This is a genomic window from Polyangium jinanense, from assembly GCF_028435365.1.
In genome coordinates, this window is sequence record NZ_JAGTJJ010000021.1 from 115344 (window position 1) to 170982 (window position 55639).

General features: G+C 67.2%; 57 protein-coding genes and 1 pseudogene (2 of these 58 only partly in view). 20 read left to right on the forward strand and 38 right to left on the reverse strand.

Going from position 1 to position 55639, the window contains the following annotated elements; genetic code table 11:
- Window positions 1–1186, reverse strand: the 5' portion of a protein-coding gene (locus KEG57_RS28805; RefSeq protein WP_272426575.1) for a type VI secretion system Vgr family protein. It extends 1118 nt beyond the left edge of the window; only the first 1186 of its 2304 coding nucleotides appear in the window; the start codon lies at window positions 1184–1186; its stop codon lies beyond the left edge, outside the window.
- Window positions 1187–1493: 307 nt separating this feature from the next.
- Here KEG57_RS28805 and KEG57_RS28810 point away from each other — a divergent pair, with 307 nt between their 5' ends.
- On the forward strand, window positions 1494–2369 hold the full coding sequence (locus KEG57_RS28810; protein ID WP_272426576.1) for an RNA polymerase sigma factor: 876 nt from the start codon (window positions 1494–1496) through the stop codon (window positions 2367–2369).
- Here the strand turns inward: KEG57_RS28810 and KEG57_RS56155 are convergent.
- The 3 genes and pseudogenes from KEG57_RS56155 to KEG57_RS28820 form a co-directional block, all read right to left on the reverse strand.
- Window positions 2368–2526, reverse strand: a pseudogene (locus KEG57_RS56155) (helix-turn-helix domain-containing protein); the annotation flags it as partial. The gene KEG57_RS28810 and the pseudogene KEG57_RS56155 sit on opposite strands and share 2 nt — an antisense overlap.
- Window positions 2527–2543: 17 nt before the next feature.
- Complete coding sequence (locus KEG57_RS28815) at window positions 2544–3206, reverse strand: hypothetical protein (RefSeq protein WP_272426577.1); 663 nt, start codon at window positions 3204–3206, stop codon at window positions 2544–2546.
- 200 nt (window positions 3207–3406) lie between these two features.
- On the reverse strand, window positions 3407–3958 hold the full coding sequence (locus tag KEG57_RS28820) for a hypothetical protein (RefSeq protein WP_272426578.1): 552 nt from the start codon (window positions 3956–3958) through the stop codon (window positions 3407–3409).
- Window positions 3959–4503: 545 nt separating this feature from the next.
- Between KEG57_RS28820 and KEG57_RS28825 the strand changes: the two genes are divergently transcribed.
- Both KEG57_RS28825 and KEG57_RS28830 read left to right on the forward strand, forming a co-directional pair.
- On the forward strand, window positions 4504–5535 hold the full coding sequence (locus KEG57_RS28825) for a hypothetical protein (RefSeq protein ID WP_272426579.1): 1032 nt from the start codon (window positions 4504–4506) through the stop codon (window positions 5533–5535).
- A gap of 71 nt (window positions 5536–5606) precedes the next feature.
- A complete protein-coding gene (locus KEG57_RS28830; RefSeq protein ID WP_272426580.1) occupies window positions 5607–5849 on the forward strand; it encodes a hypothetical protein in 243 nt (80 codons plus the stop codon).
- Between the two features lie 54 nt (window positions 5850–5903).
- On the opposite strand, the gene KEG57_RS28835 is transcribed toward KEG57_RS28830, so the two are convergent.
- Window positions 5904–7187, reverse strand: coding sequence for a hypothetical protein (locus tag KEG57_RS28835; protein WP_272458999.1), 1284 nt, complete (start codon window positions 7185–7187; stop codon window positions 5904–5906).
- 423 nt (window positions 7188–7610) lie between these two features.
- On the opposite strand from KEG57_RS28835, the gene KEG57_RS28840 reads away from it, so the two are divergent.
- Window positions 7611–8504, forward strand: coding sequence for a hypothetical protein (locus KEG57_RS28840; RefSeq protein WP_272459000.1), 894 nt, complete (start codon window positions 7611–7613; stop codon window positions 8502–8504).
- 730 nt (window positions 8505–9234) lie between these two features.
- Here the strand turns inward: KEG57_RS28840 and KEG57_RS28845 are convergent.
- The 4 genes from KEG57_RS28845 to KEG57_RS28860 all read right to left on the reverse strand — a co-directional run bounded on the left by KEG57_RS28845 (window position 9235) and on the right by KEG57_RS28860 (window position 11439).
- Complete coding sequence (locus KEG57_RS28845) at window positions 9235–10236, reverse strand: VOC family protein (protein WP_272459001.1); 1002 nt, start codon at window positions 10234–10236, stop codon at window positions 9235–9237.
- A gap of 157 nt (window positions 10237–10393) precedes the next feature.
- Complete coding sequence (locus tag KEG57_RS28850) at window positions 10394–10528, reverse strand: hypothetical protein (protein WP_272426585.1); 135 nt, start codon at window positions 10526–10528, stop codon at window positions 10394–10396.
- 39 nt (window positions 10529–10567) lie between these two features.
- Window positions 10568–10978 carry a hypothetical protein gene (locus tag KEG57_RS28855; RefSeq protein WP_272426586.1) on the reverse strand — a complete coding sequence of 137 codons (411 nt, stop codon included), beginning with the start codon at window positions 10976–10978 and terminating at the stop codon, window positions 10568–10570.
- An 83-nt stretch (window positions 10979–11061) separates the two neighbouring features.
- On the reverse strand, window positions 11062–11439 hold the full coding sequence (locus KEG57_RS28860) for a hypothetical protein (RefSeq protein WP_272459002.1): 378 nt from the start codon (window positions 11437–11439) through the stop codon (window positions 11062–11064).
- A gap of 226 nt (window positions 11440–11665) precedes the next feature.
- On the opposite strand from KEG57_RS28860, the gene KEG57_RS28865 reads away from it, so the two are divergent.
- A complete protein-coding gene (locus KEG57_RS28865) occupies window positions 11666–12415 on the forward strand; it encodes a tyrosine-type recombinase/integrase (protein ID WP_272459003.1) in 750 nt (249 codons plus the stop codon).
- A 250-nt stretch (window positions 12416–12665) separates the two neighbouring features.
- Here KEG57_RS28865 and KEG57_RS28870 read toward each other — a convergent pair whose 3' ends face one another.
- Window positions 12666–13589: a TetR/AcrR family transcriptional regulator gene (locus KEG57_RS28870; protein WP_272426602.1), complete on the reverse strand. Its 924-nt coding sequence runs from the start codon at window positions 13587–13589 to the stop codon at window positions 12666–12668.
- A gap of 132 nt (window positions 13590–13721) precedes the next feature.
- Here KEG57_RS28870 and KEG57_RS28875 point away from each other — a divergent pair, with 132 nt between their 5' ends.
- The gene (locus KEG57_RS28875) at window positions 13722–14858 is read left to right on the forward strand and encodes an FAD-dependent monooxygenase (protein WP_272459004.1); all 1137 of its coding nucleotides are present in this window, start codon (window positions 13722–13724) and stop codon (window positions 14856–14858) included.
- 311 nt (window positions 14859–15169) lie between these two features.
- Here KEG57_RS28875 and KEG57_RS28880 read toward each other — a convergent pair whose 3' ends face one another.
- Window positions 15170–15499, reverse strand: a complete 330-nt coding sequence (locus KEG57_RS28880; protein WP_272459005.1) for a hypothetical protein — start codon at window positions 15497–15499, stop codon at window positions 15170–15172.
- A 134-nt stretch (window positions 15500–15633) separates the two neighbouring features.
- Between KEG57_RS28880 and KEG57_RS28885 the strand changes: the two genes are divergently transcribed.
- Window positions 15634–15873, forward strand: a complete 240-nt coding sequence (locus KEG57_RS28885; RefSeq protein ID WP_272459006.1) for a helix-turn-helix domain-containing protein — start codon at window positions 15634–15636, stop codon at window positions 15871–15873.
- Between the two features lie 280 nt (window positions 15874–16153).
- Here KEG57_RS28885 and KEG57_RS28890 read toward each other — a convergent pair whose 3' ends face one another.
- The 3 genes from KEG57_RS28890 to KEG57_RS28895 form a co-directional block, all read right to left on the reverse strand.
- Window positions 16154–17293, reverse strand: coding sequence for a hypothetical protein (locus KEG57_RS28890; protein ID WP_272459007.1), 1140 nt, complete (start codon window positions 17291–17293; stop codon window positions 16154–16156).
- Window positions 17294–17552: 259 nt separating this feature from the next.
- On the reverse strand, window positions 17553–17849 hold the full coding sequence (locus KEG57_RS56160; RefSeq protein ID WP_372518234.1) for a helix-turn-helix transcriptional regulator: 297 nt from the start codon (window positions 17847–17849) through the stop codon (window positions 17553–17555).
- Window positions 17850–17997: 148 nt separating this feature from the next.
- Window positions 17998–18987: a sigma-70 family RNA polymerase sigma factor gene (locus KEG57_RS28895; RefSeq protein ID WP_272459008.1), complete on the reverse strand. Its 990-nt coding sequence runs from the start codon at window positions 18985–18987 to the stop codon at window positions 17998–18000.
- Between the two features lie 176 nt (window positions 18988–19163).
- On the opposite strand from KEG57_RS28895, the gene KEG57_RS28900 reads away from it, so the two are divergent.
- On the forward strand, window positions 19164–20123 hold the full coding sequence (locus KEG57_RS28900; protein WP_272426608.1) for a hypothetical protein: 960 nt from the start codon (window positions 19164–19166) through the stop codon (window positions 20121–20123).
- Here the strand turns inward: KEG57_RS28900 and KEG57_RS28905 are convergent.
- Window positions 20120–21415, reverse strand: a complete 1296-nt coding sequence (locus KEG57_RS28905; protein WP_272426609.1) for a hypothetical protein — start codon at window positions 21413–21415, stop codon at window positions 20120–20122. The two genes, KEG57_RS28900 and KEG57_RS28905, sit on opposite strands and share 4 nt — an antisense overlap.
- Window positions 21416–21917: 502 nt before the next feature.
- Here KEG57_RS28905 and KEG57_RS28910 point away from each other — a divergent pair.
- From KEG57_RS28910 to KEG57_RS28925, 4 genes are all read left to right on the forward strand, one after another.
- Window positions 21918–22664, forward strand: a complete 747-nt coding sequence (locus KEG57_RS28910) for a hypothetical protein (RefSeq protein ID WP_272426610.1) — start codon at window positions 21918–21920, stop codon at window positions 22662–22664.
- A 419-nt stretch (window positions 22665–23083) separates the two neighbouring features.
- Entirely contained in the window at window positions 23084–24019 is a 936-nt protein-coding gene (locus KEG57_RS28915) for a tyrosine-type recombinase/integrase (protein ID WP_272426611.1), read from the forward strand.
- Between the two features lie 573 nt (window positions 24020–24592).
- Entirely contained in the window at window positions 24593–27454 is a 2862-nt protein-coding gene (locus KEG57_RS28920) for a hypothetical protein (protein ID WP_272459009.1), read from the forward strand.
- 498 nt (window positions 27455–27952) lie between these two features.
- Entirely contained in the window at window positions 27953–29230 is a 1278-nt protein-coding gene (locus tag KEG57_RS28925) for a tyrosine-type recombinase/integrase (RefSeq protein ID WP_272426613.1), read from the forward strand.
- Between the two features lie 206 nt (window positions 29231–29436).
- Here KEG57_RS28925 and KEG57_RS28930 read toward each other — a convergent pair whose 3' ends face one another.
- On the reverse strand, window positions 29437–29859 hold the full coding sequence (locus tag KEG57_RS28930) for a hypothetical protein (RefSeq protein WP_272459010.1): 423 nt from the start codon (window positions 29857–29859) through the stop codon (window positions 29437–29439).
- On the opposite strand from KEG57_RS28930, the gene KEG57_RS28935 reads away from it, so the two are divergent.
- The 5 genes from KEG57_RS28935 to KEG57_RS28955 all read left to right on the forward strand — a co-directional run bounded on the left by KEG57_RS28935 (window position 29858) and on the right by KEG57_RS28955 (window position 34345).
- On the forward strand, window positions 29858–30910 hold the full coding sequence (locus tag KEG57_RS28935) for a hypothetical protein (RefSeq protein WP_272459011.1): 1053 nt from the start codon (window positions 29858–29860) through the stop codon (window positions 30908–30910). The genes KEG57_RS28930 and KEG57_RS28935 overlap by 2 nt on opposite strands.
- Before the next feature lie 594 nt (window positions 30911–31504).
- Window positions 31505–32053: a hypothetical protein gene (locus KEG57_RS28940; protein ID WP_272459012.1), complete on the forward strand. Its 549-nt coding sequence runs from the start codon at window positions 31505–31507 to the stop codon at window positions 32051–32053.
- 15 nt (window positions 32054–32068) lie between these two features.
- Entirely contained in the window at window positions 32069–33076 is a 1008-nt protein-coding gene (locus KEG57_RS28945) for a sigma-70 family RNA polymerase sigma factor (RefSeq protein WP_272459013.1), read from the forward strand.
- A gap of 800 nt (window positions 33077–33876) precedes the next feature.
- A complete protein-coding gene (locus KEG57_RS28950) occupies window positions 33877–34047 on the forward strand; it encodes a hypothetical protein (RefSeq protein ID WP_272459014.1) in 171 nt (56 codons plus the stop codon).
- Window positions 34048–34075: 28 nt separating this feature from the next.
- The gene (locus KEG57_RS28955; protein ID WP_272459015.1) at window positions 34076–34345 is read left to right on the forward strand and encodes a hypothetical protein; all 270 of its coding nucleotides are present in this window, start codon (window positions 34076–34078) and stop codon (window positions 34343–34345) included.
- 24 nt (window positions 34346–34369) lie between these two features.
- Here KEG57_RS28955 and KEG57_RS28960 read toward each other — a convergent pair whose 3' ends face one another.
- The gene (locus KEG57_RS28960; RefSeq protein WP_272459016.1) at window positions 34370–34711 is read right to left on the reverse strand and encodes a hypothetical protein; all 342 of its coding nucleotides are present in this window, start codon (window positions 34709–34711) and stop codon (window positions 34370–34372) included.
- A 239-nt stretch (window positions 34712–34950) separates the two neighbouring features.
- Between KEG57_RS28960 and KEG57_RS28965 the strand changes: the two genes are divergently transcribed.
- A complete protein-coding gene (locus KEG57_RS28965; protein WP_272459017.1) occupies window positions 34951–35481 on the forward strand; it encodes an HNH endonuclease in 531 nt (176 codons plus the stop codon).
- A gap of 31 nt (window positions 35482–35512) precedes the next feature.
- A complete protein-coding gene (locus tag KEG57_RS28970; protein ID WP_272459018.1) occupies window positions 35513–35746 on the forward strand; it encodes a hypothetical protein in 234 nt (77 codons plus the stop codon).
- 48 nt (window positions 35747–35794) lie between these two features.
- Here the strand turns inward: KEG57_RS28970 and KEG57_RS28975 are convergent, their stop codons facing one another.
- The 18 genes from KEG57_RS28975 to KEG57_RS29060 form a co-directional block, all read right to left on the reverse strand.
- Complete coding sequence (locus KEG57_RS28975) at window positions 35795–36838, reverse strand: hypothetical protein (RefSeq protein ID WP_272459019.1); 1044 nt, start codon at window positions 36836–36838, stop codon at window positions 35795–35797.
- Window positions 36839–36849: 11 nt separating this feature from the next.
- Window positions 36850–37590: a phage tail protein gene (locus KEG57_RS28980; protein WP_272459020.1), complete on the reverse strand. Its 741-nt coding sequence runs from the start codon at window positions 37588–37590 to the stop codon at window positions 36850–36852.
- A 15-nt stretch (window positions 37591–37605) separates the two neighbouring features.
- Window positions 37606–38751, reverse strand: a complete 1146-nt coding sequence (locus KEG57_RS28985) for a baseplate J/gp47 family protein (protein WP_272459021.1) — start codon at window positions 38749–38751, stop codon at window positions 37606–37608.
- Window positions 38751–39158: a hypothetical protein gene (locus KEG57_RS28990; protein ID WP_272459022.1), complete on the reverse strand. Its 408-nt coding sequence runs from the start codon at window positions 39156–39158 to the stop codon at window positions 38751–38753. The genes KEG57_RS28985 and KEG57_RS28990 overlap by 1 nt, the downstream gene beginning before the upstream one ends.
- A 4-nt stretch (window positions 39159–39162) precedes the next feature.
- Window positions 39163–39702, reverse strand: a complete 540-nt coding sequence (locus KEG57_RS28995; RefSeq protein WP_272459023.1) for a hypothetical protein — start codon at window positions 39700–39702, stop codon at window positions 39163–39165.
- Window positions 39699–40370, reverse strand: a complete 672-nt coding sequence (locus KEG57_RS29000; RefSeq protein WP_272459024.1) for a hypothetical protein — start codon at window positions 40368–40370, stop codon at window positions 39699–39701. Before KEG57_RS29000 ends, KEG57_RS28995 begins: the two co-directional genes overlap by 4 nt.
- The gene (locus KEG57_RS29005) at window positions 40367–40954 is read right to left on the reverse strand and encodes a hypothetical protein (RefSeq protein ID WP_272459025.1); all 588 of its coding nucleotides are present in this window, start codon (window positions 40952–40954) and stop codon (window positions 40367–40369) included. Before KEG57_RS29005 ends, KEG57_RS29000 begins: the two co-directional genes overlap by 4 nt.
- Window positions 40954–43581, reverse strand: coding sequence for a tape measure protein (locus KEG57_RS29010; protein ID WP_272459026.1), 2628 nt, complete (start codon window positions 43579–43581; stop codon window positions 40954–40956). The genes KEG57_RS29005 and KEG57_RS29010 overlap by 1 nt, the downstream gene beginning before the upstream one ends.
- Window positions 43582–43729: 148 nt before the next feature.
- A complete protein-coding gene (locus KEG57_RS29015; protein WP_272459027.1) occupies window positions 43730–44419 on the reverse strand; it encodes a hypothetical protein in 690 nt (229 codons plus the stop codon).
- 4 nt (window positions 44420–44423) lie between these two features.
- Window positions 44424–44870, reverse strand: coding sequence for a hypothetical protein (locus KEG57_RS29020; protein WP_272459028.1), 447 nt, complete (start codon window positions 44868–44870; stop codon window positions 44424–44426).
- 13 nt (window positions 44871–44883) lie between these two features.
- Window positions 44884–46932, reverse strand: coding sequence for a phage tail sheath protein (locus KEG57_RS29025; RefSeq protein ID WP_272459029.1), 2049 nt, complete (start codon window positions 46930–46932; stop codon window positions 44884–44886).
- Complete coding sequence (locus KEG57_RS29030; protein ID WP_272459030.1) at window positions 46932–47438, reverse strand: hypothetical protein; 507 nt, start codon at window positions 47436–47438, stop codon at window positions 46932–46934. The genes KEG57_RS29025 and KEG57_RS29030 overlap by 1 nt, the downstream gene beginning before the upstream one ends.
- Window positions 47438–47893, reverse strand: a complete 456-nt coding sequence (locus KEG57_RS29035) for a hypothetical protein (protein ID WP_272459031.1) — start codon at window positions 47891–47893, stop codon at window positions 47438–47440. The genes KEG57_RS29030 and KEG57_RS29035 overlap by 1 nt, the downstream gene beginning before the upstream one ends.
- The gene (locus KEG57_RS29040; protein ID WP_272459032.1) at window positions 47890–48315 is read right to left on the reverse strand and encodes a phage protein Gp36 family protein; all 426 of its coding nucleotides are present in this window, start codon (window positions 48313–48315) and stop codon (window positions 47890–47892) included. The genes KEG57_RS29035 and KEG57_RS29040 overlap by 4 nt, the downstream gene beginning before the upstream one ends.
- Window positions 48312–48617: an HI1506-related protein gene (locus KEG57_RS29045; RefSeq protein ID WP_272459033.1), complete on the reverse strand. Its 306-nt coding sequence runs from the start codon at window positions 48615–48617 to the stop codon at window positions 48312–48314. Before KEG57_RS29045 ends, KEG57_RS29040 begins: the two co-directional genes overlap by 4 nt.
- Before the next feature lie 18 nt (window positions 48618–48635).
- Window positions 48636–49583, reverse strand: a complete 948-nt coding sequence (locus tag KEG57_RS29050) for a Mu-like prophage major head subunit gpT family protein (protein WP_272459034.1) — start codon at window positions 49581–49583, stop codon at window positions 48636–48638.
- 18 nt (window positions 49584–49601) lie between these two features.
- Window positions 49602–50015, reverse strand: a complete 414-nt coding sequence (locus tag KEG57_RS29055; RefSeq protein WP_272459035.1) for a hypothetical protein — start codon at window positions 50013–50015, stop codon at window positions 49602–49604.
- 16 nt (window positions 50016–50031) lie between these two features.
- The gene (locus KEG57_RS29060; RefSeq protein ID WP_272459036.1) at window positions 50032–51087 is read right to left on the reverse strand and encodes a phage protease; all 1056 of its coding nucleotides are present in this window, start codon (window positions 51085–51087) and stop codon (window positions 50032–50034) included.
- 264 nt (window positions 51088–51351) lie between these two features.
- Between KEG57_RS29060 and KEG57_RS29065 the strand changes: the two genes are divergently transcribed.
- Window positions 51352–52467 (forward strand): hypothetical protein, encoded by a 1116-nt coding sequence (locus KEG57_RS29065; RefSeq protein WP_272459037.1) that lies wholly within the window; start codon window positions 51352–51354, stop codon window positions 52465–52467.
- Window positions 52468–52485: 18 nt separating this feature from the next.
- Here KEG57_RS29065 and KEG57_RS29070 read toward each other — a convergent pair whose 3' ends face one another.
- From KEG57_RS29070 to KEG57_RS29080, 3 genes are all read right to left on the reverse strand, one after another.
- Complete coding sequence (locus KEG57_RS29070; RefSeq protein WP_272459038.1) at window positions 52486–53853, reverse strand: phage portal protein family protein; 1368 nt, start codon at window positions 53851–53853, stop codon at window positions 52486–52488.
- The gene (locus KEG57_RS29075) at window positions 53850–55166 is read right to left on the reverse strand and encodes a terminase large subunit domain-containing protein (RefSeq protein ID WP_272459039.1); all 1317 of its coding nucleotides are present in this window, start codon (window positions 55164–55166) and stop codon (window positions 53850–53852) included. Before KEG57_RS29075 ends, KEG57_RS29070 begins: the two co-directional genes overlap by 4 nt.
- A gap of 76 nt (window positions 55167–55242) precedes the next feature.
- Window positions 55243–55639 carry the 3' portion of a hypothetical protein gene (locus KEG57_RS29080; protein WP_272459040.1) on the reverse strand. The gene runs 146 nt beyond the window's last position, so 397 of the gene's 543 nt are visible here — the last part of the coding sequence; its start codon lies beyond the right edge, outside the window; its stop codon occupies window positions 55243–55245.

Genomic DNA, 55639 nt, shown 5'->3' on the forward strand with positions numbered 1-55639 from the left:
CCTTGCCGGGCCCGACGACGATCGCCGTCTGCGGCCCCGAGATCACAGGTCGGGGGGTCGTGCGGGAGGGACGAACCCTCACGTCCGCGCCCACGACCTCGAAACGATTTTCGTAGGAGGACTCTCCATCGGTGAGAATGGCATCCGGCATCGGCGCGGTGCCCTGGTGTTCGACCCGCATAACCAGATAGGCCCCATTCATGCGATCGTCAGGATGGTCCATGAGCAGGAACGTCTTCCCCGGAATGACCCGGCACGAATCGCTCTCCCCGGCCCCGCTTCGCGCCCGGGTCCGCAGCTCCTCGAGCTGCATGGCCGCGAGCTCTGCGCCGCGCTCCGGCGTCTCATAGCGCCCCGGATACTCGTAGACCTCCAGCTCCGAATCTTCGTCAGCCTTCTTGGCGGCTTCTAGCGAGAGCGCCGGCTTCCTGAACTCGTAATCCCGCAGCGTGACCTTGCCGGAATGTACCCGCTCTGCCCACGCGAACCTGGAGACGTGCTCCCCATGCGCCATGGCGCCGAGCGGTGCACGGAAGGCGAGCGTTCCGCCGGAGATCGGCGCATGCGCTGTGGGCCCGTCAGCCATCACGAGGATGCTGTCATCGTCAAAGAAGTAATGGATCCCCTCCTCTTCGAGAAGCCGGGAGACGAAGGCCCAATCGGTCTCTCGATACTGGACACAATAATCCCGCCGCATTCGATCCTTCCCGAGCGCGAAGCGGAAGCTACCCCTGCGGACTCCAGCGGATTCGAGCACGGCAGCAACGATCTCGGGCGCCGACCGCTCCTGAAAGATGCGGTTGTCCCTGCGATGGAGAAGTCGCGTGACCTCCGGGACGAGCACGGCCCGGTACGCGGTCCCCGTCTTTCCGTCGTCGAGCTGCACGAACTCGGCGATCATGCCGCGAACCGTCCGCGTGCTCTCGCCCGTATCGAACGTAAGAGTAGCCGTTCGGCCTGCATGGTCCGCCATAGCTGCGTGGACCGTCTGCGCGATGGCCACCGGATTGATCGGCAGGGATCCGACGCCCAGCTTGTCGAGCAACCCACCGACGATTCCCTGCAGCGGAAAGCCCCGAACAACATCAATTTCAAATCGGAAAAGCTCCGACAGACCTTCTGAGCCGCTGAGCCGAACCCCACGCAATAGTTCGCCAGCCCCCTCGATCGAAAGGAGGATATTCATTGCCCTGACCCCTACGTGCAGGATCCCCGAAGAGTCGGAGAGCCTGGATAGGCGGCAGGTTGTCCGACCGACATGCTGACCGTCAAGGATAGAAGTGCGAAGCGTGCTTCGCGTAGGACATTTTACGTCCTACAAACTGAGATACGCAAGAGGTGGACCGTGGTACGGGTCACCACGTGTCGGGTTTCTGACGTCGGCAGTGCAGCAGAACGAACCCTGCCTGACCAAGGAATCTCACGTTAGGTTCGGCGGAGTGAGCCGCGCGGATTTTCGGTTACCGTTCTCCTGCTGCGGGCAAGAAGCGAGTGTGGGGAAGAAACTGAACGAACCCGATCTTCTCGCCGAGCTCCTCGCCCTTCGTCCGGATCTCGTCCAGCGCTTCGCGCGTCTCCGCTGCGGGCGCGCCGATGCCGATGATCTGGCGCAGAACACGTTGATCCGCGGCGTCCGCAGCCTCCATACCTACCGGTCCGAGGGCGAGCTCCGGCGCTGGGCGATGGGCGTCGCGAACAACGTGTATCGGCGCCATCGCAGGACGGTGCGTCGTCGAAACAAGGTGATCGTGACGGAGCCAGAGGCCGCGGTGGAAGCGTTTGCCCCCGGCCCCTCGCCCGACGTGAGCGCGCAGCTCGGCGAGGCGCGTGAGCGCCTCTACGCGGCGGTCGACGCGATGCCCGACGTCTTGTTCGAGGTGTTCTTCCTCGTCTACCTCGAAGAGTACACGCTCGAGGAAGCGCGTAAGGAGCTCAGGATCTCGAAGAACGCGGTGAAGATGCGCGCGCTCCGCGTGCGCCGATACCTTCGCAAGGAGATGCGCGACTTCCGCGACGCGTACTACAGCGTCGTGCCCCCGATGCCGCCGAGCGGGCCGCTTGCCCTCCTCGTGCAGAGGGCCGCGCCGATGCTCGGGCACATGGCGAGCGTGCTCATGGCGGCCCTGCTGCCTGTTGTTCGGGGCGGCGGGGGCCGAACTCGCAGCCCCCCTCCGGCTCTGCTTCCGGAAACGGGACCGAGAAAACCACCTACCCGATTCCGGGGCGCGTCCTCCCCTTTCGTCCGCCGGTCCCAGGTCTTCGCCGCGACCTCTCCGAACCGGTCCCCTGCGCCTCCTCCGGCCCCGGCAATAGCTCCGCCGCGCTTACCCCCAGCGCAGCCGCGATCCTCAGGCACGTCTCGACCGTGATGTTGACCCGCCCGTGCTCGGTGCTCGAAAGGTTCCCCTTCGCGACGCCGCTCCTCTTGGCGAGCTGGTCCAGCGACATCCCTTGCTCGAGGCGGATGTCCCGGATGCGCGCGCCGATCTCGACGAGCAGGGGAGACGTGACTTGCCGACGTGGCATGGCCCTGTCTCCGTAGCTCAAACCCGCGCCCAGAGGCGGATGCGGGTCGGAGGGGCCCGGAGCTCGGAGGGGGTGTTGCGGTCGACGTCCCCGTTGGCCGGCAGAAGGTCGATCGTGCCCTCGTCGTCCAGGCGACGCAGCGCGGGCATGAGGCTGTCCGAGAAGGACATGTCACGCAGGATATCCCGGAGACGCCCAATGCTGATGGTGCCGTCCGCGTCCTCGCGCTGCCGCGACAGAACGAGGTGCACGAGGCCGTCGATATACGCCTCCTCCCCGAGCTGCCGGAGGCCCACGGCATACTTGACGACCTCTCGTGCCGCCCGCTGGTAATGCGGGGGCGCGCGCAGGAGCTCGATCAGCAGGAATTCCCAGCGGTCGTCCCCGAGCATCGTCCCCGCGGAGACGCGCGTCTCGCGGGGCAACCGATTTGGCGGAACGGGAGGGAGAAGGGTCGACAGAGGAGGCTCGCGGAATGCGTTCAGGAAGCTATCCGCCTTGCGGCCGAGGAACGCCCAGAATCGATCCCATCGCGACGGCCCGCACTTCGTATCCATGATCGTGTCTCGCGGTGGCTCGGAATGCGCCAAGCTCATCCGCGTTCCGCTCTGCGGCGGAAGCGCCGAGCAGTCCATCACGGTCGTTGCTGCGTCGTCGTCGACGTCCCGAAGAGCATTCATCGTTCCTCCGTCGGCATCGGTGCGGCGCCCCGGTTCGCCGCCGTCTAAGATCGGCGACAAGTCGTGCTCGGACGTGGGCGAGGCCTTCACCGACCCCAGTGGATTCGTGTGCGCGCAGCGCTGTGCTTGCCCAGAAGTGGGCTGCGGTACGCGAATCCACTGCGAACGGTGAAACGTCGCGGATGAGGCGGCTGGCTATTTCATTTTCGTGCTTCCGCATCGCGAATTGCGTTCGCGATCATCCACACGGACGTCGACCGTTGCACGTAGCGGCGCGGCGGGAGAGCCTTGGTATTGCTCGGCATCTCCGATTCCGGATCCTCTTGCGGGCGTGCCAGCCTTGACCGCACAAAGGCAGTGCAGCGCGCGGTTTCCTCAGAATGTCCGCTCTGCGCGCCAGCCGCGAAACCGTCCGCCGCGCGCGACCCGGCATCCGGCGTCGCGGCAAGAATCACTGCCGCCGTCGCCCCGAAGCCAATCAACCGCGCAGGGCTCCGGTGAAGCGTGCCGAAAAATCGCACCCAGAGCGAGCCCACGTGTGCACGCGCCTCGCGCGCTGCGAAGCCAAGCAGCGCGAGCGGAATGGCCCAGGCCCGACGACGCCGGCGCGAGCGGGGCGCCACGTCGCGCACGGCGATGCGCGCTCGGTCGAGCACGCAATCCACCCGCGCGCGCATCGTGCTCCACGGGATGCCATGGTCCTCGGCGAGGTCCTTGATGTCCTTGTCCTCGTAGAAGTGCTCGAGGAGCAACGACCCGTCATCCCGGCTGAGGCGCTCGAATACGGTGGATGCGATTACCCTGTCCTCGAAGGGCCCGAGATACGCTTCCTTCTCCTCCGCAACGAGCTCAATGTCCTCTTCGGGCGCGGGCGATTCTCGTGAGCGAAAGGCATCCCGCCGGTTCGTCATGGCCGCATATTTCGCGAGCGTGCAGAGCCACGCGCCAAACGCGTCGTCATCTTTTGGATCCGGTCGCTCCATTTCGGGCTTGCCACACGCGAGTACGAATGCATCATGGACGACATCATCGACATGCGCCGCGTGCACTCCAATCGACCGAACGACCGCGGCCATGGCGACCCGGTGCCGGAGCAGAGCTTCCTTGGAGACCCGGAGCTCGTTCGCGCAGTCGTCGATGCCGCGTGTCATTCCGGATACCTCTCGGCCGAGCCTCGGCCCGGTGCCCCGTCCCTGCTCGCGTTGACTGGTCCCACGAAGGTAAAGGGCACGAGAAGCCTCCCATCACGAAAAAATCGACGGACCCCCCGAAGATTTCTGGTCGAGGGGCCTGAAACGTGAAGCCGCACACGGCCAGAGGCCATGGCGGGCGCCTCGGCGTCGGGGGCTGCACGATTGTCCTGGCGTTGACCTGGCCATCGTCGTCGTTCGCGGCGGACGAGGTGCCGCGTCATCGCGTCGAGCTCACGGCGGATCGCTCGCTCCCCGGATGCTCCAACCCGTTCGACTTCAGCGCCATCCTCACGAACTGGCTGCCCGTGAGCACCCTGGACCCGACCGCCACGCGTTCGCTCGTCGTGCGGATCCGGCGGCTACCGGATGGCGGGAAGTCGGTCGACACGACGATCACGGACGAGGCCGGAGCCGTGGCGCACTCCGAGCATCACGACTACCCGCCGACGGACGACTGCTTCAAAGTGTTGTACTGGACGGCGTTCGACGCGGCGAAACGGATCCGCGAGCTCGCGCCGCCACAAGAGGAGGAGCCTGCCGCACCGCTACCGCCCGAGCCTGCGCCGCCCGAGCCCGCGCCGCCCAAGCCTGCTCCGGCCCCGCCCTGCCCGGCGTGCCCGCCACCGCCAAAGCCGCCAGCTACGCCTCCCATGCGCGGTTTCGTGGCTCTAGGTGCGACGATCTCCCGTGGAGCCGCGCCGGAGTGGGGACCGGGCCTCCGCCTCGCGGGGGGCCTACAACTCGCATCCTTCACGCTCGAGCTCGATGGCCAGTGGATGCCGCTCCTGAACACGCGCCGTGCAGGATTGACCGACGTTGACATCCACACGTTCGGCCTGACGGGCGCTGGCTGTTTCAAGCGCGCGCCGCTCCTCGGTTGCCTGTTGGTCACCGGTGGGATCGTGGGTACGGTGGTGTCGAGCAGGGACTATGCATGGCGGGGCGCAGGTGGTTTCTTCGGCGCGGGAGCGCGCACCGCGGTGGAATTTCCGCTCTCGTCACACCTGATGGCACGCGTGGACGTCGAGGTCGCGCTACCGCTCATTGGCGCCCGCTTGGATTTCTTCGGGCCCTCGCCTTGGGAGCACCTAATTCCCGTCGCGACCGGCGGCGGCTCGCTCTTGTACGCGTTCTGAGGGGGCGTGCAGCCGCAGCGTCCTCGGCGTATCATTCAGGGCTCCCGAGCCCGTGGGGAGACCAAATGCCCTTGTCCAAGAAAGAAGAATCGTGGACTCACGAAATCCGCGCGCACCTGGTCGCTTTATCGCGCGAACCGGAGAGGCCGGCTCTGGACATCGAGTGGCTCATTGCGCGATGCGATGATACGCTGGTTCGCTATGAAGGCCATTGGCAACAAGCATCATATCGGCAGCTAACGAAGGATGTTGCCAATTTCGCCGATGAGTTCCCCGGCATGCTCCCGCAGGAGCTCGTGTGCGCGCCAGAGTGAACGAGTACGGGGCGTCATCGGGGCACTTCCCTGACGCCCGTGGGATATCCAGAATCAGCTCGTGGGCGCGTAGCAGCACACCGTGACGGGGTCCGCGAGCACGACTTCCCCTTGCACGTCGCCACCGCTCGGCATGCATGCACCCTTCGTGTACTCGAGGACCTCGGCAGACTTGCCGAGGAGCTGCGTACCCGCCATGAGGTCGTGGCACGGGGAGCTCATGCCGGTGGAGACGTTGAACGCCGCCTCCTCAATCGTGCAGCCCGCGCCGCTAAACAGCCGGAATTTCGTGTTGCAGAAACCGCCGGTCGGCTCGCTGCATGTGCACTCCGCACAGGTCCGGTTGTCCTTTACATGCCGGTAGAGGAGCTGTCTTTCGCCCCAGCCCTCCGGACAGGGGTGATCCCCTTCGCGAAACAAACAAGCGGAGAAGCTGGGAGGCGTTGGCACACACACCTTACCCGCAGCTTCCGCGCAGATCGGCGCGGGAGTCGCACTCATGCACGCTTTCCCGAGTGGTGTCTGCGGACCGCCTTCCCACGCCCGCGGGATTGTGGGCTCGGGGTCTCCCTCGAGGTGCGGCTTGCACGGCAGCTCCTCGATCGTCGGGGGCGCGATCATGATCGACCGAACGCAGGGCACCCCGCCGCAGAGCTTCCCGCTTTGGATCGACTTGTCCTCGTTGCAGACACCGTCCCAGTTTGTCGGCGGATCGAGGTTTGTCTTGACACCGAGGTTCGGATCAGGAGTGCACGCAGCCGAGCTAACCGTCCACGCCTCCGGCAGCTTGCACGTCCCCTCGGGCGGATCGCACTTGCATGTGCCGCATGAGGGCGGGGGCGGTTCGGCCCACGCTTCGAAGGCGAGGATCGGCGCGTCCTCAGGGCACGTCGGCGCCTCCAGATCCCAGCCCTGCCAGAAGCTGACTGGCCCCTTCCAGTTGCCGGCCGCGGGCGGCGTGCACGTTCCACCAGCGCAAAGGGAAGACATCGAGCCGTCGCTGCCTCCATCGAGCGAGGAGCACCACGGAGCGAGCGTTCGAGGGCTCTTCCCCTCGGGGCACCACTCGGGCGTCGGGCACGGGCAGCACTCGAAGGGGACGTCGGGAGCGCAGCCGGTGCGGCAGTGCTCGGGGGGCTGGGGCGGAGGATCCGCATCCCAGCACGCCTCACGGAAGATGCATGGGCAACACTCTTCCGGGATGGCCAGCAACCCGTTGTCCTGGAGCGGACAGTCGCCAGCGATGTAACCGCCGGGAGCGAGGCATGCGGGAACGGCGATCGCGGCGCCTCCGAGGCAAGCGGCGATCACGATGCCGGCACGCACCAGACGAACCATGGTCCTCATGTTACACCACTCCTTCGTCAGCGAGCTCCGCGGAGAGCGTCGCGGGCAGGTGGGCCGCAGGTCTCGGCGTCAGGGGCCGCGGAGGCGCAGCGCGCGCGGAGGCCGAAGGAGTTGCTCTTACTCTCTCGGTCGCGGTCGCGCTCTGCTTGACGGCCGGCGCGGCGGAGGGCTCGCGCGTCGGCGCCGGAGCGGTCGGTTCTGCCATGAGGGCGGAGGGTACACGGACAAACCTGGGAGGGGAAGGGACAAACCTGCCCCTGCGATCCGGCGCCACGAACGGCACCGCATGTCCGTGACATGGGGCACCAGGAACTCGCCTACGTGGAGCCGCCGAACTCCCGCACTGCCGGTGCTCATGCTGCGGTGTAGTGGTCGACGCGTCGTGATGTGGAGCATCGCGACGGAGGAGCGTCGATGCAGTACCCCGCCATTATCTGGCTCGCGATGTCCCTTGGCCTAACGGCGTGCAGTGGCCCCATGCCCAACACGGTGATTCATGCAGCGACCGGCGATGCCGCGCGCATGCCCGTGACGTGGGGCTCGCAGCCACCCGCTTCCACCGCACCGGCCCCTACCGCGCCGCCCATGACCCAGACGCAAACGGTCAACGTCTTGGTTGGGCCGACCAGCGGGCTCGAACCTGCACGGCAGACGGGCGACTCGCCCGCAGCGAAGCGGTCCCTCACCGATACTCCCGAAGACGTGGATCCGACAGAGGCCCCCACGATGACCGGTGCGCAGGAGATCAAGCTCGCGAACGGCGAACAGATTCGCTACTCGGGGCCGGCCACGTTCTTCCTGCTCGACGCGAAGAAGGGACTGCTGGGGATGTTCCTTGTCGACGTGCGAGAGCTCGACCACGGCTACATCTCCGATGTGTGGCTGCTCGACGGCGAGGAATGGCGCCACGGCACGATGTTGAGGCGGTTGTCGCTGAGCAACTGCACCAACATGCCGCTCTCGCCCCCTCCGCCGCGCAGCATGCTCGACAGGTTCAACCAAGGCGTTACGTGGCTCGTCTCGGACGGAGCCGTGGTGCCGGGCCCGCTCTTCTATCAAGCGCTGTATACCCTCTTCGGCCAACAGTCCAATCTCGATTCCGAGGTCATTCATCCAAATGATGCAGCACGCCGCAACATGTTGCGGTTTTCCTTTGCCCTCGCGCATTTTCACAACGAAGAGATGCGTCCCTGTGATCACCTCAGTCAGTATTCTGGCGACCTCTTTGCCGGATTCGTGCGCATGAACCGAGCGTCTAGCGCGCCTTGGACGTCAACCCGAGCAAGGACACCAGGAACCCAACAATGACGCTCAGAGGCAACGTCCGGGGACCGAAAGGGTTCATGAAAGAAGAAGAAAAGCGCCTCGCCGCCCCTGTTGCCCATCGACGCCGAACGGTGCGACGCTCCTGCGCCGCATGAGACGACGCACCGCCCTCGATCTGGTCGTTCCCGCCGCAGTCCTCCTCATCGCCAGCGCCGCCCACGCCGAGGAGCCGTCGTGCTCCGAACGCCCGAACGCCGTCGTCGCGGACCTCGGGCTGCACGTGATCAACGCCGGTTATCAGCGCGTTTTCGGCTGTCACGTCACGGTGCAGGCGACCGCCGGGCTTTATGGGCCTTGGACGGTTACGCAAAACGTGCTCGGTCTGGGCGGCGGCGAATCGCACGCCGGACGAGGATGTCATCGGTATGGTCTTGCGTGGGCGTGTCTTCTTCCACCCGCTCGGGCGCGCGCCCGGCGGGCTTTGGATTTCACCCTATACGCAGGCGGGCCCGGTCCGCTCGAGGGTCGCATCGGAGAAGATCTGGGGTCCCGCGTTCGCGGCGGGGCTGAGCGCCGGGTGGACGTGGAGGCTGGGCAATCACGTCCTGCTCGGCCTCGGGCTCGGCGCCCAATATCACCGCGCTTCCTTCTTGGGGAGGACGGCACGCCCCGGGTTCTCCCTCTTCGGGCCAACGGTGGATATCAACGTCGGGTTCCGCTTCTGACGCCCTTGCCGGACATTGGTGGCAGGGATGCGTGCCCCGGTCGCGCCTCACTTCGGCCATGTTCCCCGGACTGTGGCGTGTTCGGGGGGTAGCGCCTCCCGGAAGATGATCGCTGTGCCGAGGGCATTGGCGCTTGGCACGAAGGGGTCGCCGGATGCTGTTCGGCGCAGTGGGATCCCGTTGTCCCGCAGGAGGTTTTGGGTGGCGGCGATGTCGCGCACGGCGACGGTGTAGGCGACGAGGGCGGGCAGTGCGGCGGGTTGCTCGCCCGGCAACAGTGTTGCCAGGCCGGATTCGGGCACAAGGGTCAACCGCGCGTTATCAAGGTCGAAGACCTGCGCCGGGCCGTCCGTCCGGATCGGCCGGTCGAGGTAGTCCTGGTACCGGGCCTGGGCGGCCGCAAGTTCGCTATCCGCGACGCAAAGCACGGCCTCCACGAGGTCGACCGCGCCGTTGGGGTGGTCTGACTGTCGGGCGCCCTGGATGTGCGAATCGAGTTCCGCGGCGACGCCGACCCGTCCCTCCGCAACCGAGCCCGGCCTCGTGTCGATCTCCAAGTAGCGAACGGTCTCGACCACGGTTCCGGTCTCGGTCTCCACCGGGCGCCGCACGGTGTTCACCCCGCCGTGCCCGATCCCGGACGCGGTCAGCCGCGTGGCAACCGCGTCGATGTCGGGCGATGAGAACATCAAGATGTGCAAGCCCTCGAAGCGCTCCAGGCACACGGCCAGGCTGGCGCTCGTGGTGGCAATCCGCTCGACGAGTTTCGGCAGCACATCGGCCGGCGCCTGCAGAGGGACAAGCTTCGCGTCGGCCGGGATGTGGTCGCCCTCGCGCACGCGGGTCGCGAGTTCAAGGAAGTTGCCTAGGAAATCGGCGTGAGTGTTGGCAGCGCCGAACGGCTCGGGCTCGGCCCCCTCCTGGCGGGCCATCGCGGGATAGCTGGGTGGCGGCACCACAAAGCCCAGGCGTCGGTAGAGCGCGAGCGCGGCGGCCATGTCGTCGACCACGTGGCCAACGTGGTGTATGCGGACGATGTCGTGTCTCACGTCGGCCACCCTAAATAGCTCCGACCGAGTGGTCAATCTACCTGGTGGCGGGCGAACGCCGGCCGAAGCTTTGGATCGAGGTCGCCCCCGATCAGAAACGCCAACACGAGCGGTCTCGGGTGCCCTTCGCCGGCCAGCACGAGCCGAAGTGCCACGGCTACCTCCGCATGGTAATTCCGAGAGCCGCCAGCGCCAGCACACCGAAAAGCACCTGACCGAGGCCCGTGCTTTCGCCGCTGGCAAGGTCGTGAAACTCGATGTCCTCGCCGTAAAAGAACTGGAGGATCGTCACGTGGTCGTATCCCTGGGCGGCCAGCCAATGAGCACAATGCTACCCCACGCAGCCGCGGTTTCCCGGGTGCGAGTGCAGCGAAAGACTCGTCGGAATGACATCACGTCCTCGCCGCCCAGCATTGTACGTCACCCATCGCTCGGTCTCGGTTGGATCCGGACCGTGCGACCCATCCGGGTTCCAATACGCCCCCGCAACGTGATTCGCGAGGATCATCGGCCCCTGATAACGCAACACGATGCCCCGCGTCCGCGTCGCTGCCTCGACGCAGTCCCCGCCGGCGTACCGCGAGAACACCTGGAACTGCTGCCCGCTGGGGATCGCCGTCGTGCGTCCCAGCGTCAGCCGGTCCCGCATCGCCCGGAGCACGAACGTTCGCACGGCGATGGCGAGAGCCGCTTTCGCCTCCGGATGCGCGTGCAAATGCTCGCCCGCGACCACCCGCGGCACGTATTCGAGCTCGAGCGAGAGTCACCCCGCGGTCGTGAGGATCCGCTCCGGCGCCTCGGCAGGCTCCTCCTCCATCAGAATGCTCATCTCTTCAATCCGTGCCGAACCACGAAGATGCCGCAATCCGTCACCGGCGACGTCCCCGGATGCAACCAGACCCGCGCCGTCGCCCGCCCCGCACCACTCCAGAAGCGAAAGACCCATCGTTCGACGGGGCTCGGATACTTCGCCATCGCCACGACCTGCCGCTTCTGCACGAGGGGACCCACGATCACGGCGGGCAGACTGACGAGCAACCGTTCCTTTCCGAAAACGACATCCCGAAGCGTGAGCGGGGGAGGCTCGTCCCCCACCAGCGGCGGCTGCTCCATGATAACGATGCAATGTGTCGTTGGGCCGAACTGCGGGTCCGACTCGACGACGTTCTGCTTCGATTCGCTATCGATCTCCGCCACGCTCATGCCATCCCCCTTCAGGTCTTCACGCCCGATTGCCGCTGGTGGTGCTGGAACGCGATCCCGTTGAGCGAGAGCTGCACGTAGAGCCCCACTTCGAGCGGCCGCATGAGCACGCCTCCGAGCTCGATCGGCTTGATCGGGAAGACGATGTCCTCCGGGACGTGAATGACCGCGTTGAATGCGCCGTGCTCGTTTCGCTCTCGCGCGGGCGACGCGGAACAATGTGCAGGTGGTGATCCGGTCGGTGCTGCGATTCGCGGTGGCGCGGAAGTACCTGCGCGCGATGCCCGAGGGGATGCCGCGGCTCAAGGCGATGGGGCAGAGCATTCTGGAGATTCCGTCGGACGAGGAGGTCGAGCGGATCCTCGCGGCCGCGAGTGAGCGGCATCGGGTGAGCTTTGCGTTGATGGCATACGCGGGGCTGCGGCCGAACGAGGTGCGGGCGCTACGGTGGCGGGATGTGCGGCTGCGGCGAGATGGGGAGGTCGTGGGCGGGTTCGTGAGCGTGCGGGAGGGGCGGTCGCACGGGGAGACGCACACGCCGAAGACAGGGCAGCGGGAGGTACCGGTGGCGCCGGAGCTGGGGAGGTTGCTGGCGGGGGTCGAGGGGGCCGGGGGTGCGGGGCGGGAGGAGTTTGTGGCGCTGAATGAGCGGGGGAGGGCGTGGGGGCAGTACGGGATCGTGCAGGCGTTTGAGAGGGTGCGGCGGAAGGTGGGGGTCGGGGGGTGGTCGGTGTATTGTTTGCGGCACTACGCGATCACGATGTGGTTGCGGGTGGGGGGGCCCGTACACGTCGTCCAGCGGATGGCAGGTCACAAGCACCTGGCCACCACGCAACGTTGCGTGCATCACCTCAAGGAGGACCTTGAAGAGGCCGCCCGCCGGCTCACCCTGGCCTCCGAGGGCAAACGGGGTGGGGGCAACAGTGGGGCAACGGGTTCCGAGAGTTCGGCGGGGCAGCGCGGTAGGAAGCGCTAACCCCGCGGAATCATTGGCACCCCCGGCAGGAATCGGACCTGCGACCTTCGGTTTAGGAAACGGCTCAGGTAGCTTCTAGCAGCACCCTCGAACCACACGGAGATCAGCAGCAAAACAGCGGTGATCCCGGCCGTTCTGCGAGATCGAGGGTGTGAGCTGGGGATGACCGAGACGAGACGTTTCGAGACCGTCCGGTGCATCGGTTGGGGCAACAGTGGGGCAACAAGGAAGACCCCGCTTGCCGGGAGCACTACCGCGTCCGTGCCCGTGGCGAGCTGGCCGGGGGCGCGGGGAGCCGTCGCTCGATGCCATCGAGGAGCGCCGCGAGGCCGCTCTCGAACAGCGCGTCGAGGCTCAGGTCGAAGCCTTCCCGGAGGTCCCGCAGCACCGACGAGAAGCTCGCGTGGCGGGCCGACCTCGCGAGCTCGGCGAACACGGGCGCCTGCGCTTCGTTCCAGTGCTCCCCGTCGACGCCGCTCTCGGCCTCGGCGCGCCGCTCGGCCTCGAGATCGACGCCGACGCCGCGCACGTAGCTGAAGACAAGCAGGTGGAGTTCGAGGCGCCCGCGTGCGTCGACGCCCGAGCCCTCGAGCGCTTGGAAGATCCAGTCCGCGAACGCGACCACGTTCGGCTGGGTGAGCGGGCGCGTCACCGTCATCACGTGGGCGAGCCATGGGTGGCGCTGGTAGAGCGTCCAGAGCCCGCGTGCGGAGACCTCGAGGCCCTCGCGCCACGAGCGCGCGGGCGGCGGCAGCTGGAGCTCGCCGAACGCGGCGTCGACCATCGCGGCGACGAGCTCGGCCTTGCTCTGTACGTGGCGATAGAGCGACATCGGCGGCGCCGACAGCACCGCCGCGACCGCGCGCATCGACAGGGCGTCGACTCCCTGCGCGTCCGCGATGGCCATCGCCGCCCGCACGATCTTCGCGCGGCCGAGGCCCTCTTCCGCCGGGGCCTGCCGCGGCGCGACGACGTGGCCGACCCGCGGCTTCGCCAAGAGCACACCCTCCTGGCACAGCGCTGCAAGCGCTTTCGCGGCCGTCGCGTGCGCCACCCGGAAGCGCCGGCTTACCGCCCGCGTCGACGGCGCCCGCGCGCCCGGCGGGAGGGCGCCGGTCGCCACCTGCCGCTTGAGCTCCGCCACGATTCGCTGCGAGGCCCCCGCGCGATCCATCGCCCTGTACTAGCACAGAATCTTTGCGAATTGCGGAGGATTCATTCGACGATCCTGCTGGGCTGCGTACAGTGCACGCAGCTCCGCGTGTGGTGCGCGCGGCTCGGCGTGCCTCGCACGCGAGGAGGTCCCATGGCTCGTAGCATCCTCGTCTCCGGCGCAGGTATCGCCGGCCCCGCGCTCGCGTGCCGGCTCGGCCGCACGGGTTTTTCCGTGACCGTCGTCGAGCGCGCCCCCGCCCTGCGGCGCGGCGGGCAAGCCGTCGATTTCCGCGGCCCCGTGCACATGCGCGTTCTGCGCGAGATGGGCCTGTTCGAGGCGCTCGCGGAGCGGCGTACGCACATGGGCGCGCTGCAATTCGTCGACGCGAGGGGTCGTGTCGTCTTTACGTTGCCGCCATCGTTCGCCGGCGGCGAGCTCGAAATCGAGCGAGGCGATCTCGTCGACGTGCTGTTCCAGAAAAGCCGCGATAGCGCCGAATACGTCTTTGGCGACTCGATCGCCTCGATCGCGCAGGATGGCGGGGGCGTCGACGTCACATTCGAGCGCGAACGGCCGCGCCGCTTCGATCTCGTTGTCGGCGCCGACGGCCTCCACTCGCGCGTCCGCGCGCTCGCGTTCGGCGAGGAGCGCCGCTACGTGCGTCACCACGGGCACTCCGTCGCCACGTTCCGCATGCCGAACCTCCTCGGCCTCGAGCGGAGGGGCCTCGTCTACAGCGAGCCCGGGAGGGCCGTCGTCGTCAGCAGCACGCGGAATGTGGAGGAGGCCGTCGTCATGCTCGTCTTCACCCCCTCGAACGAGCCGCTCCGCACGCGCTTCACCGGCATGGGCTGGGAGGTGCCGCGGCTTCTCCCGTACCTCGACGGCGCGAGCGACCTCTACACCGACACCATCAGTCGCGTTGACGTCGACGGGCTGTCGCGCGGCCGCGTCGTCCTCCTCGGCGACGCGGGTTACGGCGCCACCATCGGGGGCCAGGGTACGGGCGTCGCCGTCGTCGCCGCGTACGTGCTCGCTGGCGAGCTCGCGAGGGAGGCCGATCACGCGCGGGCCTTCGCACGCTACGAGGCCACCATCGCGGGCTACGCGCGCGGCTGCCAGGCCACCGCGCGCCACATGGGCCCATTCTTCGCGCCGCGATCCCGCGCGGCCATCGCCCTCCGGAACGCGATGTACCGAGCGCTCACATCCCGCCCGCTCGCCGGCGTGTTCGAGCGGATGACGGCGAGCGCGGCCAGCGACGTCACATTGCCGACGTACGTCTGAACCAGGCTGGTCAGCGAGCGGCGGTGAGCATTGTCTGGTGGCCGTCCGATTCGCACCATGATCTCATCGGATGCTCCTTTGGGAGCCCAAGCGTCGGAGCAGGAGGCGGATGGTGTCACGAGCGCGATCCGGCTGCGGTCGGTTTTTCTGGACATCCGCCCCGTCCCGGGACAAACCTTGTCTCAGGAGGGCGCGCTCAACCCGGGGTCCCCGAACTCGCGACACCCACCCGGCTTGCCGGGAAACGGGACCAAGAAAAACCCCTGACCCAGACCCCGGCCTGGAGCGCGCCCTCCGCCTTCGTTGGTCGGTCAGGCCTTAGGCGGCCCCTCCGCCCCCTCGGGGGCGCCTTCCGCCGCCTCTCCCACCCCGGGCTGCGCAGGCCCACCCGCGAAGTGGACGGTCACGTGAAGCTTGCCGTCGAGGACCGCGGCCACGTAGCCACGCGGATACCCGAGCGCTTCCGCCACGGCATGCTGGGTTTTCCCCTGCGCGTACGCAACGAGTGCGCTGCGCACGCGTTGCTGCATATCGTTCGAGAGGACAGCGGGAACGCTGTCCGGGTCTTGATCGTGCGTATCCTCGACGGACGGATCGGTGCCTTCTTGCCCTGCGATGGCAGGACGACCGATGATGGGCATGGGTTGCGACTCCGCTCGTAACGGGGTTGCGGCCAAGTCGCCCCGGGGGATTTCCAGGTCCCTCGGGGCGGCGCTTCTTGCAGACTATAGTCTGTAGACGCCCAGTCTCTACTCGCAGACCGTCGACCGTCAAGGTGGCTGGCAACGGGCTGGAGCAGATCTTCGGGCAAGTGGTCCGCGAAGTCCGGATCGAGGTGGGGATCTCCCAGGAAGAGCTGGCAGATCGGGCCCAACTGCATCGCACCTATGTAAGCCTGCTCGAACGAGGGAAGCGCAATCCGTCGCTGAACGTCGTCCAGGCCCTCGCGACGGCGCTCGGGACCACGATGACGCGCCTGGTTTCCGAGGTCGAAGCGAGGCTGCCACGGAAGTAGGACAAACCCCCGATGCCCACCCCTGGGTCATCGTCGCGGCGGGAGGGGACGCGACGGTGGCGCTACCTCAACGTCACTTCGCCTACCCCTACGCGGGATTATAATGAACACGTTGTAGATCCTGTGGTCGGATGCCCCGGCTATTCTGCGAGGATCGAGGGGGCGAGTTGAAGCTGACCACAACGCGACGTTCTGAGACCCTTCGGTGCCTACGTTGGGGCAACAGTGGGGCGAGTGCAGGCTACGGCCGAGCCGCGCGTGGGGCCCCCCCGGCTCCTCCCTAGCCGCAGATCGTGCTGCACGTCGACGTCGACGTCCCGTTGTGCGCGCACAGCGCGTAGCACGCGTCCTTGGGGGTCTGCGACGTCCCGCAGGCATTACACGTCCCCGCCGACGTGCCGCAGATGGTCTCGCAGGTCGACGTCGACGTGTTGTTGGCGATGCACAATTTGTAACAGCCGACGATGGCGCAGTCGGAGTTCGTGCCGCAGATGGTCTCGCAGGTGGAGGTCGAGGTGCCATTGGCGGCGCAGTTCTCGTAACAACCCAGCTCGGCGCACTCGGTGCCGAGGCCGCAGATGGTCTCGCAGGTGGACGACGACGTGCCGTTGGCGGCGCAGAGCTGGTAACAGGCGTACTGGCCGAGGCCGGTGGTGGTGCCGCAGATGGTCTCGCAGGTGGACGTGCTCGTGCCGTCGGCGGCGCAGTTCTTGTAGCAGCCGCGCTCACCGCAGGCGGTGGTGGTGCCGCAGATGATCTCGCAGGTGGATGCCGACGTGCTGTCGGCGATGCAGACATCGTAACAGGCGCCCTGTGCCGACGGGGTGTCGGTGCCGCAAATGGTCTCGCAGGTGGAGGCGGAGGTGCCCTTCTGCACGCACAGGGCATAGCAGCCGACGCCGTTGCCGATGGGGCACTGCGAGGCGCAGGTCGACGGGCTGGTGTCGTTGGCAAGGCAGGTCTGCCAGCATCCGTCGATGGGCGGATCGCACTCGGGGTCGACGGGACCGCCGCCCGTGCCGCCGCCGCCCGCGCCGCCGCCGCCCGCGCCGCCGCCGCCTGTGCCCCCACCGCAGAAGGTGGGAGTCTCCACGGCCTGGCAGGCGTTGCCCGCCGCCGCGCACGCGCCGTCGATGCACGCGGCGGCGAGGAACTGCTCGCCGCTCGTGGCGCAGTTGCAGCACACGGGCGCGCAGTCGGCGAAGGTGGAGCAGCTCTCGCCGTTGGGCTTGGTGCCGTGGAGCTCGGCGGGCGACGACGGGCACGCGCCGTTCGCCTGCTCGCCCTTCGACGAGACGTTGCCCGTGTCCGTGCCGCCGTCGCCTCCGCCTCCCGTCGTGCCTGGGGAGCTCGAGCTGGCTGCGCAGGCCGCGATGAGGAAGGTGAGGATGGATGCGTACACGATCGGGCGATTCACCATGGCCGGGATGGTCAGCACGATGGCGGCGGTGCGCCCAGCGGGCGAGCACGATTCCGACGGGGCGGCGCCGGATCGTGCTCGAGACACCCGAAGGGCGTCCATTCGCCGTGTTTCAACTTGGTGGGGATGGGACGTACAACGTGCACAAGGGGATAGACGATCAGGGGGCCGTCTGCTCCCTGGTTATCGTTTGGCGGCGCGGCGCTGCCACCGTCCCACACCCACCCTCGGCCGCGCCGTGGAGCGCGCGGTCGCGACGTTATCGAGCGCGTTCTTGGGCATGGCTCCTCGGTCCGTTCGCCGGACCGCTCCCCACCAGATCCTCCAATCCGCCAGGAATCACGTCCTCGACCCGGAGGCCGAGGCCCACGGCGATCTTCACGCAGGTCTCGATCGTGATATTGACGCGCCCATTCTCGATACTGGACAAGGCGCCTTTCGTAACTCCGCTCGTGTCGGCGAGGTCGGCCAGCGACATTCGTTGATCCAGGCGTAACTCCCGGATGCGCGTGCCGAGGGTTGAGAGAAGTGGATGGGTCGTTGGTCGACGTGGCATGGCCGGTCCTCCGAGATTGGTGCTCGTCGACCTTGGGCGACTACGGTGCAGCCAGCGAGCACCTGTGCGCGAGCAGGGAGCGGCCACACCGGAGCCGCCCAAGGCCGGCGATTCGTATTTCGCGAACTAAAAAACCGATGTGAAAGCGCTACTGCGTCGCCTCGGCGTCTCGAAGCGCGTTCGCGATCATCCATGGCGACGGCGAGCGCTCCTCGTATCGATGCCCCGGCGGAGACTTAGGGCCGATCGACGTGCGTCGGGGACTTGTGACCTTCGGCGTTTCCGCGGGGGTGGTGGGCTTCAGTCTCGACCTTACGAGGCCAGCATGCCGCGCGAGACCGTCCGACATTCGGCCTTCCACGCTGTGGGCGCGAGCAGCGAATGCGTCCTCTTCGCCTGCGCACGACCCGAGGTGGGGCGTGGCTGTGAAGACTACGGCTGCCGTGCCGAGGCTTCCGATGAAACGGGCAGGGGTGCGGTGAAGAGACCCGAGCAACCGCGTCCAGAACGAGCCCACCTGCGCGCGCGCCTCGCGGGCGAGCAAGCCAAAAAGAGCCAGCGGAATGGCACCGATCCGGCGCCGACGACGGCGGAGCGACCGCGCCGCAGACTCGTCCACCGCAATGCGCGCCCGATGGAGCACGCCATCCACTCGCTCTCGCATCGTTGCCCACGCGACGTTGCGCTCCGCGGCGAGTTCCTTGATCGTCGTCCCCTCGTAAAAATGCTCGTGGAGCAGTGAGCCATCGTCAAGGCTCAGACGCTCGAATACCTTGGACGCGTCGACCTTCGCCTCGTAGTTCTCGACATGCGCGCTGCTGGCCTCGATTGCGCGTACGATCTCCTCGGTGGGCGTCGCGACTTCCCGCGAGCGGGATGCGTCCTTGCGGTTCGTCAGGGCCTCGTATTTCGCGACGGCGTTCAGCCATGCGCCAAAGCCTTCTTCGTCTTTTGGATCGGGCCGCTCTGCTTTAGGCTTGCTACATACGACCAGGAATGCATGATGGACGACGTCCATCACATGCTCCGAATCGACTCCGACCGAGCGAACCACCGCGGCCATAGCATCCCGATACCGGAGCGTGGCCTCTCTGGAGATACCGAGTTCGTTCGAGCAGTCGTCGAGGACGCGTGTCATGCCCCAGACCCTCTGCTCGCGTTCACGAGTCCCATGGATACAAAGGGCAGAAGTCGCCCTCCATCACGGGAAAAATCGACCGACCCCTCCACATTTTTCGTCGAGGGGGCCACGGAGTGAGGTCGCACACTGATTTCAGGCGCTTCTGGAGTGCGTTTGGCGCGGCGGCCCTAAGCGTGGCCTGGTCGTCGTCGGCCCTCGCGGCGGACGAGCTGCCGCACAGTCGCGTCGAGCTCACGACGGATCGGACGTTGCCCGGTTGCTCGGATGCGTTCGAGTTCAAGGCCATCCTGGCTAATTGGGTGCCCGTGAGTACGATCGATCCGACGGCGGCGCGCGCGCTTGTCGTGCGGATCCGGCGACTCCCCGATGGCGGGAAGTCGGTCGATACGACGATCACGGACGAGAACGGCGTCGCCGTATCCACCGATCACCGCGACTACTCGCCCCAAACCGACTGTTTCAAGGTGCTTTATTGGACGGCCTTCGACGCGGCGACGCGGATCCGAGCAGCAGCGCCGAAGAAGGAGGAGCAGGCCCCAACGCCTTCGGTAGAGCCTCCGCCATCTCCCAAGACGGCCCCGTGCCCGAGATTCCCGACGTGTCCACCGCCCTCGAAACCGCCCGCGGCAGCCCCGGCTCCGGTGGCCAGGCGCGTTTTCCTGGCGTTGGGAGGGATCGCGTCTTACGGGCTCATTCCGGATTGGGCACCCGGGCTCCGCGTTGCCGGCGGCGTTCAGCTCCCGCAGCTCTCGCTCGAGCTCGATGCGCGCTGGGGGGCGAACCTGAACACGCGCCCGCTGGGGTTCACGGAGGCGGAGATGCACACGTTCGCCCTGACGGCTGGCGCGTGTGTGAAGCGCCCTCCGCTTCTCGGCTGTCTCTTGGCTGCGGGGGGCGCCGTAGGGGCGGCGACGCTCAACCGAGCTTACGCTGGTCATATCGTGCGCGCGTTCTTCGGCGTCGGTGCGCGCAGTGGCGTCGAGCTACCGTTTACGGAGCACCTTGCTGCGCGCGTCGACGTTGAAGTTGCGTTTCCGCTGGTCGGTACCCGACTCGATTTGGTTAACCCTTCGTTCTGGGAGACGCTGACCCCCACGTTCACGGGGGGAGGCTCGCTCGTGTACGCGTTCTAAATCACGGCCATGGCGCAGCAGACCGTGACGGGCTCGAGCAGCACGAGCTCCCCTTCCGCGTTCCCCCCGCTCGGCGTGCACGCGCCCTTCGTGTATTCGAGGACCGCGGCCGATTTGCCGGAGAGCTGCGTCCCCGGCATGAGGTCCTTGCAGGGAGCGGTCATGCCGGCCGAGACGTCGGCGGCCTCCTTCTCGATCGTGCATGCCGCGTCGCTGAAGATCCGAAACTTCACATTGCAGAACCCGCCGCTTGGCTCGCTGCACGCGCACTCCGCGCAGGTCCGTTTGTCTTCCACGTACCCGTAGAGGAGCTTCTTCTCGCCCCATCCCTCCGGGCACACGTGGTCCCCCTCGAGGTACAAACAAGAGGAGAAGCCGGGAGGCGTCGCGACACACACCTTCCCCTCCGCCTCGGTGCACGTCGGCAAGGCGCTCTCGCTCGTGCAGACCCGCCCGAGCGTGATCTCCGGTCCGCCGTTCCATGCCTTTGGAGCCTTGGGCTCCGGATCGCCGACGAGGTGCGGTTTACATGGCAGCTCCTCGATCACCGGGGGCGAAATCGTGATCGAACGGACGCAGGGAACACCGCCGCAGAGTTTGTCCCCAAGGATCGACTTGTCGCCGTTGCAGGTCCCGTCCCAGTTTGTCGGCGGATCGAAGTTTGTCTTGACACCGCCACCCGGATCTGCGCAGGCGGCCGAGTTGACAGTCCACGTCTCTGGGAGCTTGCACGTCCCCTCGGGCGCATCGCACTTGCACGTGCCGCACGAGGGCGGGGGCGGCGCGGTCCAGCCTTCGAACGCGAGGATCGGCGCTTCTTTGGGACATGGCGGCGCCGCGATGTCCCAGCCCTGCCAGAAGCTCATCGGCCCTTTCCAGCCCGCAGGCCCAGGGGCCACGCACGAGCCGCCCGTGCAGAGCGAGGACGTCGAGCCGTCGACACCTGCGTCCGTTCCCGCAGATGGGCAATACCTCTCGTAGCTGGAGTTCTCGGGGGGGACGCCGTCGGGACACCACTCGGGACTCGGGCACGGGCAGCACTCGTAGGGGACGTCCTCCGGGCAATCGGGGCGGCAGTAGTCGGGGACGGTCACGTACTTCGGCCATCCCTGCGGGCAAGCCTCAGGGGAGGGGCAAATGCAGCACTCCCGCGGGATGAGGAGGTTGCCGTCGTCGTCGATGGGGCAATCAGACCCGATCGTGCCACTGGAGACGATGCAGGCCGGGATGGCGAGCGCGGCAAGGCCCGCGCTGGCTGCGAGCAGAAGCGCTGTACGTGCGAGACGAACCATGACGCGAGGGTACGGCACCGGGGCGTGGTGCGGCAAGGTCTAAAGGGCGGATCCCGTGTTGGTTGGAGATGCGCGGGCAAACCCTGTGGGGGAAGGGACAAACCTTGGCTTACGGGGTGCACGGGCAGCGCAAGCGGCACTCGGGGGACTCGTCGCGGCTCATACGGCAGGCGGATTCGCAGCGATCCGAGCACGTGCAGGCGGGGAGTTTCTCGGCGAGAAGAATTGGCTGGGCGAGCGGCATTGCGCGCACCTCGGTCTCCGAGATTTCGTCAAAGCGGGCGAGGTTCGGGTTTCTATCGCTATGATCGGGACATCAATGCGACGCCATGACGTTCGCGAAGAGGTCGATTGGAGCAAGAAGCGGGTGGTCGCTGCATGTGTGGAATGTCACAACCATCCGGCATGCGGGAAGCATGCTCGGCGTCGGTGAGTACAAAATCCGGGGTTGTCCGCCCTAGGCGCTTGTCGAACGAACCGCCCTTCTGGTACACGCTCCGGCATGACTTTTCGCGCCTCGCACTTCTTGGCACCTGCACTTCTCGCCCTGTCCGTCGTCGCGTGCGGCGGCACGGCGTTCACCTCGACGAAGACGGCGGAGCCCGTGCTCATCGCGCGCGCGGAGTCTCCCGCCGAGGTGCGCGCGGCCGTGATCCGAGCGATGGAAGCTCGGAGATTTTCGGCCCTCGGCGAAGAGCCGGGGAAGATCGCCGCCCGCCTCGACAAAGGCGAAATCACCCTCGACGTCGACATCGAGTACTCGGGCACGCAGTACGTCGTAAAATACGTGAAGAGCACCGGCCTCCAGACGAAGCCGGGCCCGGGCGGCGAAGTGCTCGTCGACGATCACTGGTCGGGGTGGGTCCGTGGCCTGAGGGCGCGCATCGGCGAGGAGCTCCTCGTGCCGAAGAAAGAGGCCGCGGAGACGGCGAAACGCGAGCGCGAGTACCAGCTCCTCATCGAGCAGCACAAAACGGCGCAGGCTCAGGCGAACGCCCAAGCTGCCCAGGCGGCCTCGCAGCCACCGCAGACCCAACCCGTGCAGGGCCAGGTGGTCATCCCGATTCCGCTGCCCCAGCTCCCCGCGGGTGGCGTGAACCTGAACCACTCGACGACCCATGGCAGCCAGACGATCACGTGCTGCATCAACGGCGCGTTTTACGCGTGCCCGAGCCAAGAGGCGTACAAGAAGTGCATGAGCCTCGGCCCACACGAGTGCACACGCGACACGAGCAAGAGCTGCAAGTAACTGCGTTCTGCATGTGTTCGTGATGGGACAGGAGCTCGACGAGCTCATGCGCTCGCCGACCTGCACGAGGCGAAGCACCACGGCTACCTCCGCACGGTGCGTCCGAAAACTGCCAGCGCCATCACGCCAAACAGCACTTGGCCGAACCCCGTGCTCTCCCCACTGCTGGAGAGCTCGTGAAACTCGACGTCTTCCCCGTAGAAGAACCGGAGAATCGTGGCATGGTCCTATCCTTGTGCGGCCAGCCAATGCGCACGATGCTGCCCCAGGCAGCCACGGTTTCCTGGGTGCGAGCGCAGCGAAAGATGGGTCGGAATGACATCACGCCCCCGCCGCCCGGCATTGTAGGTCACCCATCTCTAGGTATTGGTCGGATCAGGACCGTGCGACCCATCTGACTTCCAATACGCTCCCGCGACGTGGTTCGCCAGGATCATGCGCCCCTGGTGGTGCCTTCGAGGAAGACGTTCGGCGAGGTGGTCGACGAGTTCAAGTCGACGGTCATGATCACCGAGCTGAAGGTGACGTCGCGCAAGGCGTACGAGGGGGTGCTCGACGCGACGCTGGTTCCGAGGTTCGGCGGTCGTGGGGTCGACGAGGTGGACGGCGTCGCGGCCGGGGAGCTCGACCTCGAGCTGTCGAAGCGCGAGCTGTCGCAGTCGACGCGGAACAATACGCAGATCGTGCTCCGGTCGGTGCTGCGATTCGCGAAGGCGCGTGGGTACATCGCGCGGGTGCCGGAGGGGTTGCCGCGGCTCAAGCCGATCGGGCAGTGCATTCTGGAGATTCCGACCGACGAGGAGGTCGACCGGATCCTCGCGGCGGCGAGCGTGTCGCAGCGGTTGGCGTTCGTGTTGATGGCGTATGCCGGGCTGCGGCCGAATGAGGTGCGGGGGCTACGGCGGCGGGATGTGCGGCTCAGGTGGGAGGGAGAGGCGGTCGCCGGGGGGTTCGTGAGCGTGCGGGAGGGGCGGTCGTTCGGGGAGACGCATACGCCGAAGACGGGGCAGCGGGAGGTGCCGGTGACGCCGGAGCTCGGGAGGTTGCTCGCGCCGGTGGAGGCGGGGGCGCGGGAGGAGCTCGTGGCAATGACGGCGCGGGGGAAGCCGTGGGGGCAGTCGGGGTTGGTGCAGGCGTTCGAGCGGGTGAGGGCTCGGGTGGGGTTGGAAGGGTGGTCGGTGTATTGCCTGCGGCATTATGCGATCACGGCGTGGTTAAGGGCTGGGGTGCCGGTGCACGTGGTGCAGAGGATGGCGGGGCATAAGAATTTGGCGACGACGCAGCGGTATGTGCATCATCTGAAGGAGGATTTGGAGGAGGCGGGGAGGAGGATGGCGGGGAGGCGGACGGTTTAAGCTCCCGGCCCGCGCTCTCAGCCGTGGCGCGAGCAGCTCCTCGGGAACGAATGCACTGGACAACGGGAAGCCACATTTGTATGGTGTCGCGCATCTCTCCGCGCACGGTTCTTCTGGGCGGGGGGGAACTACTTCAGTCCATGCGCGCGCTCGGTGATTCAAATGAGTTTACCCGCCAGGGCATCGAATGCATTCGCGATATTCACGTTGTTGACGGTCGCCAACTGTGGTGCCGACGGCGATCCCTTGCCGTTCTGGACCGCGGAGACCGATCGAGCCGGCGAGGTGATGAGCGCGCCTCACAGCGCAACACCCATGTCGGCGGAGCTCGTCGCAGCATACATCGAAGCGATGCAATCGCGGGCAGGCGAATCCCATTCCGTCGAGCGTGTCGCCGCTGGTCGCTGGCGTGCGGCCAACCCTTCCTTGGGATTCGTGGCGGACCTTGATGCCGAAGGGGTGCGATTGACTCCTGGCGCCCAAGCCTCGCCATCGCCCGATTGGTCCGCGACGCTGTCGTTCTCGGGTATGGGCTGCGGCGGCTCTCTGTTGGCGCCGTCGCCTGCGGAGCCGGTGGCGACGGCAAACCGCGTCGATTACCACCGCGGAGAGTTGACGGAGTGGTACGTCAGCGGCCCGCTCGGGCTGGAGCAGGGGTTCACGTTGACTGCCGCGCCCGCGTGCCGAGGCGGCGGCGGTGGCGAGATCACGCTCGGCCTCACCGTCGCGGGCGAGCTTTCCCCGGCGCTCGGTGCTTCGGGAGACATCGTGGAGCTCCACAATGGCGCGGGGGCGACCGAGCTCCTTTATGGGAATCTTTTCGTTCGTGACGCGACCGGACGAACGCTGCCTTCACGGCTCGGGGTGCGGGGCAGCGACGTGACGATCTCGTTCGACGATGCGGGGGCCGTCTATCCCGTGGTCGTCGACCCGCTCATCGCGACGCTGGAAGCCAAGCTCGTGGCCCCCGACAAGGAGGCCGGTGACTGGTTCGGTTACTCCGTCGCGATCAGCGGGGACACCGCCATCGTCGGGACCCCGAACGACACCACGGCTGCCGGACAGCAGGCAGGTTCAGCCTTCGTGTTCGTGCGTAATGGCGGTGCCTGGGTCCAGCAGGCCGAGCTCGTGGCCAACGACGCGCTCGCCAACGACCATTTCGGGCACTCCGTCGCGCTCCAAGGCGACACTGCCATAATCGGAGCTTTTGGCGTCGATATCGGGGGAATCGCCAACGTGGGCGCGGCTTACGTCTTCACCCGCACTGGCAATGTTTGGACCCAGCAGGGCAAGCTCACTGCACCGGCCCCGGCTGGCGCGCAGATTGGCCATGACGTGGCGATCGACAACGACACGGCGATTGTCGCATCCCAGGGCGGAAGCGGCTCCGGCGGGGTACTGGCCTTCGTACGGAGCGGCGGTGTCTGGACCTATCAGGCTCAGCTCTACGTCAACGGCCAGCAGCAGCTGGCCGATGGGTTCGGCCGATCGGTATCCATCCGTGGTGACACCGTCGTCGTCGGGGCCCCCAACACGGATATCAACTCGATAGCGGACGAAGGGGTCGTCTATGTGTTCGCGCGCAGTGGCAGCGTTTGGACCCAGCAGGCCAAGCTCACCTCCGCCCTCGGCGGCGACGGAAACGACCTGTTCGGCACCAGCGTGTCCCTGGACGGCAATACCTTGCTCATCGGAGCGCCCGGCGACGAATACGCGGGGAACACCTACATTGGTTCGGCCTACGTGTTCACTCGGAGCGGCGCCGTCTGGACGCAGCAGGCCAAGTTCTACGCCACCGATGTGGCGAACTCGAAGGTGTTCGGCACCCAAGTCTCGCTCGAGGGCGACACCGCCGTCATCGGCGCCCACAACACGCTGATCGGATCGAGCATGGTCGGCGCCGCCCACGTGTTCACGCGCAGCGGCACCATCTGGACCGAGCAAGCGAAGCTTCTCCCGAACACATACGGCATGTGGGATTATTTCGGTTTCTCCGTCGGCGTGAGCGGCGACACCGTGCTCGTCGGAGCTTACGAACATGACGCTGGGGCAACCAACACAGGTGCAGCGTATGCGTTTTCTCTCGCGCCCCCGAAGCCAAATGGCGCGAGCTGTTCGCTCGGCACCGCTTGCGTGAGCGGCTTCTGCGTGGATGGCGTGTGCTGCAACAGCGCCTGCGGCGGAGGATCGACGACCGATTGCCAGGCGTGTAGCGTGGCTTCGGGTGCGGCCATGGATGGGACCTGCGGGCCCGTGGCGGCTGGGGCGGTCTGCCGCGCCGCGGTGGGTGCCTGCGACGCGGCAGAGGTATGCGATGGCGCGGCCACGACGTGCCCCAGCGACGCGCCGGCCTCGGCTGGTACGCTCTGTCGCGCAGCCGCCGGCGATTGCGACGTGGCTGAAGCCTGCACCGGCGCGAGCACGACCTGCCCTGCCGATGCGCGCGCTCCCGCGGGCACGGGGTGCCGCGCGGCCGCGGGCGATTGCGACATGGTTGAAGTTTGCAATGGTATGTCCGCTGCATGCCCCGCGGATGCCCTTGTCCCCGCCGGAACTACCTGCCGCGCCGCCGCGGACGCCTGCGACGCGCCCGAATCGTGTGACGGGACGAGCGCGGCGTGCCCCGCGGACGGGCTGGCGCTCGCAGGCACTCCATGCCGCGCAGCGGCCGGCGATTGCGACGTGGCCGAGAACTGCGACGGCCTCTCTGCGGCCTGCCCCGCCGACGCCCTGGCCGACGTGCAGATCGTGTGCCGTCCGGCGTCGGGCCCATGTGACATCGACGATACTTGCAATGGCAGCTCGAAGACCTGTCCAGCCGATGCCGTTGCCAGCACGCAAACGGTATGCCGACCAGCCGCGGGCGATTGCGATGTAAGCGACAAGTGCGATGGTGTATCGAAGGCTTGCCCTGCCGATCAGCTCGCGCCGCCGGGCGTTGTCTGTCGTGCTGCCGCCGGTTCATGCGATATCGCGGAGACGTGCAGCGGTATCTCGGCCGATTGCCCAAACGACGGCGCCGCCCCCGATGGCGAGACCTGTGCGGGTGGGATGTGCGTCGACGGCATGTGTGTCGATGGCAGCGGGGGTGCTGGCGGTGGGGGCGCCGCTGGCAGCGGGGGCGCCGCTGGCAGCGGGGGCGCCGCTGGCAGCGGGGGCGCTGGCGGCGGGGGCGCTGGCGGCGGGGGCGCCGCTGGCAGTGGGGGTGCTGGCGGTGGGGGCGCCGCTGGTGGCGGAGGCGCAGGGGGTGAAGGTGCCGCTGGCAGTGGAGGCGCAGGGGGAGGCGGCGCCGGCAGCGGTCAAGGCGGTGGGGCCGGCGAGGAGGGTTGCGGCTGCCGCGTCGCAGGCAGTGATTCCCGTGATAATGCCGCGTGGAGCCTCGTCCTCATAGGTCTTGTCACACTGGGGGGATTGCGGCGCAGGGCCGAGAAGTGAGGTAACGGTACAAATCAACCTGGGGGGCGGATGGGTTGCTCCTGCGGAGCGAGGCCCCCTCCCGACCGCCCCCCTCTCGGGCTCAGTGATGCCTCTCCGCCGCCTCGGGCGAAGGGTTCGGCAAGATCGTGAACACCCCCGGCTGAACCGAAGGCGCAGCCGTCGTTGCCGATCGTGGAGGTCGTGCACGAGCTCGGCGTGGTCGGATAGTCGCGCCGGATATGCGGTCGCTTATCGAATGGTCGCTCGTCTAGGCGAAGCAGGTGCTCGGCAAAGCTACGAGGGCGTCGGTGATGCGCGCAACGAATAGATTGCTTACGCCGGACCCAGACTCAAGCAGCAGCCGTCCACGAAGCCAGCGGCGGTCCCTACACGTCCGCTGACGCCCGTCCAGACGTGGATGCGGAGGTGCCACGATTAGCAGGGGCAGTTAAGACGAGCGCATGATATGATCTGAACCTCGCAGTTCGGCTGGGATGACCGGGAAAGGACCCGATCATGCCAATCCGGAAAGTCAACCGCCGCGGGGAAACCCGGCTGTTCATTGACATCCGCTACAAGACGAAAGACGGACAGCGGGCAAGGTACCGCAAAGATGCCCAGGTCCAGACGCTCCCCGGCGCTCGTGCCGAGGAGAAACGCGTTCTCCTGAACCTCGCCCGCTACGGCACCCCGTACGCGCCCGAGGACGACGTCCCCGCGTCGCCGGCAGCTTCCCCCGCCGGCTTCCCTCCCACCCCATCCACCACCTCCGCCCTCCCCACGAAGACCTTCTCCGAAGTCGTCAGCGAATACCGCTCCACCTTCATGCTGACCGACCTCAAGGTCACCACCCGCCGAGGCTACGCGCTCGTCCTCGACCGCCACCTCCTCCCGACCTTCGGCGAGCTCCCGCTCGCCCAGGTCGACGGAGCCGCGGCCGCCGAGCTCGACCTCGCGCTCTCCAAGCAGGACCGCGCCCGCGCCACGCGAAACAACGTGCAGATCGTCCTCCGATCCGTGCTGCGTTTCGCGACGAGCCGCGGCTACCTCGCGGGCTTGCCCCCCGCGTTGCCTCGGCTCAAAGCCGCCGAGAAGAGCATCCTCGAAATCCCCACCGAAAGGGACATCCACACGATTCTGGCCTCCGCGGTCCCGTCCCAGCGCCTCGCGTTTGCGCTCATGGCGTATGCCGGCCTTCGCCCCAACGAAGTACGCGCGTTACGTCGGCGCGACGTGCTCCTCCCCGGGACAAACGGCGAGGCGCAAGGCGGCTTCCTCAGCGTGCGCGAAGGCCGCTCCTACGGCGAGACGCACACGCCGAAGACGGGACAACGCGAGATTCCCATCACGGCCCCGCTCGCGGGGCTCCTCGAGCACGTCGAGCACGGGCCGAAGGATGGGCGCGTCGCGCTCAACCAGCAGGGCAAGCCGTGGGGGCAGTACGGGCTGACGCAAGCGTTCGAGCGCGTGCGCAACCGCGCCGCGCTCGGAGGGTGGAGCGTGTACGGGCTGCGGCACTTCGCGATCACGTCGTGGTTGAGGGCCGGGGTGCCCGTGCACGTGGTCCAGCGCATGGCGGGGCACAAGCACCTGTCGACGACGCAGCGCTACGTGCACCACCTGAAGGAAGACCTCGCCGAGGCCGCCCGGAGGATCGCGCTGGCGACCGAGGGGCGGGGCAACAGCGGGGCAACGGAGTCCGGCGAGCCGGAGCAGAGGCGGGGTCACGGACGGGGCGATGGTGGGGCATCGCACGGTCCGCGTCCGGTCAAGGGGCGAGGCCGGAAGGGGTGACCGTCACCACGGAGCCGCTCGCGACCCGCCGGGGTCGAGGAGAGGACCCGGGGGGTTGGGGCAACAGTGGGGCAACGCGTTTCCAGACGGCCCTGGGGCAACGGGAGCGGGATGCGCTAACCCCGCGGAATCATTGGGCACCCCCGGCAGGAATCGGACCTGCGACCTTCGGTTTAGGAAGTCGGTGCCATATCGAACGAAATCAATCAGTTACCGATCAAAATGGATGGATCGTGGATATATCCCGCCGAGCAGTCGATGGCCTCGCCGCTGTCGCCCTCGGGGGACCGGACGCCGCGCCCGAAGTAATGAAGACCCTCGCCGCCGTCGCGAAGGCTCCCGAGCTCGGCGCAGACCTGACCGCGCGAGCGGTTGACGCACTCGCCGCCGTTGCCGCAGGGGGCCCGGATGCGTGGCGGAAGGTGACCGAGGTCCTTGCCGCAGTCGCGAAGGCCGCGAGCGAGCTCGGTGCGGAGAGAGCCACCGGAACGGATCGCCGCTAAGCCACCTCGGCGTAGCGCGTTCGGTTCTATCCGGACGAACCGCTCGACCTCGCCCCGAGCCCCGCCAGGGCAAACGGCGCTTGCCTGTCCCGCCAGACGGAGCGTAATCTGGCGCCCGTCTCCCATGCGCCGCCTCCTCCTGCTTGCCGCTGCGACTTGCGCGCTCGCCCTCGCGTCGAGCGCCGCCGCCGCACCGAAGCACAAAATAGCGTTCCGCCTCGACTACGACGCCCCGGACGCCTCGACAGGCTGTCCCGACACCGAAGAGCTCGCCTTGATGATGGCGGCCGAGTTCGGATACGTGGTTGTCCGGACCGACGTCTCGACCGTCCTTCATGTCGACGTGCGTCGCGTTGGGAAAGACTTCGAGGCCGAGTTATCGGCCCCCGATCCCTCGGGTAATGGAAAGGAGTGGCGCTGGCGCACGGACAAGCAGGGGACATGCCGCGAGCTCGCCTACGACATGGCTTCCCTCGTTCGGCTCGCTTTCGGGCCGCGCGCGTGGGGAAGCGAGACGCCTCCGCCCGTGCTCGCGGCTCCGCCGGACATCGAGGTGGGCAGGCCGGAGATCCACCCCGTGGCGTTCCGCATGCCAGAGTTCCTGGCCATGATCGCCCCGGGATCCGCGGGCCCGACCTCACCGGGCTCGCCCGAGGGGACGCCGGTCCAGGTCTCAGCGGCGCTCGGCCCCGTCGTCTCCCTGCTTGGTCTGCCAAGCGTGGCGGTGGGAGGCCAGGGGATGGTGGACGTTCGATGGCCGAGGTTTGCCCTCGCGGCGGACATGCGTGGAGTCGTCACACCAGCGTCGGGCATTGGACCCCGGGACATTCCTGCGCGGACCTCGTTCTGGTCGGGGACGATTCTGCCGTGCGCACGCGCCAGCATCTTGGACATCTGCGGCGCCGCAGCGATCGGCCGCATGACATTTCACCTTGAGAAGCCAGGTTCACTTAGCGTTTCGGATGGCTTGTTGGTGGGCTTCGGTTTGCGCCTCGCCGCGCGATGGAATTTTGCCCAGCGGTACTCCCTTCTCTTCTTCGGTGAGGGGATCGCCGACGTGAGGAGCGTCGTTTTCAAGACCGCTGGCCCTGAGAGCGGCCAAACCGTGGAGGAGTGGCGCGCGCCGCCCGTGCGCCTCAGCCTCGGGACTCTTTTCTCCATTATGCTGAATGAATAGGCCGGAACAGCTATGAAAATCCGTATGCGCAAACCAGCGTTGATCGTGCCTCTGTTGGGATTCGCCTTCGGTACGCTTCTGTCTGGATGTCCCGATGCGATCAACATCGTCGAATTCTACGATGAAGACGCCGGAGACGCCGACGGCGGCCCCGATGCAGGTGACGAAGACGCTGGCGACGAAGCCGCCGACGGCGGCCCAAGTACCAACGGGGGGGACGGCGGGTGTAAGCTCGTGTGCGAGGACGATTGTGTGCCCCTTCGCCCGGGCGACTTCTCGTTTCCCCTCCTCGCGTGGATAGGGCCAGACGAAACCTCTGCGCCACCATGCCCCGACGCCGCACCCGTCGAGCAATTCGTCTGGCACGGCGATCCCATCGTCCCGCCTGCCGACTGCGGGGAATGCACGTGCGGCCCCTCGTACGGCTTTTGTTCGCTCCCTTCGAGCATCGTAGCCCATACCGCTCCATGCGCCTCCGCCGAGGGAGCCGCCGCGACGCCCATGGATCCCCCCGAGTATTGGGATGGCTCGTGTGCAGCGGACAACGCAATCCCCGCCGCCTCGTGCGGCACGAGCCAGCCCTGCGTTCAGTCCGTGACCATCGAACCGCTCGTGATCACGGACGAGGCGTGCAGCGCTTCCGGCACCTCCGCGGCATCCCTGGACGCGCCATCCTGGGGGCAATTCGTCCGGCTCTGCGAAGGGATCACCTCGACCGGATACGCCGGATGTAGCGCCGGCGAGCTCTGCGTCCCCATGGCGCCAGACGGCTTCCGACAGTGCGTCCAGCGGTCCGGGATTCACGACTGCCCCGCCGAGGGGTACACGGTGAGGTTCGTCTTCTACGAAGACTTCAAGGACACCCGCGTTTGCTCGGCTTGCACGTGCGGCGCGCCCGAGGGGAGCACGTGCGTGTCGTCGATCGCCATTCACGCGGACGCGGCATGCTCCAGCCCGATCGTTGCCGAGGAGGTTTCATCGGACAGCCCCACGTGCCTCGACCTCACGACGCCCGGGCAGGCCCTCGGCGCGAAGAGCGCGACCGCGTTCGTCTACCACTCCGGAACCTGCCAGGCCCACGGGGGCGAGCTCCTCGGCGCCGTCGAGCTCCTCGGGCCCCGCACCCTTTGCTGTGTCCCCTGATTGGAGGGTTCACCCATGAACGAGGAACGAAACCAGCGCCTCAAGCTCCTCGCGACGCACCAGCGCAAGATCGAACACTGGCTCCGAAACCGCCACGTTCCCGCGCAGGACATGCCCGATCTCTGCCATGACATCTACGTCCGGACCCTTCACCAGCTCGAAGGGAAGGAGATCACGGACAAACTCGGCGGGCTCCTGCACCTCAACATGCGGAGCGTCGTCTCGGAGTACCGCGAGCGCGGGAAGACGCGGAACAAACCGGCTCCGCTCATCGAAATCGAGGACGTGGCCCCGTCGGATCCCGAGCAAGAAGCCTACGAACGAGAGAAGAACAGGGCCCTCGACGCCGCCTTGCACAAGCTCCCCACGCGACAACAAGAGGTTGTCCGCGCGACGTACCTCGATGGATTGTCCGTGGAGCAGGTCGCCGAGAGCTTCGGGATATCCGCCTCGACGGTCTACCGAGAGCTCGCCGCCGCGCTAGCCCAGCTCCGCCGCGAGCTCGAACGCCTCGGCATCAGGAGCCCGCTCGTCCTTCCGTTCCATTCGCAGGACATCCGACACGATGGGAGCGTTGGCGAGGCGTGGTCGAGCCCCACCGAGTCGCGCCGCGAGCTGGACCCCCGCCGCTGGCTCCACGTGCCGACATTCCTTGGTGGAGCCGCCGCCGGAGCGATCATCGTCTTCCTTCTCCTCCGCCGCGCTACGACGCTCGCCGAACTCCCTCCGGTTGTCGTGAACGTCGCCGCGACGAGCGAGCACACCGTGCCGGCCGGCATCATCGAGCAACTCGCGCCGCCCGTCTGTCCGGAGCCAGTCGCGCCGCAGTGCCCTCCGTCGTCTGGACCAGCCCCCACGCCCGACCAGGCGAAGGGCAACCCGCGGCCCCGCCTCCTCGCCCAGGCGTGCGACCGCGCGCTGGAGCGCGGCGACCAGGAGGAGGCGAAGCGGATTTGTCCCCTCGTCACGGGAGCCTTGGGCGCGGTCCTCGCCGGCCGGGAAGCGAACCAGGGGGCGAAGTAGGGCGCTTCTCCCGCTTTTTTCACCCCGCGTGACGATTTCTTGAGAGCCGGAGCCGCGTCGACCTCATTCCATGGGTGAGAACGCGACGAAGAGGCCGCCGCGCGCAACCCTACCCATTTACGGGCGACCCTAGGGCCAGTGCGGACGCCTCTGCGTCGACTTCTCATTTCGCCCCACGTTGTGGCTTGGCGCTGGGTGTGCTCCATTCGCGGGCCAGGTGTTTGTTGCGCACCCAGCGTCAAGCCATGGCTCCCACGCTGGGAGGAACCATGGCCACCCATCAACTCGCCGAGGCCCAAGCCGCGGACGAAGACGCCGAACCTACGCCCGCCTCATTCCGAATCCCCGAGCCGCCGCTATCAGGCTTACGCCCGAGCATGCCATCGGAGCGCGACCGGCATCCCATAGTGGATCCACGTTGCGTTCCGCCAAGTAGGCCCGTTTGCTGGGTCGTGCGCTTTCTGCTCGGGATTCCCGTGTCCTTGTGGCGCGCTCTTCGGAGCGTCGGCCAGCGCTTGGCCGCGAGGCTGGATCCTCCGCCATTAAGGTCCCTCCTCCCACTGCCGCCCCCGCATCGCAGGGGAGCACTGAGCCAGGACGAGCTCGGCGAGCACGTCCTCCACAACCTCTTTCGACTCTCGCCCTCGTACGCGCGCGCGGTCGTCCATGTGGCCAAGCTGGTCCAAGAGATCCAGCCTTATCCCGCTCAGGAGCGCCTCACATGGTTCGTCCACTTCGCACTATCTCGCATGTCCCCCACGAGCGAGGAGCCCGTGCCTATCGCGTGGATCCGGGCCCGCATGCCTGAGGTCCTCCAATCCTACGTCAACCGCGCTCTCGAGCAGCTCGAGGGGGAGGGGGTGATCGCGCTCCTTTCGCTCGAAACTGACGATCGGTATGTCGTAGCGGGGGCAATTTCGGACCCCGTCCGAGGCCAGCTCACGCACATCGAGCTCCGCCAAGACCTGTAACTCTCACTCCCTGAAAGGAGGCTCAATCATGGCAGATCCGAGCACTCGAACCCCAAACGCACCGACCGACGAAGCCGGTACCTCTTTGCCGACCGAGCTTGCCATCGGCACGGATGGCCGCATCTACATCAACGCGGAAAGCATGCCTCCCGACAAGCGCGAAGGCCGCCTCATGTTCCAAGGATATGCAATGACGCCCGCGGAGGCACGCGACGCCATCGACACGATCCATCGGCTCGCCTTCAATGTCACCGTCGAAGTTCTGCAAGGGAGCCGGGAGGGCAGCGGGCAGCGATGACCCGCGGCCCTCCCAGTCCCACCGCTACGCCGCCGCCTCCCGATACCGCCGCACCAGCTCCGCCCCCACCCGCAGCCGGACCGCCCAGCCGCCGAGCATCGTGCCGAGCGCTGGATTCCCATCCGTCATCATCATCGCCATCGCGTCGAGTTCGTCCGCGACCGTCGCCACGACGCCCTCGATAGGATGCTCGTCCCCCCGCGCCAGGCCGCGGACGAGGAGGTCCGCGAGCGTCGCCCGACGAATGCCATCCGGCGTGTAATTCGTGAGGTCCTCCGCGCTGGGCGCCGAAAGACCCACCGCGGCAAGGCGTGCGTCCTCGCCTTCCGTGGGGTTTCCTTCCGAAGTCAAGCCTTTCTTCTTCATGCCTCCTCGCTTCCAACGGGCGACCGAGGCGGATCCTACGGGCTCGAACGACCATACGGCAATCCCCCGATCGGACATATACCGTCCGATGCGCCAACCTGTCCCGGGATCTGGGGCTCGCCGGCTCCGTTGCCTTCGTGCTTCGCGGGGAGGGTCAAATTTCCCTTGACGCCCGCACCGAATCGCAATCAACCCGGGATCCGATGCCTCCGCCCGAGCCCAGCGCGTCCCGACGAACCGTGAGCGATCTGCTCCGTTGGTCCTATGCGAACCTCGCCATGGCGCACGCCGCGCTCGTTCAGGGGGCGATCAGCTACGCGCCGCGCCACTACGCGATCCGTTCCAAGGTCAACGCTGGGCTCCGCGACGGCACCATGAGCATCGGACCGCTCGCCGATGATGAGCGCTTGAAGCTCGTTCTTCCGATCGCATGCTGCTACTGCGGAGCCCGCGAGAACCTGACCGTCGACCACTTGATCGCCACCAGCCGAGGCGGCCCTGACGCGGGGGATAACCTCGTCTGGGCTTGCCGCTCGTGCAACAGCGCGAAGGGCGCTCGTGATGCGCTCGCGTGGCTTGAAGGACGGGGGGAGTTTCCTCCCCTGCTCCTCCTTCGCCGCTACCTGAAACTCGCGTTCCAGGTGTGCGCGCCGCTGGGAGCCCTCGAGCAGACACCCGAGGAGGCTCCCCAGCTCCCGATCGACCTCGCGCGAGTCCCGCAGAAGTACCCCGCGCCGAGCCAGCTTCGGCTTTGGGTCACGCCGCTATAATCAAACACCAGAGCGGGAGGGGCGGTAGCTCATGAAGGATCCCAGAGTGGAGGCGTACTCGGACATGTGGACCACCGATCTGCATCGGTACGGAATCCTTGAAACCGATCCACCTTCGGCCGAGCTGGGCTTGGTGTTCGACCTGGAAGCCCGATGCCCCTTGACCATGTGCGAGGATCCGGAGGTGGTAACAGCCGTCCTCGAAAACATGCGGCGTGCAGGGGTGCGACGACTCACTTGGGAGGAGACTGAGTTCAAGGAATGACCGCTCAGGGGGAGGCCCTTCGAGGGCCATACGAACCCACAAGAGCGACTACCAGATCACCTGAGACACGCTCCCGCCCCAAGCCGTAGGCCGCCAGCGCGCCCCGGTTCCATCGTCGAAATGCGTGAACTCCGCCCAGGCCTGGCCGTTCGGCAGAAAGCCGACCATTGCGCTATCCTGCCGCCGGAACGTCGCACCGAAGCCCGAGAGCATGAGGCGCAGGACTCGGATCCGCCGCGCGCCCCCCGTGGGCTCCGCGATCGTATAGGTACGGGACGCCGTCAGCATGGGCAGAAGGAAGACGTTTGCCGTGCTCGCATCGAGGACCGCGTCGGCATCGGGCGCCTTCGCGAAGATCGTGTCCTGCGTCCCTGATTTGAAGGTGACCGGCCCTGCGAAGGTGACCGGCCCGGTGAACGTATCCCCGGCGAGCGCCGCCTTCGTCTTCCCGAGCTTGTCCACCGCCTGAATCAGCCCGACGAGCGCCGAGCGGACGGTTCCGGTCGGAATCGCGCCATACTCGAAGAAGCCAACCCGCGACGCGCCGTCATCGATCGTCCCCGTACCCGTCGCGGTCCCGCTCGGGAGCCCGAGGACCGCCGCCGCCGTTCCGCTCGCCGAGAGCGAGGAACTCGCGCCCAACGTTTTCGAGGCGAGCACGAGCCGGGATTCATCGTCGAGGTTGGCGTCCTTGTTCTTGGGCGCACCCGCCTTGATCTGCTGGACGATGTCCGCTGGCGTCAACGGCGCCAGGAACTGCACCATTTCAGCCGGCCCCGAGTCCTCGCCGAGGAGCAGGGTCTTCCCATCGAGCAGCCCGCCCGGACCGAGCTCGCCATTGGGGTTCGTCTCCGCGTCATATTGCGTGAACGTGGAAAGTCGCTTCGAGCCGAGGAGCGTTGCACGCGTTCCGTTGGCTACGCCGGCCAGCTCGGCGCGCGCACGGCCGATCGCATCGAGCAGGTACGCCGTCCGATCCGCGAGGCGGACCAGCCCGAGACGGTAGAGGGATTCGTGATTGACGAGCTCCCCATCGTTCAGCATGCGAACGAAGGCATGGAAGACGAGAGAACCCATGAAATCGTAAGCCATGATCGCCTCCGTTAGACGTCGTACCCGCCGCCGAGCCGGAACGGCATCGACATTTCCCCGAGCATATTCCCCGCGCCGATCGGCCAGAATGCGACGCCGCTCCCTCCCGAGCCGCCGAGCACGAAGCCGAGCGCAAGCCCAAGGCCGAGGAGCGGGGCGTCCCGGAAGCGAAGGATCACATGGACGGGGTAGCCGTGGGCATCCTTCCACTTGAGGATCTGCCGCTTGATGGCGCGGACCTGGTCCACGGTCGCCGAGCTCCCGAGCGTCGGCTCGCCCAGAAGGAACGGCATTCGCAGCGGCTCGATCCCGAGCGTCCCGAAGTCCGGACCGAGCACGACCCAAAACCGCGAATACCAGCACCCTTCCGCGAAGCGCCCTTGCCAGTCCTCGAGCACGAGCACATCCGGGATCCCGAAGGCCCGCAGGCTTTCCTCGATCGCCCCCGCCGTGCCCGCCCGTTGATGCGTCTCCCAGGCCCTTTCCAGCCGCGCGAGGTACGCTTCGTCCGTCTCCCCCTCGAACCGTTCAATGTCGAAGCCCTGGCCCTGCCAGCGTAGCGCATCGGGCGGCCCGAGCCCTGGCCAGCGCGCTTTGATGGCCTCCCGCAGCTCGTCGAGCGTGGCGTCCTTCGTCTCCCCGAGCAGTGCGAGGAAGGCTTGTGCGTTCGGGCCGCGGAGCCATTCCGCATCGGTCCACTGTCCCCCGTCGGGGATGTTGCCGCGCTGTAGCTCTCGAAACTCGTCGGCCATGCGTCCTCGGTTCGATCAAAGCAAGGTGAGTTGAGGGACGAAGACGATCGCGTCCGTCGCCTTCGGGAGGACGTCCCGCGCGGGCGACACGAGACGGACGTCCACCGTCCCGCTGGCGACGTCGACGAGCTCTTCGATCAGCCGCGCGCGGTAGAGAGCCTCGCCGAGGGGGTAATCCGATTGGAGGGCCACGAGCCGCCCTATGGCCTCCGCGACCGCGTGCGGGTTCGTCGGGTTTCGCAGGCCTGCGACGATCGGCACCTCGAGCAGCGTCGCCGAGAAGCACCGCAGCGGACCCGTCCCCACGGCCTTCAGCCCCGCGAGGTAGCCGCGAACGGCCTTTACCTCGGAGGCGGACGCCGGCCCGGCCGGATTGGCGAGGTAGACGTCGACGCTCCCCGGTCCGTTCGGGTTGTCGTCGCGGACGCGAAACCGTGAGACGGACAGCCCGAAGAGCTCGGCCGCCTTGCGGATCCGGTACCGGACCGCCGCGAGGTTCCCACCGGCCCCGAGGGAGCCCCACTTGTCGCGGCACTTCGCGCGGAGGCTCGGATCGCTCTCTTGGTCCGCGCCGGCCCGCGTGATCCACGTGCCCGTCGCGAGATCCGCTGGATTCGAGATACGAACCCCTTGGAGAGGCGTATTTAGAAACGAAATGGTCGACGGGGGGACGTTGTACCGCGCGCCGGGCGCCTCCGCGCGGAACAGGAGCGCGAGGCTTCCGCCCTTCGGAAGGGTGCCGCCGTCGACATTCACGTACCGAAGGGGATCGGCGAGCTCAGGCCCGAAGACCGCCGCAAGCTCGCCCGGTTGGATGACGTGTAGCGAGTCGTCGGCAAACTCGGTCAAGACCATCCGCCCCTCGGTCGGAATGGCCTCGCGCCGCAGCTCTTGAAACCACCCGAGCGCGACGAGATCGAGCCACGCGCCGAACGGCCCGTTTTCGTCGTCGCCGAGGTACCCGCCCCGCGTGATCGCGATCTTCGTCGCCTCCCACGCCTCGACCGTTTGCGCCTCGATTTCGAGGAGCACGCGCCCGATCCGCTTCGAGTCCCAGCCACGCGCGCGCAGCCCGAGCCCGTGGGCCTTTTCGATCAGGTCCTCGAAGATGACGTCCTTCCGGCGAGCCCGGAGCAGCGCCGCCAGCGACGGCGCGACCATCACGCAGCCTCCCCGAGCGATCGGAACAGGACGCGCCGCGCCTCGCCCGTCTCGACCGTGAGGAGGTAGCTCCCCTCGGCCAGGTCGAGCCGCCCGACGATGAAGAGCACGCCGCCCCGCAGCTCCGCGCGCACCGAGGCCCCGACCACGCCTGGCTCCTGTAGCGCCTCACCTTCGAGCAACTCGGCGAGGCGATAAAGGTTCGTCGGCGAGGGATCCGCGTTGATCATGCGAAGGACGTTGACGCCTTCCGCGGGCGACCAAGGGAGCGCGCCCGAGCTCATGAGCCATCGACGCGCCACGGCCTCGAGGACGACGCGCGGCCCTTCCACGACCGCCTCGAAATCGATATCGATCGACCCATCCGGGCCGAAGGTGCTCATATCGTCGCCGTAGTCGATCGCCATCGGCCTATCCCAGCAGCGAGGCGAGCCCGCTCGTGATCTTCCCCTGGATCGGGATCTCCACGACTGAGGGGCCGGAGACCTGAACGCCGAGCGTCCCGAGGACGATCGCAACCGTCGAGCCGGGCGGTTTCCATTCGATCGTGCAGAGGGACGCCGGCTCCGTGACAGTGCGGAGGACGAGCGTCCCGGAATCCGTGGAATCGTCGACCCGCGCAACGGCCTTCGTTCCACCGCCGAGGATGATCCGGATCATGGCCGTATCCGTCTCCCACAAGCCCGCGAAGGGCTTGGCCGGATCCCCCTCGGAGAACCCGACCTTTACGCGCGCCCCCTTCGCCACCTCGACGCGGATCCCCGGCAGACCGAGCCATATCGGGACGCCCGACAAACCAGGCATGTCCGCGGCATCGAGGCGCAGATCGAGCGTCCCGTCGGCCGCTTGCGCTACGACCGTGGCATCATGGGTCGTGAGGTATTGCAGCGGAACCGGGAGCGCTTGCGCCACGATCCGCCGCAAAATCTCCTTCTCGCGCGTCGCAGTCATGGCCCGCCCTCCTCAAAGACGACCTCCGTCCGGAATGCCCCCGCGTCGTCCACCCGATGAACCACGCGCCCGACGCGCCGGCCCTCGAGCAGCATCCCCGGCTCGATGTCCGGAGCCTCTTGCGCGAACACCGCCCGCGCGTGCGCGCCGTCTTCCGAGACGCAGAACCGCCGGCCGGGGTAGGGGAGCCAGCCTTCGACGCCGACGCGGATTGTACCGTTCCGCCGAACCCGCCACGAGACGCCCGCCCGTCGACAAACCACGTTGAGCGCTTCCGCGGCCCGTGCCCGCGCGCGAACCCACCGCGCGAGCAGCGGCAGCCCGTCGAGCCCTTCGAGCTCGCCCGCCTCCTCGCCGGCCTCGCGGAGGATCGCCGAGACGACGAGGCGAAGCGGCGCGAGTTGATATTGCCTCGGAGGGAGCTCGCGCCGCAGGCCTCCGCGCCCGCCGACGATGAAGGCCCGCGCGCGCCCCTCGAACGCCCGACTTTCGAGTACGGTCCCCGCGAACTCGACCGGCGTGGCTTCCTCTACGCCCATGGCGATCACGACCGAGCCCGCCAAGGGCTCGCCCGTGTCCACCTCGGCTTCCGCGGTCCAGGCCCCCGCGAGCGGCATCGAGAGCCGTAGCGAAATCACTTCGAGTGCGCCGATCTGAACCAGGCTCACGGCCGGTTCGCTCCCACCACGGCTTTCGCCGCCGCAGTTGCGAAGAGCGCGCCGATGCCCTTGTGCGCGACCGTGCTCCCTGGCTTTACCTCATGCCACGGCTTGTTTTCATACGGAACCGCCGTGCTTGGCGTTTGCACGGCATCCGGCTTCTTCGCCGCAACCTCGGGCGGCGGCGGTGGCGCCCATTCCTTGCAGTGCCAGACGATCGTCCCGACTTGGAACTCGTCCCAATCGGGCCCCTCGTAAGACTCGATGGAGACCGCGTTGATCTTCGCGAGGCGGCATTTCGGATGCCCGATCTTGTGCGGCCCGCTCCCCGGTTGCAGCCGCTCGATCGCTGCCTCCATGTCGGGCCATAGGGCCTCGGTGAAACGCACGGTGATCGTCACCTCGGCGAGCTCGCGCGCTGCATTCGTCGTGGTCGGCTTCGACGCGCCGGCCTTCCGCTTCGTATCGAGCTTCGCTTTCGGTTGTACCTTGAGTGTTGCCGTCCCCTCGCGAGGGTTTGGCGGAAGATCGCCCGGCCCGAGGGTCACGGTATCCCAGACCTCCGGGTTATCGCTCGGCGCGGGGATCGGCATCAGGCAGCCTCCTCGGCGAGACGTTGCAGCTCGGCCCAGAGCCCGCGGGCGACGGCTTCCCCATCGCGCTCCGTCGCGCTGCCTTGGATAACGATCTCGATCTTCTCGACATTGATCGTCACGCGTTCGCCGCTGAACACGCCCCCGCGCCCGGTTTGCGCGCCCGCGCTCGAGCCGATCCCCGAGCCGCCGACGCCGGCCGTCTTCGAGGGGCCCACGATGTTGTCGTTCGCCGCCCGCGTCGCTGCGAACGCCATGGCCTCCGCCGCGCGGACGACGCGACCCGCGCCGCCTGTGATGCCCACCTCGGCGCCGCTGGCCATGTTCCAGCCGATCCCCTCGAAGACGCGCGAGGGACTCGCGATGCCGAGCGTACTCTTCGCCGTGGAGATGGCTCCGCCGGCCATCGCCTTCACCGCTGACGCGACCGCAACCGCGCCCGCGCGGATACTACCGACGAATCCATCGACGAGCGAGATCGCGGCAGATTGCCCCGCCCCGTAGAGCCCCTCGCCAGTGAATAGGCCTTCGATCATCTCGTAGACCGTGACGAGCGCGCCATAAATGCCGAAGAGCCCCACGTAGATAGAGCCGACGAACGAGGCCCACTTCCCCGCAAGAATTCCGATCACCCCTAGCGCCACACCCGCCACGCCCGCGATGAGCCCCACGCCCTTGGCCACGAGCTCTATCCACGGCACCTTTTCGATCCCGAGCACCTTCGCCAGCTCGCCGAACGGGCCCGCGCTGAGCGAATCGAGTTTCTCGAAGACGCCGAGGACGCCGCCGAACCCCGTCCGGAAGCCGGAGACGACCGCCGAAATGATGGGCTCGGCCTGCTCTATCTTCTCGACCACGCGATCGATGAACTTCCCGGGATCCTGCTCGTCGAAGAGCCCGCCGAACGCCGAGTTGATCACGCGCCCGAGCGCGCCCGTTATCCTTCCCCAGCGCGGCCCCGAGGGATCGAGGCTATCGAGCACGCCCCCCACGAACGCCTTGAAGGACCGCATTCCCGGGGTCACGTCGAGGTCCATGAGCAGGTTCCCGGGGATAGCTCGGAGCCGCCCGAGAAGCCCCGTGATGTCTTCGAGAGACTTCGCACGCGCCGCGAGCCCCGCTGCCCGTCCGCCCGACAGCTCGTTGATCGCCGCAAGGATCGCCTCGATGGTATCGGCCGCCCCGAGCTTTCCAGCACCTTGCATCCGTTTCACTTCTTCGAGGCTCTTCCCGAGTCTTTCGGCGAGCTTTCCGTACACCTTGTCCGCCGCGAGCCCGGCCTCGGTGAGCATGGCGAGCTCGTCCCCTTGCAAATACCCCTGGGCCTTGATCTTCCCCATCGCGCGGACGATGCCATCCACGTTCGCGCTCGGGTTGACCGTGCCGAGGTCGGCGATCGAGCGGACGATACGATCGACCTGCGTTGTGTCGAATCCCTTTCCGAGCAGATCCACGAATTGGCCGAGGGTCTCCCGACGACCCTGCCCAATGAAATCGGCCGTTTGCGTTGCGATTCGCAGCGCCCCATCCGCGGCGCTCTTGCTTTTTAGCAGCACCCCGAGCGCCCGCGTCGCGTCCTCCCGAAAAGCCGCCGCATCCACGGCCGCCGACCCCAGATCAAACGCCGCCCGCGCCCCCGCCGAGGCGACCTCCGATGCAATCTCCGCGAGCGCCGCCGCTTTCGCGCCGCGCTTGAAGGTCTCCCATCCGCCACCGAAACCATCGTTGGCCGGCTCATCAACACCGACGCGCGCCCCCTCCTTCATCTTGCGCAGTTGCCTTTCCAGCATGGCCTCGCGCCGTTCCTGCCCCGGGTTGAACTTCTGAATCGAATCCAGCAAGCGCTTCTCCGTCTTGCTCATCCCCGGAGGAAGCTTCTTGGCCTCCCGCGCTGCCGCCTTGTCAGCATCTTTCTTGGCCTTCGCCGCGCGCTTCGCGCTGGCCTCCTCGGCCTTGCTCCTCGCCTCGCTCGCGGCGGATTGCGCGCGCTCCGCGGAAGCCGCGCGCTTCTTCGCCGTTGCTTCCGCGCGCTCGGCCGCCAATCTTTGCCGCGCGGCCTTCGCGCCCAGCCGTTCGGCTTGCCGCTCCGCGGACGACTGCGCCCGCGTCGCAGCCGCCGAGCGCTCCCGCGCCGCCTCTTCGGCCCGGTCCGCGCTCGCCCGGAGGCGCGCCGCCTTCGCCGCCGCCTTCGCCGCGTCCCGGTCCGCCTTCTCCGATGCGACGCCCGTCTCCCGCAACCGCGCCGCCCGCGCAGCGGCTTCCTCAGCCTTTTCCGCCGCCTTGTTCGACTGTTCCCGCAGCGCCGCCGCTTTCTTCGCCGTCGCCGCCGCCTTGTCCTCCGCCTCGCGCGTCGCATTCGCCACGCGTTCGGCCGCCTCCCGCGCCTTCCCCTCGGTCTTCGTCGCCGCTTCCCGGACCGCGGCCGCCCGCTTCGCTGCCTCGGTCGCCCTGTCCTGCGCCGCGCTCGCCGCCTTCGCTGTGCGCTCGATCTTCGCCGCCGCGCCCGCGTCGACGTTCACGGACCCGAGCTCGCCCAGCGCGCCCGCAAGGCGTTCCACGCTCTCCGCCGCCTTTGCCGCGGGCCGCGCCACATCTTCGCGCAGAGCGACCTTTTCCGAGACCGTCATGGATCAGACCACTTGATGTTCGACTGAAGAAAAGCCGCAATCATGAGCGCCGCGGCGCGCGCCGGCTCGGAGTCCGGATCGGCGCCGCACAGTTCGAGGAGCCCGTCCGCGACCAGGCCCGGATCGGTTCGCGCCTGTCGCAGCAGGCTCAGATCCCCCCCACGCGAAGCTTTGCCCCCGCGCCGGCCAGCTCCATCACCACCTCGCCGACCGCGCTCGCGAGCCCCGGCGCGCGCTCGAAGACCGCCGCCACGGCTTCACTCGTCGGCCATTCGATCGCGTTGAGCGAGAGCCGGTAGAGCCCCTCGAAGACCTTGCCTTGTGCGGTCAGCCGTCGAGCCGCCGTGTATTGCGAGGAGCTCGGACACTTCAGGAGCCACAGGCCCGTCGCCATCCGCAGCGCCACGCGTTGCGAGGCCCCGCGCGCTTCGGCCGCGAGCTCGGCGCACCTCGCCTCCGCCAGGCCCGCCGCCGCGAGCGTGATCCAGTCGTCGGATCCGAGCTTCCCGAGCGGGATCGTTTGCAGCTCGTCCTCGGGCGCCCCGGCGAGCTCCGCGAGGACAGGCCAGGCGAGCTCAGACAGCGCCGGAACGTCCTCGAGCACCGTCGAGAGCGCCGCCGCATCGGGCCAGGCTACGCAATCGATCAGCAGGTTGTGGAGTGCATCCGGACGCCCCGCAGGCTTGGAAAGCCCATCGAAAGCCGCCGCCCACGCCTTCCGCGTCGGAGGCTTCACCACGACCGCCACCCCCTCGCGATCCTCGACCTCGATCAGCCGCAGATCCCCGCCGTGCGTCCGCCGGAGCTCTGCCCGCACCTCATCCGTCAGCTTGCGCATTTCCTCAGCTCCTCGGTTTCTTGAACGGATCGATCCCGTTCTTGATCACCTTGAGGCAATTCCCTTCGAGCTTCGTCATGGATGGATCCCCGGTCTGTGACGACGTTTCATCCCCGAGCGGCAGCCACGTCTCCACGCGATCGATGATGTCCGGCCGACCCGGGAGCGAATAGACGATTTGCAGATCCACCGTTCGATAGATCCAGCCGTCCCCCTGCTTACCGCGTAGCTCGTCCTCCTCGCCGCGGGAAATCTCCATTTCGCACTTCGGCTCAGCCTTCCGGCCCCCGTGCGCCTTCGGTCCCGGTTGCGTGCCGCCGACCGTGCTGGAGGAAAGGCCATTTCCGTAGGTGAGCGAGGAACACGTGGTGAACGTGTGCCGCTTACCGTTGTGGAGGATCGCCGTGATCGTCAGATCATCGTGGGCGAATTCGCCGCGCGGAGTCGTCACGGTGTGGCCCATATTAGCCGCCCTCCTCCTCGTTGTCCGTCAACAGCCCCGGCCCGAGATCGGCCGAGACCCCGTAGATTTGTCCCCGCGGGACTACGGTCATCGTCGCCCGAAGGAAATTCGTCTCGAAGATGTTGTCCGTGCGGATGACGCGCGCCCGGACCGCGCTCGCGTGGTCGGGTGTCAGCGCGCTTGTCAATGCATTCGTGACAGCTCGATCGATGGCCCCCGCGGTATTCGTTTCGAGGGTGCCATCCTCGTTCAGGGGCGGATCGTTGTTGATCTCGTTGTCGAGGATCGGTTGCGCCGCGAGGTAGGCCTCGATCATGACACGCGTCACGTTGAGATCCCGATAGCGGCTCCGCTCGTCCGCCATCGTGAAACCGCGGGCGAAGTACACGTTTCCCCCGCTCGTATCCATGACCGTAAACCGCGCCGCCCGGAGCTTCACCGTCGCGAGACCCTCGTCCACCGGAAGCGCGTCGACCTCCTTCAACGGGCCGTCGTCGTGGTTCCCGAGGTCTGAAGAGAACCGCACCGCCGCCGCCTTATACGCCGCCGTCCATGATTGCGACCGCAAGAAGGACCCTTGGAGCGTCCCACCGCGGAGCCAAGCGCCCCGCGCACAGACGCACACGCGCCGCGAGGTGAAGCCCTCGAAGGCCTCCGCGAGAGCTTCGTCCGTCTCGCCGAGCGGCGCACCGATGATCGCAACGATCGGCCGCTTCAGCGCCTCGAGCTCGGCGATCTTCGTGTCCAGGGCCTCCGCGAGCGCCCTCGTTTCCGCTGCGTCCGCAAGCTCGCCGACGACGTGCAGGATCCGGAAATCCGCCTTCACGTGGACGAGCTTGTCGATCGCCTCGATCACGGCCTCGATGGAGAAGCCCGGCGCATAGCACGCGAAGGCGTATTCGGTATCCTTGACGAACGCAGCAGCGGGAAACTGGATCGTAACGCCAACGCCCGGGATCTTATGGTCCGCCTCGCGGCCCTTCACGTCCGTTTTCGGAAGCCCGAGCAATTCGAGCGCGCTTCCGCCGAGGACTACGAGCCTCGACCCCTCGCCGATCGTCTTGCTCGAAAGTCGCAGCTTCGAGGCCGGAGCCACGAGCGACGCCGCGACGTTATTGACCTTCCCGAACGCCGCGACGACCGCCGCAGGATCGGCAGGCGGCTCCTTGAACTCGACGGTTTGGGCCTCGCCCGTGTCCTCCTGCAAATCGAGCGTCGTCCCGTCGAGGTCCCCCGCCTCGCCTTGCTTCAGGCCGACCACCAGGCCGAGCGCGCCGAGCGCGGAGCCGCCGAGGACCTCGATCGTCACCGCCTTTCCGATGGCCTTCGAGGTCCACACCAGCCGCGCGCCCACGTCGAGCGAGAACACGCACGCGGCGAACGCGTTCGACAACTGCGCGAGCAGCGCCGTCCCGTCCTTCGGCCCCTCGAGCACGCACGACACCTCGGCGCCGTGGAGCTTCGCCTCGATGTTCTTCCCATCGAGCAAGCCGCCCGACCCGTACAGGCCCGAGGCACCGAGGTCCTTGTCCCCGCGGACGATGGCCGGTTTCGCATAGGTGAGCCGCGACAGGTCCCGCGTCCCGGTCACCTCGGCCGCCTTTCGTGTCGGAATCACGAGTTCGGTCCCGAACCGCGGAACCACCTGCGCGCCGGCCGCCGTGCCCGAAATGGACACGCGAAATCGCCCAACGCCTTGCGGCCCGCTATTTGTAATGCGCACACGCACGGCCGCTGCATCCGTAGGAGCACCCGAGAGCAGGAGCGCCGGCCCCGGTCCGGTTTGCATCAGCGGCCCGAGCACGCCCGGAATGCTCGCCTCGATCGGAACCGCGAGCGTGCGTTGCTTCGAGACGCGGACCGCTTGCGCCGTGGCTTCCGCGAGTGGTCCCTCGCCGAGCGCTTTCGCGACGGGGGAGGGGACATCAAAGGCATAAACGGTATTCTTCGAGCCGGCCGAGCAGACGCCCACTTTCGCGACCACCCGCGCAGCGGATGCCGGCTCGCCTGCCGGCCCATATTCGGTGAAGGTGATTTCAGCGCTCGGCATCAGAACCCCTCACGTTTCGAGCCATCGGGCGCCGCCGTCTCCCCCTCGGCCGAGGCTTTCAGGATCAGCGCATGCCGCAGATCGACATCCACCACGGCTAGGCGGATCGACATCGGAACGACCACCTTGACCCCCGCCGAACCTGCGCGCCCCGCGCCCGCGATCCACTGCACGCGCCCATATCCGCGCGCCCGCCGGCTCACCCCGAGCTCCCGCACGGATTGCAGGAGTCGGAGATAAACGCCTTCGGCCTCCGCGGGTGAGCTCCCCCAGACCGTGAACGTCGCTTCGATCACGCGATCCTCGCAGACGTGTTTCCCCGCTCCGCCTTGCTGCGCCGGGGGTTCGAGGTCCTCATGTTCCGGCACCGAGACGATCAGCCGCGCGGGCGAGGCGAGCCCACGCCCCTCGTCCTTTCCGATCGCTAGATCGAGGCCCTGCACGTTCATTTTCTCATGCAGCTCCTTGGCGAACCGCCCGAGGCTCGTCTCGTCCCAGCCGCCCATCACTCCCCCTTGACCGCGCGCCGCACCGCGGCGGAGAACGCGACACCGGCGCTCGCGCGGATGCGTGCAATCCACCCCGGAGGGGGTTGCCCATCGGGAACGAGCGGCCGCTCGGGGTTATGGATGACCCCATGCTGGAGCGTCCCCCGTTGCGCGAAATGCGCGGTCCAGTGATTGACCCGCACCTCGACGGCGCACTCGAAAGGGTTCGGCGGAAGCGGACGATACTCGACGTGTGCCGCGAGGGGTTGCAGCGCGAGCGCGCTATCCGCCGCGCGCTTCGGCCAGGCGTCCCCATCGGGCGAGCGCCCGGACTCGATGCCATCCCGCACGAGCTCGACGGCTTCCTTTCCGAGGGTCTTCTGCAGCTCCGTTTGATGGGAGCCATTCGAGAGACCTCGAAGCCCCTTCGCCATTTCGAGCAGCCCACGCCCCGCGACCCGTGACAGCTTCATGGCCGCCGCCCTCCTCGCCATCCCCGTTCCCAGCCGCGCAGCTCCGCCGCGCGCACCCGCGGGCCGAGCCGCTTCCCACCCGTGCCCGATTGCCCCACCGCGCCCGGGAGTTTCTTCCCGCCGTCGAGCCCTTCGAGCCAGTGGATCTGGTCGAGGTACCTTTGACGCAGGTTCTTCGAGTCGTCGTGCTCGGGATCGAACCCCGAGGCGGACATGAGCATGTACGCTGCAATCGCCGCCGTTGCCTCGACGATCGCCCCGGTAAACACCGCAAGCGGCGGATTGAGGTCCGCGAGGTACGTGTCCACCTTGCGCGAAGCCGCCTCGATCCCTTCGAGTTGGTCCGCGACGGGCACACGCGCCAGCGCCTCTGCATTCACGCCGAGCGCATACAATTGCGAGAGCGTGGCGTACGTGTTCACGGCTCCTCGCCGCCCTCCTTCGGCGCCTTGCCCTTCGCCTCGGTCGGCTCCTTCCCCGACGCCTTCCCGCGCGCATCGCGCCCATGCTCGACGCCCGGTAGCTCCCGCACCGTGACCCGCTTCCCGGGATCACGCTTCAGCATTTCGATTTGCTCGCGCGTCAACGCATCATCCGGCAGCTCGGTCGCCCCGGCCTTCCAGCAGAGCCCGATCCGAACCTTTTTCCCGTCGCGCTCCTCCTCGCGCCACCCGCAGCGGTAGGAGTCATATCCGGGAGGCGGAACACACGTAACGATGACCATCGTCTTTCCCTCCGGGCCCTACGGGCGACATTTCGCGATGCTTTGCCAGACGGCCGGTGCAGCGTTGCCCCGGCAGTCGACCCCCGCGAGGTATTGGTTATTGACGAACGCGTACTCGCTCCCGTTCATGAGCGCCTGAAACCGCGGCTTCTGCCGTTCCTGCCAGATGATCGGCCGCATCAACTGATTTTTCAGCATGGCGAGGAACCAGACCCCGGGGGAATCGCTCAGCTCATCGATCACGAGCACCTCGGCGGTCCCCTGATTGATGTTGTCCTCCTGCGCCCCGCCGCGGGCGATCGTCTCGGCTTCGACGATGCGCTTCGCCGCGCCTTCCTTCTGCGGGCTCACGATCAGGGTATCCGGCTTGATCCCGATCCGCCGGCCGTTCACGTCGACGAGCGAACGCATGTTCGCGCGGACGAGCTCGTAATTCTCAGGCGTGAGAGCCATCCCCGAGGGGTAATAATTCGCCTGGACGGGTGAATCCGGATCATCTTGATCGACCGGATGCACCTCGGAAAAGACAGGCTGGCCATCGTATACGACGAGCGAGACCGGTCCGACGAGGGGATCGAGGAAGCTCGTTTGCTCGCCGTAAAGGAGGATCGGCGCGATGCAGTCGTCGGGATGCTTCGCGGCTTGCTGCCCGAGCAGGCTCGCATAGTCGCCATACATCCCGTATTTGTCATCCTCGATCTTCTCCCGCTCAACGCCGAGGGTCTTCTCGAAGGGCTTGTTTTTGATCGTGAAGCTTCGCGAGCGTAGGTTCTCGACCACGCGCGGCCCGACCCAATGCCGGAGGCCCGGGATCGCGGTCAGCCAGGAATAGGTCTCCTCCTCGCCCGTGCTCGGGAGCGTGCGAGCGACCTTCGAGCCCCAGGGCTCCGCCATGCCCATCCCGCTCTTGAAGAGGACTTGGAAGCCCTTGAACATCGCCCGAAGGCTCGAACTCGTGATGATCATCGAACGCCCTTCCTCGCGTCACCGCGGCCCGATGGAGACCGCGACGCGGCCCCCGTCGAGCCCCATCATCTTTCCGGCCACCGAGCGTTTCCCGCCGCCGCTCGTCTTCGCGACGCGGCCCCCGTTCACGAAAAACACGTCCTTCAGAAAATCGGCCATGGTGACCGCATCGGCCCCGTTCGAATTCTGGAGCAGGAACGTCCCTGGCTCGCAGTTGATCCGCTCGGCGCCGTCCTGGCCCGCGCTGTTGTCCTTCGTCTCGCAGGCCCGACCGACGGGCCGCAGATCCGCCGCCTCCGTCGCCTCGAGCGCGTAGCCCGAGGCATCCACGCAGACGATATTGCCTTCCTCAATCACCGCGCCGGCCTTCATGCCGGGCGCGAGCCTCTCGACGCAGACGCCGATCCCGTATCGCTTCACGTCGCGAACCATGGCTCAGCACCCTCCTTCAATCGTCGCCCTCGTCCATCGCGGCGGGATCGATCCGCAGCGTTTTCGCCACCTGAAGATCGAACTCCCCATTCCGACGGGTGCGTGCCGCGAGCGTCGCCTGCTGATACCGCGTCGCCGGTGGCGAGGGCTTCGCCGCGGGTTTCTTCGGGGGAGCGTCCTTCGGCGGATTCTCTTTCGGCTTCTCCCGCTCGCCTTCCTCGCCCGTGCTCCCGACGAGCTCCCGCAGCGCGTCGAGGTCCTTCCGGCCGAGCTTGAGGAACGCCTCGCGGCCCGCCTCGGGAATGAGCTTCGTCGCCACGCCCCGGTCCACAAGCCCCCGGATCTCGTCCTCCACGGACGCCGCGCGCGCTGCTTGGAGCTCCACGGCCGCCGCCGCGAGCGCCTCGCGCGTCGTCGCCTTCCCGGTCAGCATGCGGATTTGTGCGAGAGCCTCCGCCGCGTGACTGTCCTTGAGCGCGTCGTCCCCCTCGTCACCGCCGTCCTCGGCCATGTGATCGTCAAACGCCTTGATCACGTCGTCCTCGGTCGCCGCGTCGGGATCGAGCCCGAGCGCCGAGGCGATATGCGCGAGCGCGCCTTCCAGCATGCCTTCTGCTCCCTGCGAAGCCGCCATCAGCGGCGGAAGCCCGTGCGAAGCGGGCAAATTCGTCAGCGCGACGTTGATCAGCCGCGTGATCCGGTTGCTATCGAGCTCGTAATCGACCGCGGGCGAGATGTAGCGGTACTTCCGCGCCCGGACCTTCTCCGCGGCCTCCTCGGTCCAGCGGACATCGACCGCCCAAAGCGCGCCCTCGCGGACCTCGGGCCGGAACCACGCCGCCGCCTCGCCCGCGCCCTTCGAGAAGCCGTAAAGGGACGCGTGATCGTAGTCGAAGAAAAGCTCGGCGCCGTGCGCCTCGAAGTCGGCGAGGACGCGGCGGGCGGCTTCCTCATCGAAGAGAAGGAGGCCCTTGTACGACTTGTTTACGCCCGCGCGGAAGAGGAGGACCTCACCGGGGGGGTCACCGGAGAGATCGACAAGGCGGAGGGTGGCGCGGGACGTGCGGGGCATGGGGGAAATGGTGAGGGGACCTCACCCCCTCTTGAAAAGGGCCAAAGGTGACCGTTTTGTGACCTGCGATCACGCTTCGCTGACGAGCCGAGATGGGCCACAGCCAGCGAGCAACGCGTTCCCCAGTGGGCGCCAAAACGCCAGGCGCCAGCCTGAATCGTGATCTTGATCACGATGGCTAGGGTTTCAAAGCACTCGATCCCACTTACCTTCCCGCGCGGTAGTGTGCTACCGATCACGGCAGGCTGGCGAGGGAGCGTTTCGATGCAGCTAGAGGATGTTGTCGAGGTCTTGAAGTACCTGATCGAGGGCCTCAACAAAACCGATCTTGTAAGTGCGTATACACAATTGGGCGCATTGCTTCAACAGGCGTCACAGATTGCGCCCAGTGCTCGCCAGCAAGTGGTCCCCTTGAATAACCAAGTGGTCCAATTGCGCGAAAACTTGGTGCGCGTGCAAAATAGCCTTGAGCCACCGGAGGACTGGGGGCCGGCACGGCGACGGGTTTTTGTGCAAGTGGAGGCGCAGGGGTTAGTGGGTAGAGACGCGGCTGCCGCGCTCGACAAGGTTTTGCAGCAACAGACGCTCGACCCCGCCACTGCTGCTCAGGGAGTGCAGCAAATTGCAGCCCAGATAGGCCAATTGAAGCAGCGTTGCGCAATTGCCTTGGCCGCGATAGGCAACCACGTTGTTCGCTCCCCAAAGGACGACCCCAGCAGAGCTAACGTAACCATAACCTTCCGTCGAGAGGCTTCGATTAATACCCTACAGGACCTGTACCGACAAGCGCGCACCTGGGACCATATAGCTGCTGTGTTTTGCGAGTTGACGCGTGCCCCGATTGAGTCGCCGCAATTGAGGGATGTAAACAGCGGGTCATTGATTGTGGATATCGGTGTGCTTATAGGCGCTACCGCTGGTATTGCTACGATCGTTGAGAAAATATTCGCCGTGCGCGAAAAGTCGCTGCAAATGCGAAAGCTGGCTTTGGAGATCAGGAAGTTTGAGCGCGTGGATGTCAGTCATGCAAACGCAGTCGAAGAGGCCGCCGATAAGGAGCTCGGTACTGCGATTGCAGGGATGGCTGAAAAATTGTTGGACGAAAACGGCTGGCTTCGTGGGTCTACCGAGCGGAATGAGTTAGAGAACCGAGTCGCTCAGTGTCTCCGGGACATTCAGCAGTTCACGCATGATGGGGGCCGGATCAGATTTCGATTCCCTCCCCCGCCCGTCGATGCAGACGCGCAAAGGCAGGCACTCGCTAAAAATGTGGCCGAATCGCAGCGCAACATAGAACAGACGATGATGCGCGTTGACAACCTATTCGGAGAGCTTGAGCGGCTGCGACAACTCCCGCCCAAGAATGATACAGCACCGTAGCCTCATGTTGCCCTCGGGTTAAGGATCGGTTGGGTCGCGCGCCAGTGGCACCCCAAACCCCCGCGCCAACTCCTCCAGCTCGACCTTCCCCGCCATCTTCCCCCCCTCGAGCACCGTCACCGCCTCCGCGAACCGCCCGAGCACCTCAGCCCGGAGCCTCGCCGCCTCCGCCTCCGCGGCCGCCTCCGCCTTCCTCGCCTCCGCGACCGCGCGCCGCGCCTCCGCCTCCGCCTTCGCCACGTCGGCCCGCCGCCGCGCCTCGAGCACCTCGGCCTCGGCTTGCGCCTCGCGCTCCTCGGGCGTCCTCGTGTCCCACTTCGGCCAGGGCGCGAGCCGCTCGTCTCCGAAGTTGAAGAGCGCCCACGGGCGCAGCACCTCGAAGTGCCCCGTCGTCGCGAGGCCTTCGGTGTCCGCCCGCTTCCCCTCGTGACGAACCGCGTTGTGCACCTTCCCGAGCGCGTGCGAGCCGATCGGCGCAGGCTCCATGGTGAGGGTCTGCCGGAGGATTGCCATCGCGGCCGCGCTGTCGCAGTACCGGATCCCGCGCTCGAAGACCTCGACCGCGCTCGCGCCGTCCGCCTGGACGAGCTCGTAGCCCCAGCCCGCCGCCGCCTTACCCTCGCTGTCGATGTCCACCGGGAGCATGATCACCGGTGACTTGCCCGCATTCACGAGCGCGTCCTGGTACGCGTCCCGTTCTCGCGCCGTCTCGTCACTCTCATCGAGCGCCGCGGGGTACTTCCCGACCCGCGTGGGATGCCCGTAGACCTCGGAGTAATGGGCCCAATCCGTGAACATCTGTTGTTTCGCGAGGTAGTACATCGCGACCCGCCGGACAGCGCCGTTCATCCAGGGGGTTTGGCTCCCCGAGGCGAAAACGGCCCACTTGTACGGATCCAAGGCGATGCCGATCTGCGCCGTCGGAGTCCCGACCTTGTAGGTGATCTCGTGCCCATCGAACCACAAATCGCGCGGATGCCAGACCTCGAGCAGCGGCAGCCATTGCCCCCGCTCCTCGGTCCAATTCAGTTGCACGACCGCGACGCCGAGCATGATCAGCCACTTGAGGACGTCACGGAGCACAGGCTCGGGACAGAAGCGCCACCAGACCTCGGCCGCCTTGCGTTGCGCGAGCCCCGCCGCCGCCGTGTCGCCCGTCTCGGTGGAGACCTCGAAGGAGAGCGGCAGCGCGAGCAGACCGTCGATTCGTTGTTGCAGAGCGCCATCGAGCCGCTCGTCCGTCAAGAGCGCTTCGGCGAGGTCCGCCGACTCGCGGAAATCCCCCGCTTCATGCCGTTCGAGCGCCTGCCGGACGCGATCGTTATCCCAGCCCATCAACGGCGCGAAAATGTGCTGGGCGTATCGAACGCGAGGGGCGCGATTCATCGGGTGTACCTCGTCAGCTTCACCGGCCGCTTGTTCGCCGCGGAGAACGAGCCCGCGATCCGCCCCGCGGGCGAGGAAAGCAGATCGTGCGCGGCCGCGCCGGCGTCGACCTGGTCGTCCTCGTCGTCATCCTGCCCCGTGAACCGGAGATGCTCCGCCAGGAAGACGTTGACCCACGAATCTGGGCCCACGTCCTCGGGGAGGAGCACGCGGCCATCGTTCCAGGATGCGGCGTAGGGTTGCGCGCGCGTGAACTTGTCCGCCTTCACGCGGCGCGCCTCGACCACGAAGCCCCGATCCGACATGAAGGGCACGATCATCTTTTCGAACACCGTGACGTAGCCCATCGCCTTGCATCCCCCGTGCACCCGTTGCAGCCGCGCCCCGTCCGCCGCGAACTCGGGAGCGAGGACCTGCTTCCGCAGGCAGTCGAGGACGTAGTACACGCGCCGCCCCCGCTCGGGTTCATGCGACCGCATGACCACCGCGGACGAGTAATCCGCATGCTTCCGCGCGGTATACGCGAAATCGACGCCGATCCCGTCGCGATACTCCCGCACCTCCCCGAGGGCCTCGGGCGTGTAGAGGGCCGGCTCCGTGTTGAACACGGCCCCGCCCCGCGGCCGCGGAACGCCCTGATAAAGCGAGGCCCACGTGTACTCCCCGACCTCGCGCCGCCGTTGTTGCAGCTCCTCGGCGGGCCAGCGTTCGGGCCAGAGCGCGCGCCCGTCGTCGGAGAGCGCCGGGAGGCGGAGGTATTGCCAGCCCTGGGAGATCAGCCGCCCGGAGAGGTCCTCGGGATGCCACCGCGTGGCAAGGACGATCGCGCTCCCGCCCGGCTCGACGCGGTTGATCGTCGAGCCCTGCCAGAGGTCCCAGATCCGCGCGCGGTAGGTCGGGCTTTCAGCCTGGATCCGGTTCTTGAAAGGGTCGTCCACGAAGAGGACCCGGAACCCCTTGCCCGTCAGCGAGCCATTCAGCGCAGTAAACACCGCCCGCCCACCCTCGCGCGTGCGCCACTCGCCGACGCCTTTCGCCCCGGCATCGAGCACGACGCCCGCCGCTCGGGCAATGCCTCGCGCGTCGCGGCTCTTGCTGTTGGCCAGCTCGATCCCGTACGTGGCGTACGCAATCGCGAGGTCCGGATCCTTCCGCAGATACCACGCAATCGCATGGAGCACAGTGTCCGTCTTCCCGTGCCGGGGAGGAGCGTGGACCACCGCGCGGACAGGCTCGCGGCGCGCGCGCTCGAGCAGCTCGACCAGGGGGGCGAGATGATCGGGCCGCGAATACCCCGGCGTTATCGCCGGCACGAACTCCGCCAGACCATCGGATGGCGACGCAGCGACCCGCGCCCGCTGTGCCATCATCCAGACGCCGGCCCGTGTATCAGGTAGCGCCCCCTTTGGGCCCATCGTCTTTGCCTCCCGCTTCGGCCTCGAGCTCGCCGAGGAGCTGCCGCAGCGCCTCGATTTGCGCCGGCCGTTCCGTCTGCCCCGTCGCCCACCAGATTTCCAGCTCGCGGCATGGCGCGCGGTCCTTCCAGTTGCTTTTGACCGCGGCATCCCACGCGGGCCGGAGCGCGCGCGGAAGGCCGGGCGGACGCTCGCCATCGAGCTTTACCTGCGCCTCGATCTGCGCGTGCTTTCGGCCCCAGCGCTCGGGATACCGCGCCCGGAGCAAATCGAGCGCGAGGCGAGGATCCTCCTCCGCGCCCTGCGTCGCGATGAGCGCGAGCCGCGCCTCCCCCTTCGCCTCCGCGGCCCGGAGCTTCGTGTCGAATTCG

What these genes read in the sequence shown, in the direction of transcription:
- KEG57_RS28815 (WP_272426577.1), bottom strand. Translation starts at nt 3,206, where the DNA reads ATGAATGCTCTTCGGGACGTCGACGACGACGCAGCAACGACCGTGATG.
- KEG57_RS28835 (WP_272458999.1), bottom strand. Translation starts at nt 7,187, where the DNA reads ATGGTTCGTCTGGTGCGTGCCGGCATCGTGATCGCCGCTTGCCTCGGA.
- KEG57_RS28840 (WP_272459000.1), top strand. Translation starts at nt 7,611, where the DNA reads ATGCAGTACCCCGCCATTATCTGGCTCGCGATGTCCCTTGGCCTAACG.
- KEG57_RS28860 (WP_272459002.1), bottom strand. Translation starts at nt 11,439, where the DNA reads ATGAGCGTGGCGGAGATCGATAGCGAATCGAAGCAGAACGTCGTCGAG.
- KEG57_RS28870 (WP_272426602.1), bottom strand. Translation starts at nt 13,589, where the DNA reads ATGGATCGCGCGGGGGCCTCGCAGCGAATCGTGGCGGAGCTCAAGCGG.
- KEG57_RS28875 (WP_272459004.1), top strand. Translation starts at nt 13,722, where the DNA reads ATGGCTCGTAGCATCCTCGTCTCCGGCGCAGGTATCGCCGGCCCCGCG.
- KEG57_RS28880 (WP_272459005.1), bottom strand. Translation starts at nt 15,499, where the DNA reads ATGCCCATCATCGGTCGTCCTGCCATCGCAGGGCAAGAAGGCACCGAT.
- KEG57_RS28890 (WP_272459007.1), bottom strand. Translation starts at nt 17,293, where the DNA reads ATGGTGAATCGCCCGATCGTGTACGCATCCATCCTCACCTTCCTCATC.
- KEG57_RS56160 (WP_372518234.1), bottom strand. Translation starts at nt 17,849, where the DNA reads ATGCCACGTCGACCAACGACCCATCCACTTCTCTCAACCCTCGGCACG.
- KEG57_RS28895 (WP_272459008.1), bottom strand. Translation starts at nt 18,987, where the DNA reads ATGACACGCGTCCTCGACGACTGCTCGAACGAACTCGGTATCTCCAGA.
- KEG57_RS28905 (WP_272426609.1), bottom strand. Translation starts at nt 21,415, where the DNA reads ATGGTTCGTCTCGCACGTACAGCGCTTCTGCTCGCAGCCAGCGCGGGC.
- KEG57_RS28910 (WP_272426610.1), top strand. Translation starts at nt 21,918, where the DNA reads ATGACTTTTCGCGCCTCGCACTTCTTGGCACCTGCACTTCTCGCCCTG.
- KEG57_RS28925 (WP_272426613.1), top strand. Translation starts at nt 27,953, where the DNA reads ATGCCAATCCGGAAAGTCAACCGCCGCGGGGAAACCCGGCTGTTCATT.
- KEG57_RS28935 (WP_272459011.1), top strand. Translation starts at nt 29,858, where the DNA reads ATGCGCCGCCTCCTCCTGCTTGCCGCTGCGACTTGCGCGCTCGCCCTC.
- KEG57_RS28930 (WP_272459010.1), bottom strand. Translation starts at nt 29,859, where the DNA reads ATGGGAGACGGGCGCCAGATTACGCTCCGTCTGGCGGGACAGGCAAGC.
- KEG57_RS28945 (WP_272459013.1), top strand. Translation starts at nt 32,069, where the DNA reads ATGAACGAGGAACGAAACCAGCGCCTCAAGCTCCTCGCGACGCACCAG.
- KEG57_RS28950 (WP_272459014.1), top strand. Translation starts at nt 33,877, where the DNA reads ATGCCTGAGGTCCTCCAATCCTACGTCAACCGCGCTCTCGAGCAGCTC.
- KEG57_RS28955 (WP_272459015.1), top strand. Translation starts at nt 34,076, where the DNA reads ATGGCAGATCCGAGCACTCGAACCCCAAACGCACCGACCGACGAAGCC.
- KEG57_RS28960 (WP_272459016.1), bottom strand. Translation starts at nt 34,711, where the DNA reads ATGAAGAAGAAAGGCTTGACTTCGGAAGGAAACCCCACGGAAGGCGAG.
- KEG57_RS28970 (WP_272459018.1), top strand. Translation starts at nt 35,513, where the DNA reads ATGAAGGATCCCAGAGTGGAGGCGTACTCGGACATGTGGACCACCGAT.
- KEG57_RS28975 (WP_272459019.1), bottom strand. Translation starts at nt 36,838, where the DNA reads ATGGCTTACGATTTCATGGGTTCTCTCGTCTTCCATGCCTTCGTTCGC.
- KEG57_RS28980 (WP_272459020.1), bottom strand. Translation starts at nt 37,590, where the DNA reads ATGGCCGACGAGTTTCGAGAGCTACAGCGCGGCAACATCCCCGACGGG.
- KEG57_RS28985 (WP_272459021.1), bottom strand. Translation starts at nt 38,751, where the DNA reads ATGGTCGCGCCGTCGCTGGCGGCGCTGCTCCGGGCTCGCCGGAAGGAC.
- KEG57_RS28990 (WP_272459022.1), bottom strand. Translation starts at nt 39,158, where the DNA reads ATGGCGATCGACTACGGCGACGATATGAGCACCTTCGGCCCGGATGGG.
- KEG57_RS28995 (WP_272459023.1), bottom strand. Translation starts at nt 39,702, where the DNA reads ATGACTGCGACGCGCGAGAAGGAGATTTTGCGGCGGATCGTGGCGCAA.
- KEG57_RS29005 (WP_272459025.1), bottom strand. Translation starts at nt 40,954, where the DNA reads ATGCCGATCCCCGCGCCGAGCGATAACCCGGAGGTCTGGGATACCGTG.
- KEG57_RS29010 (WP_272459026.1), bottom strand. Translation starts at nt 43,581, where the DNA reads ATGACGGTCTCGGAAAAGGTCGCTCTGCGCGAAGATGTGGCGCGGCCC.
- KEG57_RS29015 (WP_272459027.1), bottom strand. Translation starts at nt 44,419, where the DNA reads ATGCGCAAGCTGACGGATGAGGTGCGGGCAGAGCTCCGGCGGACGCAC.
- KEG57_RS29025 (WP_272459029.1), bottom strand. Translation starts at nt 46,932, where the DNA reads ATGCCGAGCGCTGAAATCACCTTCACCGAATATGGGCCGGCAGGCGAG.
- KEG57_RS29030 (WP_272459030.1), bottom strand. Translation starts at nt 47,438, where the DNA reads ATGGGCGGCTGGGACGAGACGAGCCTCGGGCGGTTCGCCAAGGAGCTG.
- KEG57_RS29035 (WP_272459031.1), bottom strand. Translation starts at nt 47,893, where the DNA reads ATGAAGCTGTCACGGGTCGCGGGGCGTGGGCTGCTCGAAATGGCGAAG.
- KEG57_RS29045 (WP_272459033.1), bottom strand. Translation starts at nt 48,617, where the DNA reads ATGGTCATCGTTACGTGTGTTCCGCCTCCCGGATATGACTCCTACCGC.
- KEG57_RS29050 (WP_272459034.1), bottom strand. Translation starts at nt 49,583, where the DNA reads ATGATCATCACGAGTTCGAGCCTTCGGGCGATGTTCAAGGGCTTCCAA.
- KEG57_RS29055 (WP_272459035.1), bottom strand. Translation starts at nt 50,015, where the DNA reads ATGGTTCGCGACGTGAAGCGATACGGGATCGGCGTCTGCGTCGAGAGG.
- KEG57_RS29060 (WP_272459036.1), bottom strand. Translation starts at nt 51,087, where the DNA reads ATGCCCCGCACGTCCCGCGCCACCCTCCGCCTTGTCGATCTCTCCGGT.
- KEG57_RS29065 (WP_272459037.1), top strand. Translation starts at nt 51,352, where the DNA reads ATGCAGCTAGAGGATGTTGTCGAGGTCTTGAAGTACCTGATCGAGGGC.
- KEG57_RS29070 (WP_272459038.1), bottom strand. Translation starts at nt 53,853, where the DNA reads ATGAATCGCGCCCCTCGCGTTCGATACGCCCAGCACATTTTCGCGCCG.